This window comes from Pseudomonas sp. 5Vm1k (assembly GCF_056161485.1).
This window is the reverse complement of record NZ_JBSPCZ010000003.1, coordinates 341,884-388,171: the sequence shown is the minus strand read 5'-3', so window position 1 is coordinate 388,171 and position 46,288 is coordinate 341,884. Positions and strand designations below refer to the sequence as shown.

Annotated in this window: 42 protein-coding genes and 2 tRNA genes (1 of these 44 cut by a window edge); 31 read left to right on the top strand and 13 right to left on the bottom strand. The window is 59.5% G+C overall.

Annotated elements, in window-relative coordinates:
* Positions 1-380: 380 nt before the first annotated feature.
* Entirely contained in the window at positions 381-938 is a 558-nt protein-coding gene (locus tag ACWIKB_RS08345) for a cysteine hydrolase family protein (RefSeq protein ID WP_475266151.1), read from the bottom strand.
* 145 nt (positions 939-1,083) lie between these two features.
* On the opposite strand from ACWIKB_RS08345, the gene ACWIKB_RS08340 reads away from it, so the two are divergent.
* The 11 genes from ACWIKB_RS08340 to pdeM all read left to right on the top strand — a co-directional run bounded on the left by ACWIKB_RS08340 (position 1,084) and on the right by pdeM (position 15,215).
* Complete coding sequence (locus ACWIKB_RS08340) at positions 1,084-1,728, top strand: glutathione binding-like protein (RefSeq protein ID WP_475266150.1); 645 nt, start codon at positions 1,084-1,086, stop codon at positions 1,726-1,728.
* Between the two features lie 281 nt (positions 1,729-2,009).
* Positions 2,010-4,460, top strand: a complete 2,451-nt coding sequence (locus tag ACWIKB_RS08335) for a penicillin acylase family protein (protein ID WP_475266149.1) — start codon at positions 2,010-2,012, stop codon at positions 4,458-4,460.
* 198 nt (positions 4,461-4,658) lie between these two features.
* Positions 4,659-5,693: a ligase-associated DNA damage response exonuclease gene (locus ACWIKB_RS08330; protein WP_475266148.1), complete on the top strand. Its 1,035-nt coding sequence runs from the start codon at positions 4,659-4,661 to the stop codon at positions 5,691-5,693.
* On the top strand, positions 5,690-7,378 hold the full coding sequence (locus ACWIKB_RS08325) for an ATP-dependent DNA ligase (RefSeq protein ID WP_475266147.1): 1,689 nt from the start codon (positions 5,690-5,692) through the stop codon (positions 7,376-7,378). Before ACWIKB_RS08330 ends, ACWIKB_RS08325 begins: the two co-directional genes overlap by 4 nt.
* A gap of 313 nt (positions 7,379-7,691) precedes the next feature.
* Entirely contained in the window at positions 7,692-8,474 is a 783-nt protein-coding gene (locus tag ACWIKB_RS08320; protein ID WP_475266146.1) for a transporter substrate-binding domain-containing protein, read from the top strand.
* 56 nt (positions 8,475-8,530) lie between these two features.
* The gene (locus ACWIKB_RS08315; RefSeq protein WP_475266145.1) at positions 8,531-9,259 is read left to right on the top strand and encodes an ABC transporter permease; all 729 of its coding nucleotides are present in this window, start codon (positions 8,531-8,533) and stop codon (positions 9,257-9,259) included.
* Positions 9,256-9,966, top strand: a complete 711-nt coding sequence (locus tag ACWIKB_RS08310) for an ABC transporter permease (RefSeq protein WP_475266144.1) — start codon at positions 9,256-9,258, stop codon at positions 9,964-9,966. Before ACWIKB_RS08315 ends, ACWIKB_RS08310 begins: the two co-directional genes overlap by 4 nt.
* 29 nt (positions 9,967-9,995) lie before the next feature.
* The gene (locus ACWIKB_RS08305) at positions 9,996-11,114 is read left to right on the top strand and encodes a succinylglutamate desuccinylase/aspartoacylase family protein (protein WP_475266143.1); all 1,119 of its coding nucleotides are present in this window, start codon (positions 9,996-9,998) and stop codon (positions 11,112-11,114) included.
* Between the two features lie 13 nt (positions 11,115-11,127).
* The gene (locus tag ACWIKB_RS08300; protein WP_475266142.1) at positions 11,128-11,892 is read left to right on the top strand and encodes an ABC transporter ATP-binding protein; all 765 of its coding nucleotides are present in this window, start codon (positions 11,128-11,130) and stop codon (positions 11,890-11,892) included.
* 183 nt (positions 11,893-12,075) lie between these two features.
* Positions 12,076-14,562, top strand: a complete 2,487-nt coding sequence (locus tag ACWIKB_RS08295; protein ID WP_475266141.1) for a ligase-associated DNA damage response DEXH box helicase — start codon at positions 12,076-12,078, stop codon at positions 14,560-14,562.
* Entirely contained in the window at positions 14,562-15,215 is a 654-nt protein-coding gene (gene pdeM / locus ACWIKB_RS08290; RefSeq protein ID WP_475266140.1) for a ligase-associated DNA damage response endonuclease PdeM, read from the top strand. Before ACWIKB_RS08295 ends, pdeM begins: the two co-directional genes overlap by 1 nt.
* 123 nt (positions 15,216-15,338) lie before the next feature.
* Here the strand turns inward: pdeM and ACWIKB_RS08285 are convergent, their stop codons facing one another.
* The gene (locus ACWIKB_RS08285) at positions 15,339-15,548 is read right to left on the bottom strand and encodes a hypothetical protein (protein ID WP_054047009.1); all 210 of its coding nucleotides are present in this window, start codon (positions 15,546-15,548) and stop codon (positions 15,339-15,341) included.
* Positions 15,549-15,654: 106 nt separating this feature from the next.
* Positions 15,655-16,221, bottom strand: a complete 567-nt coding sequence (dcd, locus tag ACWIKB_RS08280) for a dCTP deaminase (RefSeq protein ID WP_054047011.1) — start codon at positions 16,219-16,221, stop codon at positions 15,655-15,657.
* A 354-nt stretch (positions 16,222-16,575) separates the two neighbouring features.
* Here dcd and ACWIKB_RS08275 point away from each other — a divergent pair, with 354 nt between their 5' ends.
* Positions 16,576-16,785, top strand: a complete 210-nt coding sequence (locus ACWIKB_RS08275; protein WP_002554837.1) for a cold-shock protein — start codon at positions 16,576-16,578, stop codon at positions 16,783-16,785.
* 131 nt (positions 16,786-16,916) lie between these two features.
* Positions 16,917-18,347 carry a toxin-antitoxin system YwqK family antitoxin gene (locus ACWIKB_RS08270; RefSeq protein WP_475266139.1) on the top strand — a complete coding sequence of 477 codons (1,431 nt, stop codon included), beginning with the start codon at positions 16,917-16,919 and terminating at the stop codon, positions 18,345-18,347.
* Between the two features lie 109 nt (positions 18,348-18,456).
* Here ACWIKB_RS08270 and ACWIKB_RS08265 read toward each other — a convergent pair whose 3' ends face one another.
* Positions 18,457-19,464 (bottom strand): DUF481 domain-containing protein, encoded by a 1,008-nt coding sequence (locus tag ACWIKB_RS08265; RefSeq protein ID WP_475266138.1) that lies wholly within the window; start codon positions 19,462-19,464, stop codon positions 18,457-18,459.
* A gap of 164 nt (positions 19,465-19,628) precedes the next feature.
* Between ACWIKB_RS08265 and ACWIKB_RS08260 the strand changes: the two genes are divergently transcribed.
* The 4 genes from ACWIKB_RS08260 (at position 19,629) to ACWIKB_RS08245 (ending at position 24,402) form a co-directional block, all read left to right on the top strand.
* Positions 19,629-19,982, top strand: a complete 354-nt coding sequence (locus ACWIKB_RS08260; protein WP_475266137.1) for an MGMT family protein — start codon at positions 19,629-19,631, stop codon at positions 19,980-19,982.
* A gap of 43 nt (positions 19,983-20,025) precedes the next feature.
* Positions 20,026-21,585, top strand: coding sequence for an AmpG family muropeptide MFS transporter (locus ACWIKB_RS08255; protein WP_475266136.1), 1,560 nt, complete (start codon positions 20,026-20,028; stop codon positions 21,583-21,585).
* A gap of 130 nt (positions 21,586-21,715) precedes the next feature.
* Positions 21,716-23,431, top strand: coding sequence for a proline--tRNA ligase (locus ACWIKB_RS08250; protein ID WP_475266135.1), 1,716 nt, complete (start codon positions 21,716-21,718; stop codon positions 23,429-23,431).
* A 17-nt stretch (positions 23,432-23,448) separates the two neighbouring features.
* Positions 23,449-24,402, top strand: a complete 954-nt coding sequence (locus ACWIKB_RS08245; RefSeq protein ID WP_475266134.1) for a hypothetical protein — start codon at positions 23,449-23,451, stop codon at positions 24,400-24,402.
* A gap of 103 nt (positions 24,403-24,505) precedes the next feature.
* Here the strand turns inward: ACWIKB_RS08245 and dinB are convergent, their stop codons facing one another.
* A complete protein-coding gene (gene dinB, locus ACWIKB_RS08240; RefSeq protein WP_475266133.1) occupies positions 24,506-25,567 on the bottom strand; it encodes a DNA polymerase IV in 1,062 nt (353 codons plus the stop codon).
* Positions 25,568-25,867: 300 nt separating this feature from the next.
* On the opposite strand from dinB, the gene ACWIKB_RS08235 reads away from it, so the two are divergent.
* The 5 genes from ACWIKB_RS08235 (at position 25,868) to ACWIKB_RS08215 (ending at position 31,393) form a co-directional block, all read left to right on the top strand.
* A tRNA-Met gene (locus tag ACWIKB_RS08235) sits at positions 25,868-25,944 on the top strand.
* 221 nt (positions 25,945-26,165) lie between these two features.
* Positions 26,166-26,242, top strand: a tRNA-Met gene (locus tag ACWIKB_RS08230).
* A 277-nt stretch (positions 26,243-26,519) separates the two neighbouring features.
* The gene (gene mprF / locus ACWIKB_RS08225; protein WP_475266132.1) at positions 26,520-29,162 is read left to right on the top strand and encodes a bifunctional lysylphosphatidylglycerol flippase/synthetase MprF; all 2,643 of its coding nucleotides are present in this window, start codon (positions 26,520-26,522) and stop codon (positions 29,160-29,162) included.
* Positions 29,162-30,472: a virulence factor family protein gene (locus ACWIKB_RS08220; RefSeq protein WP_475266131.1), complete on the top strand. Its 1,311-nt coding sequence runs from the start codon at positions 29,162-29,164 to the stop codon at positions 30,470-30,472. Before mprF ends, ACWIKB_RS08220 begins: the two co-directional genes overlap by 1 nt.
* A 594-nt stretch (positions 30,473-31,066) precedes the next feature.
* Positions 31,067-31,393 carry a DUF3077 domain-containing protein gene (locus ACWIKB_RS08215; RefSeq protein ID WP_475266130.1) on the top strand — a complete coding sequence of 109 codons (327 nt, stop codon included), beginning with the start codon at positions 31,067-31,069 and terminating at the stop codon, positions 31,391-31,393.
* A 189-nt stretch (positions 31,394-31,582) separates the two neighbouring features.
* Here ACWIKB_RS08215 and ACWIKB_RS08210 read toward each other — a convergent pair whose 3' ends face one another.
* Positions 31,583-33,484, bottom strand: a complete 1,902-nt coding sequence (locus ACWIKB_RS08210; RefSeq protein ID WP_475266129.1) for a potassium transporter Kup — start codon at positions 33,482-33,484, stop codon at positions 31,583-31,585.
* A 289-nt stretch (positions 33,485-33,773) separates the two neighbouring features.
* On the opposite strand from ACWIKB_RS08210, the gene rimO reads away from it, so the two are divergent.
* The 6 genes from rimO (at position 33,774) to tsaA (ending at position 38,990) form a co-directional block, all read left to right on the top strand.
* Entirely contained in the window at positions 33,774-35,111 is a 1,338-nt protein-coding gene (gene rimO, locus ACWIKB_RS08205) for a 30S ribosomal protein S12 methylthiotransferase RimO (RefSeq protein ID WP_475266128.1), read from the top strand.
* 111 nt (positions 35,112-35,222) lie between these two features.
* A complete protein-coding gene (locus ACWIKB_RS08200; RefSeq protein ID WP_403028030.1) occupies positions 35,223-35,696 on the top strand; it encodes a GNAT family N-acetyltransferase in 474 nt (157 codons plus the stop codon).
* Between the two features lie 191 nt (positions 35,697-35,887).
* Positions 35,888-36,598 carry an rRNA pseudouridine synthase gene (locus ACWIKB_RS08195; RefSeq protein WP_163908777.1) on the top strand — a complete coding sequence of 237 codons (711 nt, stop codon included), beginning with the start codon at positions 35,888-35,890 and terminating at the stop codon, positions 36,596-36,598.
* Between the two features lie 75 nt (positions 36,599-36,673).
* Positions 36,674-37,144 carry a YehS family protein gene (locus ACWIKB_RS08190; RefSeq protein ID WP_475266127.1) on the top strand — a complete coding sequence of 157 codons (471 nt, stop codon included), beginning with the start codon at positions 36,674-36,676 and terminating at the stop codon, positions 37,142-37,144.
* Between the two features lie 189 nt (positions 37,145-37,333).
* Positions 37,334-38,104 carry an SDR family oxidoreductase gene (locus tag ACWIKB_RS08185; protein ID WP_475266126.1) on the top strand — a complete coding sequence of 257 codons (771 nt, stop codon included), beginning with the start codon at positions 37,334-37,336 and terminating at the stop codon, positions 38,102-38,104.
* A 187-nt stretch (positions 38,105-38,291) separates the two neighbouring features.
* Complete coding sequence (tsaA, locus tag ACWIKB_RS08180; RefSeq protein WP_475266125.1) at positions 38,292-38,990, top strand: tRNA (N6-threonylcarbamoyladenosine(37)-N6)-methyltransferase TrmO; 699 nt, start codon at positions 38,292-38,294, stop codon at positions 38,988-38,990.
* A 128-nt stretch (positions 38,991-39,118) separates the two neighbouring features.
* Here tsaA and fpr read toward each other — a convergent pair whose 3' ends face one another.
* The gene (fpr, locus tag ACWIKB_RS08175) at positions 39,119-39,898 is read right to left on the bottom strand and encodes a ferredoxin-NADP reductase (RefSeq protein ID WP_322220950.1); all 780 of its coding nucleotides are present in this window, start codon (positions 39,896-39,898) and stop codon (positions 39,119-39,121) included.
* Positions 39,899-40,034: 136 nt separating this feature from the next.
* On the opposite strand from fpr, the gene ACWIKB_RS08170 reads away from it, so the two are divergent.
* Positions 40,035-40,961 (top strand): LysR family transcriptional regulator, encoded by a 927-nt coding sequence (locus ACWIKB_RS08170; RefSeq protein WP_475266124.1) that lies wholly within the window; start codon positions 40,035-40,037, stop codon positions 40,959-40,961.
* On the opposite strand, the gene ACWIKB_RS08165 is transcribed toward ACWIKB_RS08170, so the two are convergent.
* The 3 genes from ACWIKB_RS08165 to ACWIKB_RS08155 all read right to left on the bottom strand — a co-directional run bounded on the left by ACWIKB_RS08165 (position 40,958) and on the right by ACWIKB_RS08155 (position 43,045).
* Complete coding sequence (locus ACWIKB_RS08165) at positions 40,958-41,320, bottom strand: diacylglycerol kinase (RefSeq protein WP_007947182.1); 363 nt, start codon at positions 41,318-41,320, stop codon at positions 40,958-40,960. The genes ACWIKB_RS08170 and ACWIKB_RS08165 overlap by 4 nt on opposite strands.
* Before the next feature lie 75 nt (positions 41,321-41,395).
* Complete coding sequence (erdR, locus tag ACWIKB_RS08160) at positions 41,396-42,046, bottom strand: response regulator transcription factor ErdR (RefSeq protein ID WP_010462704.1); 651 nt, start codon at positions 42,044-42,046, stop codon at positions 41,396-41,398.
* 240 nt (positions 42,047-42,286) lie between these two features.
* The gene (locus ACWIKB_RS08155) at positions 42,287-43,045 is read right to left on the bottom strand and encodes a tRNA-uridine aminocarboxypropyltransferase (protein ID WP_475266123.1); all 759 of its coding nucleotides are present in this window, start codon (positions 43,043-43,045) and stop codon (positions 42,287-42,289) included.
* A gap of 190 nt (positions 43,046-43,235) precedes the next feature.
* On the opposite strand from ACWIKB_RS08155, the gene ACWIKB_RS08150 reads away from it, so the two are divergent.
* Positions 43,236-43,661 (top strand): PA3611 family quorum-sensing-regulated virulence factor, encoded by a 426-nt coding sequence (locus ACWIKB_RS08150; RefSeq protein WP_475266122.1) that lies wholly within the window; start codon positions 43,236-43,238, stop codon positions 43,659-43,661.
* Here the strand turns inward: ACWIKB_RS08150 and ACWIKB_RS08145 are convergent, their stop codons facing one another.
* Entirely contained in the window at positions 43,662-43,856 is a 195-nt protein-coding gene (locus ACWIKB_RS08145; RefSeq protein WP_475266121.1) for a hypothetical protein, read from the bottom strand. It lies immediately after the preceding gene.
* A 468-nt stretch (positions 43,857-44,324) separates the two neighbouring features.
* Between ACWIKB_RS08145 and ACWIKB_RS08140 the strand changes: the two genes are divergently transcribed.
* Entirely contained in the window at positions 44,325-45,443 is a 1,119-nt protein-coding gene (locus ACWIKB_RS08140; RefSeq protein ID WP_403028006.1) for an LOG family protein, read from the top strand.
* Positions 45,444-45,495: 52 nt separating this feature from the next.
* Here the strand turns inward: ACWIKB_RS08140 and recX are convergent, their stop codons facing one another.
* Together recX and recA are read right to left on the bottom strand one after the other, a co-directional pair.
* Positions 45,496-45,963: a recombination regulator RecX gene (recX, locus tag ACWIKB_RS08135; RefSeq protein WP_475266120.1), complete on the bottom strand. Its 468-nt coding sequence runs from the start codon at positions 45,961-45,963 to the stop codon at positions 45,496-45,498.
* Between the two features lie 8 nt (positions 45,964-45,971).
* Positions 45,972-46,288 carry the final stretch of a recombinase RecA gene (gene recA, locus ACWIKB_RS08130; protein WP_475266119.1) on the bottom strand. 736 nt of this gene lie beyond the right edge of the window, so 317 of the gene's 1,053 nt are visible here — the last part of the coding sequence; the start codon falls outside the window, past its right edge; its stop codon occupies positions 45,972-45,974.

Sequence of the window (46,288 nt, the reverse complement as noted above, 5' to 3'; positions counted from 1 at the left end):
TGATCGGCTTTGTGTACCCAGCAGATCCCTGTAGGAGCGAGGCTTGCCCGCGAACACGCAGTGTCAGTCGACATCAGTGTTACCTGACACATCGCTTTCGCGAGCAAGCCCACTCCCACATTTGATCGGCTTTGTGTACCCAGCAGATCCCTGTAGGAGCGAGGCTTGCCCGCGAACACGCAGTGTCAGTCGACATCAGTGTTACCTGACACATCGCTTTCGCGAGCAAGCCCACTCCCACATTTTATCGGCGTCAGACCCGATTCTGCGGTTGCTTCAATTCCCTTGTGGGAGCGAGCCTGCTCGCGAATGCGGTCTGTCAGTCAGTATTTTTGTTGAATGAAATTGCCTTCGCGGGCAAGCCTTGCTCCTACAGGACTTCAGTCGGTCGTGAGGATCTGTGCGGTGCTGACGACGGTGGCGTACTCGCCATGCAGATTGCCCAGCGACATTGCATGCACTTCTTCAGCGGAATGCGCGTTACCGAAAAAATCGGCCTTGTCGAAGGTAAAGCACGCATCCTCCGCCACCCACGCATCAAACCCCAGATTGCCAGCCGTTCGCGCCGTGGACTCCACCGAGTTGTTGGTCGCCACGCCGACGATGATCAATTGCTCAATCCCCGCCTCGCGCAACCCTGCCTCCAGTTCCGTCGCACAAAACGCATCCGGCACCTGCTTCTGGATCAGTCGCTCACCGGCCAACGGCTGGAACCGCTCCTGAAACTCCACGCCCGATTGCTGTGGCCAGAACACCGATTCTGGTGAACGGGACAGGTGCTGCACGTGAATCACCGGTCGTGCGGTTCGACGCCAGTGCGCCAACAAATCGAGGATGCGCTCTTCGGCCTGAGGATTGTTTCGACGCCCCAGCCTGGGATGCAGGATGCCTTTTTGTTGATCGATGATGATCAGTGCGGCGTTTGTCTTGAGCTCCATGCTGACTTTTCTCTTGCCCGACCATTGAATTTCACGCACTTCAGCATCACTTCTTCCTACAGGCAAGCTCTCCGGTGCAAACAGGACGACCTAATGCGAGCGGTTGCTGTCCGTACCTGACAACGTCTATTTTCTGGAGCACTCCATGATCGATCTGTATTACTGGACCACCCCCAACGGCCACAAAATCTCGATATTCCTCGAGGAGGCCGGCCTCAAGTACGACGTGCACCCGATCAACATCAGCCAGAACGACCAGTTCAAGCCTCAATTCCTGAAAATCTCCCCGAACAACAAAATCCCGGCGATCGTCGATCATGAGCCGGTCGATGGCGGCGAGCCGTTGGCGCTGTTCGAGTCCGGGGCGATCTTGCTGTACCTGGCGGAGAAGACCGGCCAGTTCCTGCCCAAGGACCTGCGCGGGCGTCAGCAAGCATTGCAATGGCTGTTCTGGCAGATGGGCGGTCTGGGGCCGATGGCCGGGCAGAATCACCACTTCAGCCAGTTCGCGCCGGAAAAAATCCCTTACGCGATCAAACGCTACATCGACGAAACCGCCCGCCTCTACGGCGTGCTCGACAAGCAACTGGCGAGCAATGAATTCGTCGCCGGCGAGGAGTACAGCATTGCCGACATGGCGATCTACCCGTGGATTGTTTCCCACAAGTGGCAGAGCCAGAACCTTGAAGACTTCCCCAACGTGCTGCGCTGGTTCAACCACATCCAGAACCGCCCGGCGACGGTGAAGGCGTATGCGATTGCGGCGAAGGTGAATCCACCTAAGTCTTGAGGCTTACACAACCCCTGTGGCGAGGGAGCTTGCTCCCGCTCGACTGCGCAGCAGTCGCCAACCAGACACCGCGTTCCGTCGGATAAAACCCGGCGTCCGGATTGGGAGCGCTGCGCACTCCAGCGGGAGCAAGCTCCCTCGCCACAGGGGTACACCGCCGCCCGAGGATTTGCGTTTTGTCAGGCAAATCCTGAAATAACCCCATGCCCCGCTTGCGCGGCCACCTCCTGCTCACTAACGTAGCGCCTTTATTGCGCTACTACCCCCGCAGGAGCTTTGCCATGGCCTCGCCAGCCCTCACACATTTTCTTCCCCGGTTCGGCGTTGCCGCAGCAGTGGCCGGTGTTTTGAGCCTGACCGGTTGTCAGACCTGGAACACTCAGGACACCCTCCCGCCGACCTCCGGCGTGCAGCCGCTCAAGGGCCTGGCGCAGAACGTTTCGGTTCGACGCAACGCCATGGGCATGCCGTTGATCGAAAGCAACAGCTTCCACGACGCCCTGTTCACCCTCGGTTACGTCCACGCCAGCGACCGCCTCACGCAAATGGTGACCATGCGCCTGCTGGCCGAGGGCCGTCTGGCGGAAATGTCCGGCCCGGACCTGCTCGACGCCGACCGCTATATGCGCGCGGTCAACCTGAAGAAAAGCGCCGGTGAGTTGTACAAAGCCTCTTCGCCACGGCTCAAGCGCTTCTTCGAAGTCTATGCCCGGGGCGTCAACGCCTATCTGTTCCGCTACCGCGACAAGCTCCCAGCTGACCTCGCCGCCAGCGGTTACAAACCTGAATACTGGAAGCCGGAAGATTCGGCGCTGATTTTCTGCCTGTTGAATTTCAGCCAGTCGGCCAACCTGCCGGAAGAAATCTCCTCGCTGGTGCTGGCGCAAACCGTCAGCACCGACAAGCTCCCATGGCTGACGCCCTCCGCGCCCGACGAAAAACTGCCAACGGGCGAAGCCGACAAGCTCCAGGGCATTAAGCTCAACGGCGCGATCCCGGGCCTGGCGGAAATCACTAAGGCCACAGGGCAACTGTCCGATCTGAATCTGCTCGGCGCCACCTCGTCGAACAACTGGGCCATTGGCCCGCAACGCAGCCGCAGCGGCAAAAGCCTGCTGGCCAGCGACAGCCACGGCCCGATGGGCGTGCCATCGTTGTTCAGCTACGTGCAGATCCGCGCGCCGAAATATCAGGCGGCAGGCGTCAGCATCGCCGGCCTGCCGATGGTGCTCGGCGGTTTCAACGGCAAAGTGGCGTGGAGCATGACCACGGTCATGGGCGACAACCAGGACCTATTCCTGGAGAAAATCAAACGTCAGGGCAATGGCCTTACCTACGAAGCCAACGGCAAATGGCAGCCGGTAGTGGTGCGTAACGAAACCTACTTCGTCAAAGGCCAGCGGCCGCTTCGCGAAGCGGTGTACGAAACCCGCCACGGGCCGCTGCTCAACAGCGCCCAAGGCCTGACCATGGCTAACGGTTTCGGCCTGGCCCTGCAAACCCCAAGCTTCACCGACGACAAGACCCTGGACGCGTTCTTCGACCTGTCCCGCGCGCAGACCGTCGAGAAAGCCTCGGACGCCAGCCGTGAAATCCGCGCCATCGCCCTGAATCTGGTATTTGCCGACGCCAGCAACATCGGCTGGCAAGTCACCGGCCGCTACCCGAACCGTCGCGAAGGCGAAGGCTTGCTGCCATCGCCGGGCTGGGAAGGTCGCTACGATTGGGACGGTTACGCCGACCCGATGCTGCACCCGTACGATCAAGACCCGGCTCAAGGCTGGCTCGGCACCGCCAACCAGCGGGTCATCCCCCATGGCTACGGCATGCAGTTGTCCAATTCCTGGGCGGCCCCGGAACGTGGCGAGCGCATGGCCGAACTGGCCGGCGCGGGTAAGCACGACACACGTAGCCTGATCGCCATGCAGTACGACCAGACCACCACCTTCGCCGCCAAGCTCAAGAAGATGTTTGGGGCGCCGGGCATGGCCCAGCCACTGAAACAGGCGATCGAAGCACTGCCGGAAGCGGATCGTGGCAAGGCGCGCGAGGCGTTGACCCGTTTGATGGCGTTCGATGGCAAGCTCAGCCCGACCTCCGCTGATGCGGCGATTTATGAGTTGTTCCTACAGGAAAGCGCCAAGCAGATTTTCCTCGACGAACTGGGCCCGGAAAGCAGCCCGGCGTGGAAAGCCTTTATCGCCAACGGTAAGTTGTCCTACGCGGCCCAGGCCGATCACCTGCTCGGTCGCGAAGACAGCCCGTTCTGGGATGACCTGCGCACGCCGCAGAAAGAAGACAAACCGGCGATCCTCGCCCGCAGCCTGGCAGCGGCAATCACGGCTGGCGACAGTCAACTGGGTGGCGATCGCAAGGCCTGGCAGTGGGGCAAACTGCACCGCTACGAGTGGAAAAATGCCAGTGGCCAGACCGTGCGCGGTCCAGTGGCGGCTGGTGGCGATCACACCACGCTGAACACCTCGGCGTTCGCCTGGGGCCAGGACTTCAACACCACGCTCGCGCCGTCCATGCGCTTTATCGTCGACTTCGGCCAGGCCGAACCGCTGATGGGCCAGAACGGCAGCGGCCAGTCCGGCAACCCGGCGAGCCCGAACTACCTCGACAGCATCGACCCGTGGCTCAAGGGCCAGTACATGAGCCTGCCGATGCAGCCGCAGAACTTTGACAAGGCGTATGGCAAGGCGCGGTTGACCCTGACGCCGGGCAAGTAACGTTTAACACGGACCTCATGTGGGAGCGGGCTTGCTCGCGAAGGCGTCGTATCAGTCAATATCATCGTTGCCTGACACACCGCCTTCGCGAGCAAGCCCGCTCCCACAATGGGAATGTCGATTGTCTCGAAAAACTCGATAGAACTTCTGCCTTCGCGCCAACCTCCTAGATAACAAGCCCCCCATTTTGGTAACAACATGGATCTTGTTATCGCGCGCCCCGAAGGTTTGTACTGCCCCGCCGGTGATTTCTATATCGACCCGTGGCGCCCGGTCGAGCGCGCGGTAATTACGCATGCCCACGGCGATCACGCCCGAACCTGCAATCAACACTACCTGGCCGCCGCTCCCGGCGAAGGGATTCTGCGCACGCGCCTGGGCCAGGACATCAACCTGCAAACCCTGCCCTACGGCCAACGCCTGCTGCACCACGGCGTCACCTTGAGTTTTCACCCGGCCGGCCATGTCCTCGGCTCGGCCCAGGTGCGCCTGGAATACGGCGGCGAAGTCTGGGTCGCCTCGGGGGATTACAAAATCGAGCCCGATGGCACCTGCGCGCCGTTCGAACCGGTGCGTTGTCACACCTTCATTACTGAATCGACCTTCGGCCTGCCGATCTACCGCTGGCAGCCTCAGGCGCAGGTCTTTGCCGAGATCAATCAGTGGTGGCAGGCCAATATCGCGGCCGAGAAAGCCAGCGTGTTGTTCTGTTACTCGTTCGGCAAGGCCCAGCGCATTCTCCACGGCATCGACGCCAGCATCGGCCCCATTTTGGTGCATGGCGCGGTGGAACCGCTGAACCGGGTTTATCGCGAAGGCGGTATTTATTTACCGCCCACCATTTATGCCGGCGAGGTAAAAAAGAGCGACCCGATCATGCGCCAGGCCTTGGTCCTTGCCCCGCCGTCAGCCGGTGCCAGCACTTGGATGCGCCGGTTTGGCGACTACAGCGACGGTTTCGCCAGCGGCTGGATGCGCCTGCGCGGCACTCGGCGGCGGCGCGGCGTGGATCGGGGTTTCGTGCTCTCGGATCATGCCGACTGGCCGGGGTTGCTCTGGGCTATCGAACAGACCGGGGCCGAGCGGGTGCTGGTCACCCATGGCTCCGTCGGGGTGCTGGTTCGTCATCTATGCGAACAAGGCCTGGATGCCCAGGGTTTCAGCACTGAATACGGTGACGATGAAGAAGATCACGCAGACATCACCCCGGAGCTCGCCGAGGTGCATTCATGAAGGCTTTCGCCGAGCTATACACGGAACTCGACGCCACCACCTCGAGCAACGCCAAACTGGCAGCAATGCAGGCTTACTTCGCCCAGGCTGCACCGGAAGATGCGGCGTGGGCGGTGTACTTTCTCTCTGGCGGCCGACCTCGCCAGTTAGTGCCGGTGCGTACCCTGCGGGAACTGGCGGTGGAGATTTCCGGGCTTTCGTCGTGGTTGTTCGAGGAAAGTTATCAGGCTGTGGGTGATCTGGCAGAAACCATCTCCCTGGTGCTACCCGAAGTCACCCACAGTTCTACCGATGGGCTGGCGGCATGGATTGAGGACAAACTGCTGCCGCTGCGCGGTGAAACCCCGGCGTTCCTTGCCCGGCGACTGCCCGAACTCTGGGCGCAACTGGACCGCCCCAGCCTGATGCTGTGCATCAAGTTAATCACCGGCAGTTTTCGCGTGGGCGTCTCAAAGTTACTGGTCACCCGGGCGCTGGCGGCCATGGCCGGGCTCGACAGCAAACGGGTAGCCCAGCGGCTGGTGGGTTACACCGACCTGTCCAACCGACCGAACGCTGCCAGTTACCTCAAACTCATCGCGCCGCCCTCCGCCGACGAACATGCCCAACGGGGCGGCCAGCCGTACCCGTTTTTTCTCGCACACGCCCTCGCCCAACCGGTGGAACAGTTCGAAACACTGCTCGGCCCGACCAGCCAGTGGCAGGTGGAATGGAAGTGGGACGGCATCCGCGCCCAAGTGGTCAAGCGTGAAGGTCGGCTGTGGATCTGGTCTCGGGGCGAAGAACTGGTCAGCGAGCGTTTTCCCGAACTGGAGGTGCTGACCCACGGCTTACCGGACGGCACGGTAATCGACGGCGAAATCGTCGCCTGGAAAGCCACGCAGCCCACCACCGAGGACGCTTTCGACCCGCAATCCACAACGCCCCCTGCGGTGCAGCCTTTCGCCCTGCTGCAACAGCGGATCGGCCGTAAAACCCTGGGCAAGAAAATCCTCGATGAGGTGCCGGTGGTGTTACTCGCCTACGACCTGCTGGAATGGCAAGGCGAAGACTGGCGCAACCACACTCAGGCAGAACGTCGCACTCAACTGGAGCAGGTCATCGCCACCTGCAACAACCCGGTGCTGCTGGCATCGCCGGTGCTCAATGGTGAAGACTGGTTCGACCTTGCCCGGCAGCGGGAAGCGTCGCGTCGGCTCGGGGTCGAAGGCATGATGCTCAAGGCCCGGGATGCGCTGTACGGCGTGGGCCGGACCAAGGACATGGGCGTGTGGTGGAAGTGGAAAGTCGAGCCGTTCAGTGTCGATGCGGTGTTGATCTATGCCCAGCGGGGCCATGGCCGTCGGGCGAGTCTCTTCAGCGACTACACGTTCGCCGTGTGGGATGGACCACCCGACGCCAGCGAGCGGACGCTGGTGCCGTTCGCCAAGGCGTATTCAGGGCTGACCGATGAGGAAATGCGCCAGGTCGACAGCATCGTGCGCAAAACCACGGTGGAGAAATTCGGGCCGGTGAGCAGTGTGAGGCCGAGCCTTGTCTTTGAGCTCGGTTTTGAAGGGATTGCCCTGTCCCGGCGGCACAAGAGCGGGATTGCGGTGCGGTTTCCAAGGATGTTGCGCTGGCGGCAGGATAAGACGGTCGAGGACGCCGATAGCCTCGCAACCCTGCAGGATTTGTTGAGCTAACCCAAATCGAAAATGTGGGAGCGGGCTTGCTCGCGAAAGCGGTGTGTCAGTCAACATTATTTCGACTGCCCCACCGCTTTCGCGAGCAAGCCCGCTCCCACAGGTTTTTGTGTCGATATGATCTATATTGGTGCAAGAATTTTCCGCCGCCCATTTTCGTGCACAAATGCGTCACAACCTTTTCTTTATTCACCTTTTAAAACGCTTGTTCGGGACTCTGGTTCGGAAATTGCTACTTTCATTAGGTCTTACGCTTTCCAGTAACAATAATTCTGCGCCACAAGCGCTCATATTGGTTCTTAGGGATTGAATAATGAAAAAAGCATTGCTGACCCTTTCTGCACTGGCGTTGTGCATGGCTGCTGGCTCCGCGCTGGCCAAGGAGTACAAAGAACTGCGTTTTGGCGTTGACCCTTCTTACGCACCCTTCGAGTCCAAAGCGGCCGACGGCAGCCTGGTGGGCTTCGATATCGATCTGGGCAATGCGATCTGCGCCGAGCTGAAGGTCAAGTGCAAATGGGTCGAAAGCGATTTCGACGGCATGATTCCGGGCCTCAAGGCCAATAAATTCGACGGTGTGATCTCTTCGATGACCGTCACCGAAGCCCGCGAAAAAGTCATCGACTTCTCCAGCGAGCTGTTCTCGGGCCCGACGTCCTTCGTATTCAAGAAAGGTTCCGGCATCACCGCCGACACCGCTTCGCTGAAGGGTAAAAAGGTCGGCTACGAGCAAGGCACCATCCAGGAAGCGTATGCCAAAGCCGTGCTGGACAAGGCTGGCGTGACCACTCAGGCCTACGCCAACCAGGACCAGGTCTATGCTGACCTGACCTCCGGCCGCCTCGATGCTTCCATCCAGGACATGCTGCAAGCCGAACTGGGCTTTCTGAAGTCGCCACAAGGTGCCGATTACGAAGTCAGCAAGCCGATTGATGCCCCTCTGCTGCCAGCCAAAACAGCTGTCGGTATCTCGAAAGGTAACAAAGACCTGAAGGCACTTCTGGATAAAGGTATCAAAGCGTTACACGACGATGGCACCTACGCCACCATTCAGAAGAAACACTTTGGCGATCTGAATCTGTACAGCGGCAAATAATGCCCGGCGCCCATCTCGCGATGGGCGCTTTTTTTACTCGATCAGGTTGCTGATTTATGTTCGAAAACCTCTTACAAAACCTGGGGCTCTCAGCCTTCAGCTTGAAGGGCTTCGGTCCCTTGCTGTTGGAAGGCACCTGGATGACCATCAAATTGTCGGTGTTGTCGCTCTTGGTGTCCGTATTGCTCGGATTACTGGGTGCCAGTGCCAAACTGTCCAAAGTCAAACTGGTGCGCGTGCCCGCACAGATCTACACGACGCTGATTCGCGGCGTGCCGGATCTGGTGCTGATGCTGCTGATTTTCTACAGCCTGCAAACCTGGTTGACGACGTTCACCGAATACATGGACTGGGAATACATCGAAATCAACCCGTTCAGCGCCGGGGTCATCACCCTGGGGTTCATTTACGGTGCTTACTTCACTGAAACCTTCCGTGGGGCGATCCTCGCCGTGCCACGGGGTCAGGTCGAAGCCGCCACCGCCTATGGCCTCAAACGCGGCCAGCGCTTTTGGATCGTGGTGTTCCCGCAAATGATGCGCTTTGCACTGCCGGGTATCGGCAACAACTGGATGGTGATGCTCAAGGCCACCGCGCTGGTGTCGATCATCGGCCTCGCCGATCTGGTCAAGGCTGCGCAGGACGCCGGTAAAAGCACCTATCAATTGTTTTACTTCCTGGTGCTCGCTGCGCTGATTTACCTGCTGATCACCAGCGCATCCAACTTCGTCCTGCGCAAGCTTGAACGCCGCTACGCCGCCGGCTCCCGGGAGGCCGTACGATGATCGAACTCTTGCAGGAATACTGGAAATCCTTCCTTTATACCGACGGCTACCACATCACCGGCCTGGCCATGACCATGTGGCTGCTCAGCGCGTCGATTTTCATCGGCTTCCTGGTGTCGATCCCGCTGTCCATCGCCCGTGTGTCGCCGCACTTCTACATCCGCCTGCCAGTGCAGTTCTACACCTACCTGTTCCGTGGCACGCCGCTCTATATCCAGTTGCTGATCTGCTACACCGGGATCTACAGCCTGGCAGCCGTGCGTGCACAACCGGTGCTGGACGCGTTTTTCCGCGACGCAATGAACTGCACCATCCTCGCCTTCGCCCTGAACACCTGCGCCTACACCACGGAGATTTTCGCCGGGGCGATCCGCAGCATGAACCACGGTGAAGTCGAAGCGGCCAAGGCCTACGGTCTGACTGGCTGGAAGCTGTACGCCTACGTGATCATGCCTTCAGCCCTGCGTCGCTCGTTGCCTTATTACAGCAACGAAGTGATTCTGATGCTGCACTCGACCACCGTGGCGTTCACCGCAACCATCCCGGACATCCTGAAAGTCGCGCGGGACGCCAACTCGGCGACCTTCCTGACGTTCCAGTCGTTCGGCATCGCCGCGCTGCTCTACCTGACCGTGACCTTTGCGCTGGTTGGCCTGTTCCGTCTCGCCGAACGTCGATGGCTGGCCTTCCTCGGGCCGACTCACTAGGACCCGCTTTCTGGAATAAAGAGACGAACATGCGCCACCAGATACATGACCTGCTGGCCCCGCTGCCGGGGACCGCACGACAGATTCACAGCTTTCACTTCGGCCCCGCGTCGGCCAAAGGCAAGATCTACATCCAGTCGTCCCTACACGCCGATGAAATGCCCGGCATGCTGGTGGCCTGGCACCTCAAGCAACGCCTGGCGGAGCTGGAAGCCGCCGGCCGCCTGCGCAGCGAAATCGTGCTGGTCCCCGTGGCCAACCCGGTGGGCCTGGAACAGGTTTTGATGGATGTGCCGCTGGGCCGCTATGAGCTGGAGAGCGGGCAGAACTTCAATCGCTGGTTTGTCGATTTGAGCGAAGAGGTCGGCAACGAGATCGAGGGCCTGCTGGGCGACAATCCGCAGCACAACCTCGAACTGATCCGTACCAGCCTGCGCAATGCCCTCGCCCGGCAGACCGCCGGCACGCAACTGCAATCCCAGCGCCTGACCCTGCAACGGCTGGCCTGCGACGCGGACATGGTGCTGGACCTGCATTGCGATTTCGAAGCCGTCGCGCACCTTTACACCACGCCGGAGGCCTGGCCGCAGGTTGAGCCGCTGGCGCGCTACATCGGTGCCGAGGCGAGTCTGCTGGCCACCGATTCTGGCGGTCAGTCGTTCGATGAGTGCTTCACATTGCTTTGGTGGCAGTTGAAGGAGCGCTTCGGCGAACACTTCGATATTCCGCTGGGCAGCTTTTCCGTCACCGTAGAATTGCGTGGTCAGGGCGACGTCTATCACCCGTTGGCCAGCAATGACTGCCAGGCGCTGATCGACTACCTGATTCACTTCGGCGCCATTGCCGGCGAAGCAGCGCCGCTGCCCGAACTGCCCTACCCGGCCACGCCACTGGCTGGCGTTGAGCCCGTGGCCACGCCGGTTGGCGGGTTGCTGGTGTTCTGCGCGGTGCCGGGGCAGTACCTGGAAGCCGGGCAACTGATCGCCGAAATCATCGACCCGATCAATGATCGCGTCACCCCAATCCATTGCACCGCTGCCGGGCTGATGTACGCCCGATCGCTGCGACGCATGGCCACTGCCGGCATGGTGATCGCCCACGTCGCGGGCACCGAAGCCTATCGCAGCGGCTACCTACTTTCGCCTTGAGGATGCATGCCCCATGTACAAACTGACCATCGAAGGCCTGCATAAAAGCTACGGCGATCATCAGGTGCTCAAAGGTGTTTCGCTCAAGGCCAAGACCGGCGACGTCATCAGCCTGATCGGCGCCAGCGGCTCGGGCAAAAGTACCTTCCTGCGCTGCATCAACTTCCTCGAACAACCAAATGACGGCGCCATGAGCCTGGATGGCAAGGACATCCGCATGGTCAAGGATCGTCACGGCATGCATGTGGCCGATCCTGATGAACTGCAACGCATCCGCACGCGCCTGGCCATGGTGTTCCAGCATTTCAACCTGTGGAGCCACATGACCGTGCTGGAAAACATCACCATGGCCCCGCGCCGGGTGTTGGGGTGCAGCAAGGAGGAAGCCGAGGACCGTGCACGGCGCTACCTCGACAAGGTGGGCTTGGCGGCCCGCGTTGCCGACCAATACCCGGCGTTCCTTTCCGGCGGTCAGCAGCAACGGGTAGCCATCGCCCGCGCGTTGGCCATGGAACCGGAAGTCATGCTGTTCGACGAACCGACCTCCGCGCTCGACCCGGAACTGGTGGGCGAAGTACTGCGCGTGATCCAGGGCCTGGCCGAAGAAGGTCGGACCATGATCATGGTCACCCACGAAATGAGCTTCGCGCGCAAAGTGTCGAGCCAGGTGTTGTTCCTGCACCAGGGGTTGGTGGAGGAAGAAGGCGCGCCGGAAGATGTGCTGGGCAGTCCGAAGAGTGAGCGGCTGAAACAGTTCCTCAGCGGCAACCTCAAGTAACGCATTGCACGATCCCCTGTGGGAGCGGGCTTGCTCGCGAAGGCGTTGTGTCAGGCATCGATGATGTTGACTGATACGACGCCTTCGCGAGCAAGCCCGCTCCCACAAAAAACAAAGCAATTCAAACTTGTCGCATCCCGCCGCGGTCACTGAAAGAACACTTTCAGAGCGCACACCGCCGGCATGGGAACGTCCCCCGACTTCGCAAAACAATGGTTCACCGCCCGTGGCTGGACGCCGTTCGCCTTTCAGAAACAGGTATGGGTGGCGGTTAAACGAGGCCAGTCCGGATTGCTGCATGCCAGCACCGGCGCCGGTAAAACCTATGCGGTCTGGTTCGGCGCGCTCAATCGCTTCGCCTCTTCTGTCGCCCCGGTTGAAACACCACGCAAACGCAAACCCCTCGCCGAACCGCTGACAGTGTTGTGGATAACCCCCATGCGCGCCTTGGCCGCCGACACCGCGCGCGCCCTGGAAGCGCCGCTGGCGGATTTGCAGATTCCCTGGAGCGTCGGCCTGCGTACCGGCGACACCGGCAGCAGCGAACGCGCCCGTCAGAGCCGGCGTCTGCCGACCACACTGATCACCACCCCGGAAAGCCTGACCCTGATGCTCGCCCGCGCCGATGCGCAAACCGCGTTGTCGACCTTACGCATGGTGGTGGTCGACGAATGGCACGAACTGCTCGGCAACAAGCGCGGTGTACAACTGCAATTGGCCCTCGCCCGTCTGCGTCGTTGGCATCCCGGGTTGATCGTCTGGGGCGTTTCCGCGACGCTCGGTAATCAGGCCCACGCTGAACAGGTCTTGATCCCACAAGGTGGTGGCATCAGCGTTCAGGGCCAGAGCAGCAAAGACCTGCGCGTCGATACATTGCTGCCGCCGGCCATCGAGCGATTCCCTTGGGCCGGGCATATAGGTTTGAAAATGTTGCCGCAAGTCGTCGCCGAGATTGAGTCGAGCCCCAGCAGCCTGGTGTTCACCAACACTCGCGCTCAATCGGAAATCTGGTATCAGGCCCTATTGGAAGCACGCCCGGATTGGGCCGGGCTGATTGCACTGCATCACAGCTCCTTGTCCCGGGATACTCGCGACTGGGTTGAGCGCGCCCTCAAGGACGGGCAACTCAAAGCCGTGGTCTGCACCTCCAGCCTGGACTTGGGTGTGGACTTTTTGCCGGTGGAACGCGTACTGCAAATCGGCTCGGCCAAAGGCGTGGCGCGCCTGATGCAGCGTGCGGGGCGCTCCGGGCATGCACCGGGGCGCGTGTCACGGGTGACCCTGGTGCCAACGCACAGCCTGGAACTGATCGAAGCGGCCGCCGCTCAAGACGCCGTGGCGCAACGACGTATCGAACCCCGCGAGTCGCCTCACAAGCCACTGGATGTGCTGGTGCAGCATCTGGTCAGCATCGCATTGGGCGGTGGGTTTATTCCCGATGAGCTGTACGAAGAAGTGCGCGGCGCGTGGGCTTATCGTGACCTCACACCCGCCGATTGGGCTTGGGCGCTGGCCTTCGTACGTCACGGCGGACTATCCCTGACGGCTTATCCGGATTATCGCCGGGTCGAGCCTGATGAACAGGGCATCTGGCGTGTACCGGATGCACGATTGGCGCGTCGACATCGCATGAGCATCGGCACCATCGTCAGCGATGCGAGCATTCAGCTGAAGTTCTGGAGCAAGGGTGGCGGTGGCAAGACGCTAGGAAGTGTCGAGGAAGGGTTTATCGCAAGGCTCAAGCCCGGTGATGGGTTTCTGTTCGCAGGTCGGCTGCTGGAACTGGTACGCGTCGAAAACATGACCGCTTACGTGCGGCGCAGCAATGTGAAAAAAGCCGCAGTACCGCGTTGGAATGGCGGGCGCATGCCCTTGTCCAGCGAGTTGGCCCAGGCGGTAGTTGCGCGTTTCAGTGCTGCGGCATCGGGTCATTTCGTTGGCCCGGAGATGACGGCGTTGCGCCCACTGCTGCAGGTGCAGCAGCGCTGGTCCGGCCTGCCGACCGAAACCAGCCTGTTGGCCGAAGCGCTCAAATCCCGCGAAGGCTGGCACTTGTTTCTCTATCCCTTCGCCGGGCGCCAGGTCCATCTGGGACTGGCGAGCCTGTTGGCGTGGCGGGTCAGTCAACGCCAGGCGCTGACCTTTTCCATTGCAGTCAACGATTACGGCCTGGAATTACTCAGCGCAACACCCATTGACTGGTCCTTTCATCTGAATCCCGAGTTGTTCAGCGCCGAGCATCTGCTGCCCGACGTTCTCGCCAGCCTGAACGCCGGTGAACTGGCGTTGCGGCGTTTTCGAGAGATCGCCCGGATTGCCGGCCTGGTGTTCGCCGGTTATCCCGGCGCGCCGAAAAGTACGCGACAGGTCCAGGCATCCAGCGGCTTGTTCTTCGAAGTGTTCAAGCAGTACGACGCCGACAATTTGTTACTGGCTCAGGCCGGGAAAGAAGTCCTACGAGAAGAACTGGATATTCGGCGACTGGAGCAGACCTTGGCCCGCATCAATAGCTTGCGATTCGACCTGCACCAGATCAAACGTCCGACGCCGCTGGGTTTTCCGCTGCTGGTGGAACGCATGCGCGAGAGCATGAGTTCCGAGAAACTGGCGGATCGCATCAAGCGGATGGTCGGCGACCTGGAAAAAACCGCTGAAACAGGGAAAGCCTGATGGGCACGCCTTATCCTGTGCGTCTGGCCGGTGAGGAGCTATGGTTGCTTCCCGAGAAAGCGCTGTACTGGCCAGCCCAGCAAGCGCTATTGATCGCCGACGTGCATTTCGGCAAGGCCGCCGCCTATCGCAGCCTCGGTCAGCCCGTGCCACGGGGCACTACCGCGCAAAACATCGCCGTGCTGGATGCGTTGCTGGCAGCCCTGCCCTGTCGCCAGCTGATTTTTCTCGGCGATTTCCTCCACGGACCTGGGTCACACGCGGTACATACCTTGAGCGCGCTGGCCACCTGGCGAGAACGCCATCGTGATCTGCCGATGACGCTGATTCGTGGCAACCATGACAAACGGGCGGGCGATCCGCCGGCCTCGCTGGACATCCGCGTGGTGCCAGAGCCTTTGCTACTTGGGCCGTTTGCCCTGCAGCATGAACCTGATCCCCACCCGAGCAGACATGTACTCGCGGGGCACGTGCACCCGGTCTACCGACTGAACGGCAGAGGCCGGCAAAGCTTGCGTCTGGCGTGTTTCAGGTTAGGGACGGAAATCAGTTTATTGCCTGCATTCGGCGCGTTTACCGGCGGGTATCAAGTCAAAGCGGACGAGAGTTGCAGGATTTTCGTCATCGGCGACAACGAAATATGGCCAGTGTAGGAGCGAAGCTTGCTCGCGAAGGCGGTCTACCCGTCAAAAACGACGTCGACGGGTAAATTGCCTTCGCGAGCAAGCTTCGCTGCTACAAGATGATGCGTCGTGCGATAAGCGCAGGAGGCGACATCAGGCAACAGGAGCCGGAGGCGGCTCGTCCGGCAGGGTTGGCTCACCGGGTTCGGTCGGCTGTTCGTTGGGGGTATCAGGATCAGGCTGGCCGGGGATGCCCCCCGCCATGTTGATTGGCGGATGCGCCAACAACGACCAGGCCAAAACACCGACCTGATTGGGCTCAAGCCTGGCCAGTTCGGCGCTGATTTGCGGATCGATCTTCATGGAGCACTCCTGAGCAGTGGCCCGGTTCGCTGTGCGCAAACCGGGCAGTACACCCAATAGAGTGTCTACCTGCAGAAGAATTCCCGGCAACTGTCAGATGGATGGATCAGGTACGCGGCAAAGTGACGCCGCGCTGGCCCTGATACTTGCCGCCACGGTCCTTGTAGGAGACTTCGCACTCTTCGTCGGATTCGAAGAACAGCATCTGTGCCACGCCTTCATTCGCGTAGATTTTCGCCGGCAATGTCGTGGTGTTGGAGAATTCCAGGGTCACATGACCTTCCCACTCAGGCTCGAGCGGCGTCACGTTGACGATAATGCCGCAGCGGGCGTAGGTGCTTTTACCCAGGCAAATGGTCAGCACGTTGCGCGGAATGCGGAAGAATTCCACGGTGCGAGCCAGGGCGAAGGAGTTCGGCGGGATAATGCAGACGTCGCTTGTTACGTCGACGAAGCTCTTTTCATCAAAATTCTTCGGATCGACGATCGCCGAGTTGATGTTGGTGAACACTTTGAATTCACCGGCGCAGCGCACGTCGTAGCCGTAGCTCGACACGCCGTAGGAAATCAGCCGCTCGGCACCCTCGCCGCGCATCTGGCGCTCGACGAACGGTTCGATCATGCCGTGCTCTTGCGCCATGCGGCGAATCCACTTGTCCGATTTGATGCTCATGGCGGGTGTCCTGAATAGCGAGGTGGAAAAATTCTGTCCGGCATCTTACTAGGCGCGCGCTCCGGGTTCAAAGCACAGGTATTAATTCTCGCCCATCCCCCCTGATTGCCGGGCCTTGGCGCCAATAAGATGCACCGTCAGTCACGAAAACAGAGAAACCTTCGCAAGAAGCATTGGCACGTTCGGCAAAAAGGGTTAAGGTGGCGCCACTGTGCTGCTTGTGTCACTGAGAATCTCTACACGATATGTTGAATTTCGATCCAACCATCTACAAGAATTTTTCCTGCTCTTTGCACTCAGTCTCGGCCAGGGTTCTTCCTGCGTCGCAGTTATCTTTGTTCAAGGAGTTACACCATGTCTAATCGCCAAACCGGTACCGTTAAGTGGTTCAACGATGAAAAAGGCTTCGGCTTCATCACTCCACAATCCGGTGACGACCTGTTCGTTCACTTCAAAGCTATCCAATCCGACGGCTTCAAAAGCCTGAAAGAAGGCCAACAGGTTTCTTTCATCGCTACCCGCGGTCAGAAAGGCATGCAAGCTGAAGAAGTTCAAGTTATCTAACTTGTACTTGCTTTAGTAAAAAGCCCCGCCCTTAAAAGCGGGGCTTTTTTGTGGGCGCTGTTTTTTGCCTTACGCCATCCGCATGCCCTCTATATGATTCTCCGCCTGGAAAATCACATGGAAGCAGCAGGATGCCGTTCATTCAATGGAAAGCGCTAGGCGCAGCGCTGATCACACTCGCACTCCCCTTCTCGACTCACGCCAATCCTCGCCCCGACCACCCGACCATCATCGTCGGCATGGACACCCACGCCACCTATGTAGCCAAGGGCCCCGCCATTCAAGGCGCTCCCCAGGCACAACTGCGTGCGGCGGCTTTGCTGGAACTCTCTACGGCACACGCCTGCGGTAGCAACGAGGTCTACCTCACACCGGAATCGGTGGGCGTACCCAACGAAGCGTTTGGCCGACTGCTCGATGAAGTCCAGCAACTGATCGACGACGAAACCCCGCTCCTGCTAACGCTCTCGGAATGTGACGGTAAGCGGGCTTTTTTTGAAAAGGTCCGCGCCTGCACACCCGAAGAATGCGGCGAACTGACCGCATCACTCGTGGACGGCAAGCTGTATCTGGACGAGCAGTACGCCCCCACCACAAAAGGCCAGGCGGTTTTTTTCCTGCCGATGCCGCTGACCTACGACAGCAAGCGCAAAGCCTGGCATGCCAAAGTCTTTTACGTCGAATCAGGCACCGTGCGCCGCGACTACTACGTCGACGCCAAGGACTTTGTGTCAGGCAAGCCCGTCCTTGCATCAAAAACCTACTACTCAAATGGAAAGCTCGGACAAAGCTTTCAGAACGACGCCAATGGCCAAAGCCAGGGCGAGGTAGTTACCTATTCCGAAAGTGGGATTGTCACCAAGCGCGCTCATTACCTGAATGACAAGCTGGAAGGCTGGGAAACCACGTACCACGATAACGGCAAGAAGGCAGAGTCCTACAACTGGCACGCTGGCAAGCACGTAGATGGCGAGTACCTGGAGTACGACGAAGATGGCGCAGTGATCGGCCGCCTCACCTATCACAATGATGTTCTGGACGGTCCGATTCTCGGCTATTACCCCGACGGCAAGATCAAGTCGCGCGCTCAGTACGTCAACGGCAAAATGGTTGGCCCCAACCTCTCCTACTTTCCGGACGGCTCACTGGAAAGCAGCACGGACTACGTCGACAACGCGCCGCAGGGCTGGCAAATCGAGTATCACCCCAACGCAACGGTGAAACAGAAAGTCTTTGTCGACGAGCACTCCGTGCAGCGCAGTCATGCCAGCTGGAATGCCCAGGGCATACAAACCGCGCAATGGCAGTGGGATGAGCAGCACCGTGAACAGGGCGACTTCAAAGAGTGGTACGCCAACGGCCAGCTCAAGGAGCAAAAAACCTACAAGGACGGCAAACTTGAAGGTCCTTCCATCACTTGGTGGGAAAACGGCCAGATGAATACGTCGGTCGATTACGTCGAAGGACGCGAGCAAGGCGTGATGCGCATGTGGAAACAGGATGGAAGCCCGAACGGCGAATGCCGATATGAGGCCGGGGTCCGCCAAGGTCAGTGCAGCTGACGCAATAACATCAAAAAAAAAGATCGCAGCCTTCGGCAGCTCCTACAGGATGAACGTCGATTCATCGTAGGCGCTGCCGAAGGCTGCGATCTTTTGGTCTTTCAGCGATTTACCAAGCCACGCCAAACCCAGCGGTATAACGGGTCTTGTTCAAATCGGCATCATTGGTCCCGCTGATGATGTCGCGCTCGGCCTTGAGGTTGAGCGAAGCCCAGTCGGTGACTTTATAGCGTAGGCCCATTTCGGCATCGAGGGAGTAATCGGCCACGCCGGAAAGCGGCTTGCCCACCTCGCCATTGGTGAAGAACTCCACCTTCTTGCCAATCAGGTAACGGTTGTAGTCCCACTTCATGGCGACGGAGTAGAAGTTATCCTTGCCACCATCCTTGTATTCAAAATCGGTACGGTTGAACAACGAGCCGAGCGAGAACGCGCCGAGCTCATCATCCCAGAATTGATAGCCCGGACCGGTACCGACCACGCGTTGACGGGACAGGTCTTCGACCTTGTCGCGTTTGTAGTTCAAGCGACCATCCCAGTACCAGTGATCGGTCAGGAATCGGTCGAGGGAGTACTCGGCACGCCAGTTGTCGGTGGTGACCACGTCATTCTGGAATTCGCGGTTGTACTCACCCTCTGCCGTATGCCGCCAGCGACCATGACGGGCCGAGGTCTTGAAGCCGACATCGTAGTCGTCGGTGTCCTTCTCGGCGCGCTGGTAATCCAGCGCCATGTCGACATTACCCTTCCACACGAGGTCTTCGACGATCGGCTTGGGCTTGAGGATCTGCTGGATGCTCGCCAGCTCGACGGTTTTCGGCGCCTCGCCATTGGCCAGGGTAACCTTGCCGTCTTCGGCCGCCTTCAATGATTTGGCTTTCTCACCGTTATAGGCATCCTGCTTGACCAGCAACTCCTGATCGCTTTCCAGGGTTTTGACCTGTTTCCAGTCGATAGGGATCGCACCGGCGTATTCGGTCTGAATCAGCAGCTTGCCGCCATCGAACACGGTGATCTTGCCGCTTAACTTGTCACCGTTTTTCAACCAGACGGTGTCGGCGAGCAAAGGCGTGGAAGCACTGAAGACAGCGAGGCACAACAGGGTTCTGGACAACATAAGCAGGTCGAAGGCTCTGGTTTGCGAAAAAAAGTCGGCATTATCCGCAGGAATAAGGCGCTAACAAGGACTGACCCAACTATTTCTATTGAGTTCATTTCTCAATCAGTGCTCCAGGACCTAATCTAGTGACTGCAAAACGAATTTCTTCAGGAACAGCGGACGTGACAGAGCCGACGACCGAAACTGAAAGCCCGGCGCAAATCCGACGCACGGCGCTCTACCTGACCCTGGCCCAAGTGCCGGAGGGCAAAGTCGTGAGTTACGGACAACTGGCCGAACTGGCAGGGCTGGGCCGCGCGGCTCGCTGGGTTGGGCGTACGTTGAGCCAGTTGCCCGGCGACACCAAGCTGCCCTGGCACCGAGTGCTTGGCGCCGGTGGTCGGATCAGCCTGCCGGTCGGCAGCCCTTCAGGGGATGAACAACGGGCGCGACTGCGCACCGAAGGCATCAGTATCCTGAACAATCGTGTTGATATTCAGCGTCATGGCTGGCGCCCGGTAGAGCACAGCGGTTAGAGTGCGCGCTTTGTTTCCGTAATCTTGAGGCAGACTTCAGCCCATGCCCCGTAAAACCTGGCGCGCCGCGCTCGCCGCCTATGCCAGTCCATCAACGCTCGTGCTGTTGCTGCTTGGTTTCGCCGCCGGCTTGCCCTACATGCTGGTGTTTTCGACGCTGTCGGTCTGGTTGCGTGAGGCCGGTGTGGCCCGCGAAACCATTGGCTATGCAAGCCTGATCGGTTTGGCCTACGCCTTTAAATGGGTGTGGTCCCCCCTGCTCGACCAATGGCGCCTGCCACTGCTCGGCAAACTCGGCCGCCGCCGTTCCTGGCTGGTGCTGGCCCAATCGCTGGTGATCCTGGGTCTGATCGGCATGGGTTTCTGCGACCCGCAAAAGCACCTGTCCTGGCTGATCGCCATTGCCGTGGTCGTCGCGTTCGCCTCGGCGACTCAAGACATCGCCGTGGACGCCTATCGCCTGGAAATCGCTGAAGACAGTCGCCAGGCTGCACTGGCCGCCAGTTACATGTCCGGCTATCGGATCGCGGCACTACTGGCCACCGCCGGTGCCCTGTTCTTCGCCGAGGGTTTCGGTTCCACCGGATTCAACTATCAACACTCAGCCTGGACCGGCACCTACGTGCTGTTCGGCGCCTTGATGATTCCCGCACTGCTGACCACCCTGTTCATGCGCGAGCCGCCGGTGCCGTTGCGCACTCAGTTGCAGGCCGGGCGCTACAGTTTTGTGCATCAACTGGCATCGGTGTTTGTATTGATCGTACTGCTGGTGTCCGTGCCGGCCATGTTCACCCAGCTCTACAACACTGATTTCGCCAGCGTGCTGTTCGGGGGCGTGAGCCTACTCGACCTGCTGCTCGAAGACCGCGCATTCCTGCGGGCGATCCTCTACACCACGCTGACCATTCTGTGCCTGTCGTCCATGGGCCGTCGTGGCCTGGCGCCGGTGCTGACACCAGTCAATGACTTCATTCTGCGGTATCGCTGGCAGGCGTTCCTGCTGCTCGGGCTGATCGCCACTTACCGGATGTCCGATACGGTCATGGGCGTGATGGCCAACGTGTTTTACATCGACCAGGGCTTCACCAAGGATCAGATTGCCAGCGTCAGCAAAATATTCGGCCTGATCATGACCCTGGTCGGCGCCGGCATGGGCGGCCTGCTGATCGTGCGCTTCGGCATTCTGCCGATTCTGCTCATTGGCGGTATCGCATCGGCCGCGACCAACCTGCTGTTCCTGATGCTCGCCGACATGGGCGCCAATCTGAACATGCTGATCCTGACCATTTCCCTGGACAACTTCAGCTCAGGCCTGGCGACATCCGCGTTCGTCGCTTACCTGTCGAGCCTGACCAACCTCAAATTTTCCGCCACCCAATACGCCCTGCTCAGCTCGATCATGCTCTTGCTGCCACGCCTGATCGGTGGCTATTCAGGGGTTATGGTGGAGAAATTCGGCTACCACAACTTCTTCCTGATCACCGCCCTGCTCGGCGTCCCGACGCTGCTGCTGATCGCGCTGCACTGGTTCCAGGAGAGTCGCCGGGCCGGGCCGAAACCGACGCCTGAACCGGTACAGACCCCGGTCGTGGAAGAGTCGTAGGAAACGTCTTCAATGGCGGGAAGATTCCCGCCATCGAGCCTCACCGCCGGCCGCACTTCTGTACGTCAGCGGATCTCGCCCGTACAATGCTCCGTCATTTCTCGTCATCAGCAACCGACAACGGCCAACCATGCGCACCAGTCAATTTTTGCTCGCCACACAGAAAGAAACGCCTTCCGACGCGGTCGTGATCAGCCACCAGCTGATGCTACGCGCCGGCATGATCCGCAAACTCGCCTCGGGCCTGTACACCTGGCTGCCCATGGGCTTGCGAGTCATGCGCAAGGTCGAAGCCGTCGTTCGTGAAGAAATGAACGCCGCCGGCTCGCTTGAAGTGTTGATGCCGAGCACTCAGCCGGCTGAGCTGTGGCAGGAATCCGGTCGCTGGGAAGAGTACGGCCCTGAATTGCTGCGCTTCAAGGATCGTCACGGTCGCGACTTCTGCGCCGGCCCGACCCATGAAGAAGTGATCACCGACCTGATGCGTAACGAGTTGAGCAGCTACAAACAGCTGCCAATCAACCTGTACCAGATCCAGACCAAGTTCCGTGACGAAATCCGTCCACGCTTCGGTTTGATGCGCGGTCGCGAATTCATCATGAAGGACGCCTATTCCTTCCATGCGGACCAGCCTTCGCTGCAGGTCACTTACGACCGCATGCACCAGGCGTATTGCAACGTGTTCACCCGTCTGGGCCTGAAGTTCCGCCCTGTTGAGGCCGATAACGGCTCCATCGGCGGTGCCGGTTCCCACGAGTTCCACGTACTGGCCGAATCCGGCGAAGACGACATCGTCTTCAGCAACGGTTCCGACTACGCAGCGAACATCGAGAAAGCTGAAGCCGTGCCGCGCGAAACTTCCCGCGCCGCGCCTGCCGAAGAGCTGCGCCTGGTCGACACCCCGAACGCCAAGACCATTGCGCAACTGGTCGAAGGCTTTGGCCTGCCGATCGAAAAAACCATCAAGACCCTCGTGGTTCACGCTGAAGAGAAAGGCAAGCTGATTGCCCTGATCATCCGTGGCGACCATGAGCTGAACGAAATCAAGGCTTCCAACCAGCCAGGCGTTGCCAGCCCGCTGGTCATGGCGTCCGAATCCGAACTGCGCGACGCCATTGGCGCCGGTGCCGGCTCCCTCGGCCCGTTGAACCTGCCGCTGCCAATCATCATCGACCGTTCGGTTGAGCTGATGAGCGACTTCGGTATTGGCGCCAACATCGACGACAAGCACTACTTCGGCGTGAACTGGGAGCGCGACCTGCCGGTTCCAACCGTGGCCGACCTGCGCAACGTCGTGGCCGGCGACCCAAGCCCTGATGGCAAGGGCACCCTGGAAATCAAGCGCGGCATCGAAGTCGGGCATATCTTCCAGCTGGGCAACAAGTACAGCAAAGCGATGAAGTGCGAAGTGCTGGGCGAGAACGGCAAGCCAGTCACCCTGGAAATGGGTTGCTATGGCATCGGCGTTTCCCGCGTGGTGGCTGCGGCCATCGAGCAGAACAACGACGACAAAGGCATCATCTGGAGCGACACCCTCGCGCCATTCCAGATCGCTTTGGTACCGCTGCGCTACGACAACGAGCAGGTTCGCGAAGCCACCGACAAACTGTACGCAGAACTGACTGCAGCCGGTTTCGAAGTGCTGCTGGACGACCGCGACAAGAAAACCAGCCCGGGCATCAAGTTCGCGGACATGGAGCTGATCGGCATTCCTCACCGGATCGTGGTCAGTGACCGCGGCCTCGCCGATGGCAATCTGGAATACAAGAGCCGCACCGAGGCCGAGGCGCAAGCCCTTCCGGTCGCTGACGTGCTGTCCTTCCTCCAGGCCCGTATCCGCCGCTGACACCAGATAGAGAAGTCATGTTCAAGCGAAACACCTTAGGCCTCGGTGGTGCCGCCCTGTGCGGCACCCTGCTGGTCAGCGGCTGTGCCAATCACATGTCACAACGCAGCGAGCACGAGGAACGGGTCGAGCGCAAATTGCTCGATCACAGCCTGCAGATCGATGTCGGTGAGCCCAAGGTGCTTGAGCTGCCGCAACGACGGGTGAAAATCCACGAGCAAAAGACCTTCGAAGTCACCGAATTCGAAGTCACGCGTCACTACGACCGCTACACGCCGTACCAGCCTTGGCGGGAGGTCTACGAGATCCCGCTGGGCATGGTGGCCATCGTGGCCGGTGTCGGCGCGAACGTGGTCAATGTGTTCGCACTCGGCAACCTGCCGGACAGCGTGACCAAGGATTGGCTGAGCTACGGTTTTGCCGGGATTAACCCGTTCATGAACGTGCAGTCCCATGGTCGCGCCCAGCAAAACCTGGCCGGGATCGACGAAGTCCAGCGTGACAAACGCACGGAATACTCGAGTCTGCCCTGGAGCGAGCGCCCGGTACAGGTCAAGGCTGGCAAGGAAACCTTCGAACTGAACACCGACAAAAACGGCGTACTGCGCCTGAACCTGTTGGACAGTCCGTTCGCCGAACATGACATCAATCATCTAAGCCGGTTGTTGATCACCGTCGAAGATGCCCAGGACGATGTGCACACCGACTCGTCCCTGGCGGTCAGCAGCGGCTTGCGCGGCAAGTTGCTCGAAGCCCACGGGCTGATTTACGACGACCTTGAAGACGACGAAGTGAGCCAGTGGGTACACCGGGTCAAACGTCTGTCGGAACTGGGTCTGGAAGAAGAAGCCAGCGAGCTGGAGCAGAGCCTGATCGAATTAACGCGTAACGATCCTGAGCTGCAAACCGAATTCCTCAAGTCCTTGACCAAGGATGCCGGGCGATTGGTGGCGGATCCAAACCCGAATTGAAAGCTAAAAGCTTCGCGGGCAAGCCTCGCTCCTACAGAGTGGTCCAAAAAAACTGGACCCCAACAGGCTTGCCCGCGAAGAGGCCCGAACATTCAACACTGAACTACCGCTCAAACAACTCCATCTGCTCAAACCCACCGCGCAAATCCTCCAGCCTTACCCCGATCCCCAACAACCGCACCGGTTTACCGCCGCGATTGAATGCCTGGGTCAATAACAGCTGATAACTCCCCAGATCCCGCCCTGCCCCGGCCTGCTCCAGCGTGGTTTGGGTAAAGTCATGGAATTTCACTTTGACGAACGGCTTGCCCGGTCGATAGCTGCTGTCGATGCGCGCCATACGCCCGGCGAGGGTTTCCAGCAACTCAGGCAGTTTATCCAGACAACTCACTAAATCCGGCAGGTCCACGTCGTAGGTATTTTCGACACTGATGGATTGCCGACGGTTGTCGTTATGCACCAGCCGCTCATCAATCCCACGGGCCAGGCTCCAGAGTCGCTCACCGAAACTGCCGAATTCGCGCACCAGCGCCAACTTGTTCCACTCACGCAACTGCGCACAATCAACAATGCCGAGCCTAGCGAGCTTGTCAGCAGTGACCTTGCCCACACCGTGCAGCTTGCTCACCGGTAGACCGCTAACAAAGTCCTCCACCTGATCCGGCGTGATCACGAACAGGCCGTTGGGCTTCTTCCAGTCACTGGCGATCTTGGCCAGAAACTTGTTCGGCGCCACCCCCGCCGAAACCGTGATGTGCAACTGATTGGAAACCCGGCGCCGGATGTCCTGGGCGATCCGCGTGGCGCTGCCGCCAAAGTGCGCACTGTCCGACACGTCCAGAAAGGCCTCATCGAGGGAAAGCGGCTCGATCAGGTCAGTGTAATCGCTGAAGATCGTATGAATTTCCTTCGACGCTTCTCTATAAGCGTCCATCCGCGGCTTGACGATGGTCAGGTCCGGGCACAGCTTCAAGGCATGCCCGGAAGACATCGCCGAACGCACGCCATAGGCTCGCGCTTCGTAATTGCAGGTGGCGATCACCCCGCGCCGGTCTGCCGACCCGCCCACCGCCAGTGGCTTACCGGCCAGACGCGGGTCATCACGCATCTCGATGGCGGCGTAGAAACAGTCACAGTCGACGTGGATGATTTTGCGTTGAGTCATATAGAAGCGGTGTTCATGGCAAAGAAATGACGTAATGACGAGCCGGATCGGCAGTATCTCACTGACACCTGTATATAGCACCAGTACTCTGAATCTTCTTCAATCGCTGTAGGAAAAGGCCGGATGAATTTGTTTTCTCAATCGAATAACACCTGCCGATAGAGCTGAAAGCCTTGCCACACCTGCCTTACAGCCCTGTCACGCCGCGCTTTTTATAGCTAAGCGATTGAACAGGAACAGGTTTTTTCTGAATTGAAGGTTGACACCCCAGCGTTCCTCTGTAGAATGCCGACACACAGACGCGGGATGGAGCAGTCTGGTAGCTCGTCGGGCTCATAACCCGAAGGTCGTCGGTTCAAATCCGGCTCCCGCAACCAAACATCAAGAAAGGCTACTCGAAAGAGTGGCCTTTTTTGTGCGCGTCTATTTTGTCGAAATATGCCGCTGATCAGCGCACCGGGTAAAAACGAGAAATCGTTCTGATTCCGAAACTTACCTCTGCCCCACCACCGTTCGACACTAATTCGCGCTTATTTGACCTGATTCAGGATTAACCGTTGACACCCCGGCGTTCCGCTGTAGAATGCCGCCACACAGACGCGGGATGGAGCAGTCTGGTAGCTCGTCGGGCTCATAACCCGAAGGTCGTCGGTTCAAATCCGGCTCCCGCAACCAAACATCAAAAAAGGCTGCTCGAAAGAGTGGCCTTTTTTGTATCTGTCGAAAAAGTCCTTTCGCAACAATGATCTGTCACTGTGTAGTGAACCGTTCGGGATCACCAAGACTCTGAGTTCAGACTATGCTCTGTGCCAGGCAGGCCCTCTACGACCGATGACGCGCCATCGCCGGAAACCTGCGAGAAGCGTTAATATTTGTGATTATTTTTTTCTACAGGGATTGGTAACTTGGCTCGATACCTCCATCCTGTCGCGCACAATCCAAGAGGTGATTGATGCGCGCCAACTCGTCTGATCCACAAGACACCGTCACAGCGACACAACCTATCAAGGCCGAGCGTTTGCGCTTGCTTGATCTGGTCAGCAAATACCGCCAGCCGATTGGTCTTGCGGTCACCTTGCTGTTGTTCGCTATCGCGCTGATTGCCTGTCGCCATCTATTAAGCGAACTCGATCTGTATGCGCTCCACGACTCGATCCTGGACGTCCCGAAACCGGCATTGATCGGCGCATTGGGTGCGACCGTCGTCGGCTTCATCATTTTGCTGGGCTACGAATGGTCCGCCAGCCGCTATGCCGGCGTCACGCTGGCACCAAGAACCCTGGCGCTGGGCGGCTTCACCGCGTTCGCGATTGGCAATGCCATCGGCCTGTCGATGCTCTCGGGCGGCTCGGTTCGCTACCGTTTATATGCACGTCATGGCCTGGGGGCTTCCGACGTTGCGCACATGACGCTGTTCGCCAGCCTCTCCCTCGGCTGCGCCCTGCCCCCGCTCGCGGCATTGGCGACCCTGAGCAACCTGCCTGCCGCCTCCGCCGCTTTAGGCCTCTCCGAGACGTTGCTGGGCGTCATCGCCGCCGCAGTGCTGTTGCTCACGACAGTACTTGCCATCGGCATCTATCGACGTCGACTGCCGGAGCAGCCTTACCCGGACAATCTGCTGGTCAAGGCCGGGCGCCGCACCTTGCGCCTGCCGGGCCGTCGCCTGACATTCCTGCAATTGGTGATCACCGCCCTGGACGTGGCCGCCGCCGCGACCGTGCTTTATCTTTTGCTGCCGGAAGCCCCACCCTTTGGCGCCTTCCTGCTGATCTATCTGCTGGCCCTGGCCGCGGGTGTGCTCAGCCATGTGCCCGGCGGGGTCGGGGTATTCGAAGCCATTCTGCTCGCGGCGTTCGCCGACACCCTCGGCGCCGCGCCATTGGCCGCCGCCCTGCTGCTCTATCGATTGATTTACGTGGTGCTGCCTTTGCTGGTGGCCTGCGTGTTCCTGCTGATCAATGAAGGCCAGCGCCTGTTTCAGTCCCGCCAATCGCTAAGGGCTGCCTCGGGTCTGGCGGCGCCGATTCTGGCGTTGCTGGTGTTCATGTCCGGCGTGGTGCTGCTGTTCTCCGGCGCCACCCCGGAAATCGACACGCGCCTGGAGCACATCGGCTTTCTGATTCCGCATCGCCTCGTCGACGCCTCCCACTTTGGCGCCAGCCTGATCGGCGTCCTGTGCCTGTTGCTCGCACAGGGCCTGCGTCGTCGACTGTCGGCGGCGTGGATGTTGACCACCATTCTGTTGCTGGTCGGCGCCGTACTGTCGCTACTCAAGGGTTTCGATTGGGAAGAAGCCTGCCTGATGACCCTGACAGCGAGCCTGCTCGGGGTGTTCCGGCGCTCGTTCTATCGCGCCAGTCGCCTGACCGAACTGCCGTTCTCGCCGCTGTACCTGGTCGCCAGCCTGTGCGTGCTCGGCGCGTCGATCTGGCTGCTGTTGTTTGCTTACCAGGACGTCCCGTACAGCCATCAACTCTGGTGGCAGTTCACCCTCGACGCTGATGCGCCGCGTGGCTTGCGTTCGCTACTGGGTGCCGCGGTGTTGCTGGTGGTGGTGTCGCTGACCTGGCTGCTGCGTACCGCGCGCCCGATCATTCATCTGCCGACCCCGGACGAACTGGACCGCGCGGTAAAGATCCTCATGGCGTCGTCGCAACCCGACGGCGGCCTCGCGCTGACCGGTGACAAGGCGTTGCTGTTCCACCCCAACGACGAGGCGTTCCTGATGTACGCCCGCCGTGGCCGCAGCCTGGTGGCGCTGTACGACCCGATCGGCCCGACCCAGCAACGGGCGGAAATGATCTGGCAGTTCCGCGACCTCTGCGACATTCACCACGCCCGTCCGGTCTTCTATCAAGTGCGCGCCGAGAACCTGCCGTACTACATGGACATCGGCCTGACGGCGATCAAGCTCGGCGAAGAAGCCCGGGTCGATCTGCATCGCTTTGATCTCGAAGCCAAGGGCAAAGAGATGAAAGACCTGCGCTACACCTGGAATCGCGGCACCCGTGACGGTCTGTCACTGGAAATACACGAGCCGGGGCATGCGCCGATGGACGAGCTCAAGGTAATTTCCGATGCCTGGCTGACCGGCAAGAACGTGCGCGAGAAAGGCTTCTCCCTCGGCCGTTTCAGCGATGACTACCTCAAGCATTTCCGCGTCGCGGTGATTCGTTTCGAAGGGCGTCCGGTGGCCTTCGCCAACCTGCTCGAGACCTACGGCCATGACCTGGCCAGCCTCGACTTGATGCGCGCACATCCGGATGCCCCCAAGCTGACCATGGAATTCATGATGGTCGGCCTGATTCAACATTATAAAAATCATGGATACGCGCGTTTCAGCCTGGGCATGGTGCCGCTGTCGGGTCTTCAACCCCGTCGCGGTGCGCCACTGACCCAGCGCCTGGGCTCGATGGTTTTCCGCCGTGGTGAGCAGCTCTACAACTTCCAAGGCTTGCGCCGCTTCAAAGACAAATTCCAGCCTGACTGGGAACCCCGTTATATGGCCGTGCCCGCCGGACTCGATCCGCTGGTTGCCCTGGCCGATACTGCTGCCCTGATTGCGGGCGGCTTGACTGGATTGGTGAAACGCTGATGATTCAACGCTCCTTGCGGTACGTACTGGCCACACTGGTAGTGCTGGCCCTGATTGTCGGTGGCGGTTACTGGTACCTGAAACGCCCGGCACCAGAACCGACCCTCGAACTGCTGACGCCGGCCGACGGCACCGTCATGACCCGAGTCATTCCCGGCTCCACGCCAAAGGCGCAGGTGCTGGTGGCGGTCACTGATGGACAAAAGCTTAGCGATCAACAACTGAAGACCCTGAGCCGCAGTGCTGCGGCGCAGATCGTTCAGGTGATTCTGCCCAAAGACTGCCTGCTGCAAAGCCGCGCCCTGCAATCAGGTTTGCGCGAGCTGAAAGGCCCGGCGACCCTGGTCAGCGGTATCGGCCCTGGCGCCGTGCTGGCCTGGCGCTGGTTGTCCGAGCAGAAAAACGACAAGGCCCAGGCTGTGTCGGTGGACCTGGCCCTGGAAAAGGGTGGCTGCACGCACCTGCTGCCGAAAAGCGCCGCTCACGGCCACTGGCTGGTGGCCTGGAACGACAACCCGGACGACGCCAGCGCAGGCTTCGTGCGCGACCAACCCAACGCCGAAACCAGCATCAGCGACTACGACATCAATCTGCCGCAAGTGCTGAACAACGAACTGCGCAAGATCCTCGTCGGTGGTGATAAAGCCGCTGGCGGCCTGCAGATTCCAGTGGTTGAAGTCCCGGCCGGTCAGGCCAAGGACACCGTGACCCTGTTCCTCTCCGGTGACGGCGGCTGGCGCGACCTCGACCGCGACGTGGCGGGCGAAATGGCCAAGATCGGTTACCCAGTGGTCGGCATCGACACCCTGCGCTACTACTGGCAGCACAAGAGCCCAGAGCAAAGCGCCCTGGACCTCGCCGAACTGATGCAGCACTACCGCCAGAAATGGGGCACCAAGCGCTTCATCCTGACCGGTTACTCGTTCGGTGCCGACGTACTACCAGCCATCTACAACCGTATGGCAGAGTCGGAGCAGCAACGGGTCGACGCAATCATCCTGCTGGCCTTCGCCCGCACCGGCAGCTTCGAAATCGAAGTCGAAGGCTGGCTCGGCAACGCCGGTAAAGAAGCCGCCACCGGCCCGGAAATGGCCAAGCTGCCTGCCGATAAAGTGGTGTGCATCTACGGCGAAGAAGAAGTCGACGAGAGCGGCTGCACCGACAAGACCGCTGTAGGCGAGGCTGTGAAGCTGCCTGGCGGCCACCACTTCGACGAGAACTACCCTGCCCTTGCACAGCGCCTGGTAGACATCATCGTCAAGCGCCAAGCCAAGGAAGCAGCGACGCCGGATACCGCCGCTCAAGAGTGAACTGAGCGACGCGTAACAAAAAGCCCCTGCAGCCGTTTGGTTGCGGGGGCTTTTTTATGGGCAAGATCAAAAGATCGCAGCCTTCGGCAGCTACAGAAGACTGCATTCCACTGTAGGAGCCGACGAAGGCTGCGATCTTTTGGCGATCTGTCAGACATAAAAAACACCTGAACGGCCCTTGGATTTCATCAGCTTGATTCATCTGCTCAAGCATTCCAGCGACTCGCGCGTTTAGTTTTGTTTACTTAAGGTGTCGCAATATCGGATGACGCCGACAGACCTTGTAGGCAAACTCCGAATCGTTCTTTTTAGGCACTTTGGTGCCTTGTTGCGCTTTTCTTCGACGGGATACTCTCCGGACGTCGCTGACCATTCAGCGATCGGGTGTGGTAACCCGGCTAGGCAAAGTGCAACAGCGCTCCCATAACGATTTCATGCGTTCTTACGCCTGTAATCACGCGTTATGGCGGCTGTGCGTGGGAGACCTTCGGGTCTGCCGGTTTCTTTGCTCTTCCGGTTTACCACCCTGCGTACAGCTGCCACCCATTCGTGTGGTAACGAATGCGGCAGCTCCTCGTTTTAAGGAGCGAAACAATGAGCAAAACAAATCCGTCCACTCCGTCAGACCTGAAAACCATCGGCTTCACGCCGTTGATCTATTGCCCAGACAAACCTCTGTTCCATGTCAGCGCCGGCGTCCCGATTGGCGACGCACTGGCACAAGCCTCCGACCTGCTGTCCCTTGCGAAATCCTTCACCGAGGATGCCGCCTACGCCAAAGACACCGACCGCCACGCCTGGGCCGCGCATTACCTGACGGCCATGGGCAAAGCCGTGATTGATGATGTGGTGAAGGTGCTGACGCCGCGACCTGCGCGGACAAAGACCGAATCTGAAGAAGAGATGCTTGAAAGCAACTAACACCGCCCCCCCTGTGGGAGCGGGCTTGCTCGCGAAAGCGGTGGGTCATTCAACACAGGGCTCGACTGACACGGCCTCTTCGCGAGCAAGCCCGCTCCCACAGGGGGATCTTCGTTGTAGTGGGGTGATGTGACCGGGCACAAAAAAGCCCCTGCCACCAAACCGGCAACGGGGGCTTTTTGATGTGGCTTACATCTCCACTTGCGTCCCCAACTCAATCACCCGGTTCAGCGGCAGATTGAAGAACCGCAGATTACCGTTGGCATTCTGCAACATGAAGGCGAACAGCCCTTCGCGCCAGCGGGCCATGCCTTCGAGTTTGGAGGCGATGACGGTTTCGCGACTGAGGAAGTAGGTGGTGCGCATCGGGCTGAAGTCCAGGTCGTCGAGATGACACAGCTTCAGCGCTTGCGGCACGTCCGGTTCGTCGACGAAGCCGAAGTGCAGGATGACGCGGAAGAACCCTTCGCCGTAGGAATCGACCTCGAAACGCCGAGATGCCGGCACCCGAGGGATGTCTTCGTACACGACGGTCAGCAGCACCACTTGCTCGTGCAACACCTGGTTATGCAGCAGGTTGTGCAACAGCGCGTGGGGTACGGCGTCCGGGCGCGCAGTGAGGAACACGGCGGTGCCTTGGACGCGGTGCGGCGGTTGCACACGGATACTGCTGATGAAAATCGGCAGCGGCAACCCGCCCTCGTCGAGACGCTCGACCAGCAGTTGTTTGCCGCGCTTCCAGGTGGTCATCAGCACAAACAGCACAATACCGGCGATCACCGGGAACGCACCGCCCTGGACGATTTTCGGCACGTTCGCGGCGAAGTACAGACCGTCGACCAACAAGAAACCAATCGACAATGGCACGGCGAAGATCGGCGGCCATTTCCACAGCAGCAACATCACCGCCGACACCAGCACGGTGGTCATCAGCATGGTGCCAGTCACGGCCACGCCGTAGGCCGAGGCCAGGGCACCGGAGGATTCGAAGCCCAACACCAACAGGATCACACCAACCATCAGCGACCAGTTGACCGCGCCGATGTAGATCTGGCCCTGCTCGGCACTGGAGGTGTGGCGGATGTGCATGCGCGGGATGTAGCCGAGCTGGATCGCCTGACGGGTCAGGGAGAACGCACCGGAAATCACCGCTTGGGACGCAATCACCGTGGCCATGGTCGACAGACCGACCAGCGGAATCAAGGCCCAGCTCGGTGCCAACAGGTAGAACGGGTTACGCGCAGCTTCCGGATCGCCGAGCAGCAACGCGCCCTGGCCGAAGTAATTCAGCACCAGCGCTGGCAGCACGAGGATGAACCACGCACGGGCAATCGGCTTGCGACCGAAGTGCCCCATGTCGGCGTACAGCGCTTCGGCGCCGGTCAGCGCGAGGACCACAGCGCCAAGAATGGTCACACCCATGCCTGGATGCGCGACAAAGAAACGCACGCCCCACACCGGGTTCATCGCGTGCAACACTTCCGGGTGCTGGAGGATGCCGTAGACGCCCAAGGCACCCAGCACCAAAAACCAGGTCACCATGATCGGCCCGAACAGAATGCCGATGCGCGCGGTGCCATGGCTCTGAATCAGGAACAGCGCCACCAGCACGATCAACGACAGCGGCACCACCCAATGGTCGATGCCATCGAATGCCAGCCCCAAGCCCTCAATCGCCGAGAGCACGGAAATCGCCGGGGTGATCATGCTATCGCCGTAAAACAGCGCCGCACCGATCAGCCCGCAGACCACCAGAAAACCTCGCAACTTCGGATGCCCCGCCGCTGCCCGCCGCGCCAGCGCGGTCAAGGCCATGATCCCGCCTTCGCCCTGGTTGTCGGCACGCAGCACGAACATCATGTATTTGAACGACACGACCCAGATCAGCGACCAGAAGATCAGCGCCAGGATGCCCAACACGCCGTCGTGGTTGACCGGTACGCCATAGCCGCCGGAAAACACTTCTTTAAGGGTGTAGAGCGGGCTCGTGCCGATATCGCCGTAAACCACCCCAACCGCCGCGACCAGCATGCCGATCGGTTTTGCCGCCGAATGCTCGGCGCCCGCCGCCTGACTACTTGCCTGCCCCATCCAAAACTCCTACTACTCAGACCCGGACTTCTTATAAGAAGCACTATGCTTTGCCGTGCAGCATGCGCTGTTTTACTTAAGGTTACAGACGATTTGTTGACTGTAAAAATTCGGTAAAGCGTAACGGCGCGAAGCATAGCGCAGCACTCGTCGTATTTCCCTGCATAAAGCTGGTCAAGTGCGCCTCTCATCGCTAGAATTGCGCACTTTTTGACCAGAGGCGCAACATAGCGCCCGTCTGTCGCCTTGCCGTCTTCGGCTGGAGGCGCCACAAATACCGAGGTTAGACATGTCCACCACTCCTGCGCCGGCCAATCCAAAGGTTGGCTTCGTATCCCTGGGTTGCCCCAAAGCTCTGGTCGATTCCGAGCGCATCCTTACCCAACTGCGCATGGAAGGCTATGACGTCGTGTCCACTTACGAGGACGCCGACGTCGTGGTGGTCAACACCTGCGGTTTCATCGACTCGGCCAAGGCTGAATCGCTGGAAGTGATCGGCGAAGCCATCAAGGAAAACGGCAAGGTCATTGTGACCGGCTGCATGGGCGTCGAAGAAGGCGCCATTCGCAAGGTGCACCCAAGCGTGCTGGCCGTGACCGGTCCGCAACAGTACGAGCAAGTGGTCAACGCCGTGCACGACGCCGTGCCGCCGCGCCAGGATCACAACCCGCTGATCGACCTGGTGCCGCCGCAAGGCATCAAGTTGACCCCGCGCCATTACGCGTACCTGAAGATTTCCGAAGGCTGCAACCACAGCTGCAGCTTCTGCATCATCCCCTCGATGCGCGGCAAACTGGTCAGCCGTCCGGTCGGTGATGTGCTCGACGAAGCCCAGCGCCTGGTCAAGGCCGGCGTCAAAGAGCTGTTGGTGATTTCGCAAGACACCAGCGCCTATGGCGTCGACGTGAAATACCGCACCGGTTTCTGGAACGGCGCGCCGGTGAAAACCCGCATGACCGAACTCTGCGAAGCCTTGAGCAGCCTCGGCGTCTGGGTGCGTCTGCACTACGTCTACCCGTACCCGCACGTCGACGAACTGATCCCGCTGATGGCCGCCGGCAAGATCCTGCCGTACCTGGACATCCCGTTCCAGCACGCCAGCCCGAAAGTCCTGAAAGCCATGAAACGCCCGGCCTTCGAAGACAAGACCCTGGCGCGGATCAAGAACTGGCGCGAGATCTGCCCGGACCTGATCATCCGTTCGACCTTCATCGTCGGCTTCCCCGGCGAAACCGAAGAAGACTTCCAGTACCTGCTGAACTGGCTGACCGAAGCGCAGCTCGATCGCGTTGGCTGCTTCCAGTACTCGCCGGTCGAAGGCGCACCGGCCAACCTGCTGGACGCGGCCATCGTGCCGGACGACGTCAAGCAAGACCGTTGGGACCGCTTCATGGCCCACCAACAGGCCATCAGCTCGGCGCGCCTGCAACTGCGCGTCGGCCGTGAAATCGAAGTGCTGGTGGACGAAGTCGACGAGCAAGGCGCAGTCGGCCGCTGCTTCTTCGATGCCCCGGAAATCGACGGCAACGTGTTCATCGACAACGGCAGCAACTTGAAGCCAGGCGACAAAGTCTGGTGCAAAGTGACCGACGCTGACGAATACGACCTGTGGGCTGAACAGATCTAAACGCAAAAAATACAAAAAGCCCCGCTCTCTTGACGAGATGCGGGGCTTTTTTACGTCTATCGTTTTGTGGAGAACGGATTCGCATCATTCATCCATGAGAGGCAGGCGGGCATGCGCCACCATTCGGTCATCCACACACCGAAACAAAGTGATTACGAAGAACTCACCCGGGTCTGGGAGGCCTCGGTGCGCGCCACCCATGACTTTCTGCCGGACAGCTACATCGACTTGCTGAAGAACCTGGTGCTGACCCGCTACCTCGACGCGGTGATGCTGATCTGCACCAAAGACTCGCGCCAGCGCATCACCGGGTTCGCTGGCGTCGCGGCGGGCAAGGTCGAAATGCTGTTTATCGACCCGGCCCATCGCGGCCAGGGTCTGGGCAAGCAGCTGCTGCGTTATGCCCTGGAACACCTGAACGCCGATGAACTGGACGTCAACGAACAGAACCCTCAGGCGCTGGGGTTCTATTTCAAGCAAGGGTTTGAGGTGATTGGCCGCTCGGAAGTCGATGGTATGGGCCAGCCTTATCCGTTGTTGCACATGCGTTTGCGCCAGGCGCAACAGTTGACGCGCAATGGCTGATACAACATGAAACCCTTGTGGGAGCGGGCTTGCTCGCGAAAGCGGTGTGTCAGCCGACATCAATGTTGACTGACACACCGCATTCGCGAGCAAGCCCGCTCCCACATTAAAAGCACCTGCGGCAAATGGAGCCGGGATTAACCGGCGCCCAGCAGGTACAATGCCCACCCCTTTTTTGTTACGGCCCTGTCATGACTGACCCGATTCGTCTCTCCAAACGCCTCATCGAACTCGTCGGCTGTTCCCGTCGGGAGGCTGAGCTGTTCATCGAGGGCGGCTGGGTCACCGTGGACGGCGAAGTCATTGACGAGCCGCAGTTCAAGGTCGAGAACCAGAAAGTCGAGCTCGACCCGGAGGCCAAGGCCACTGCGCCGGAGCCGGTGACCATTCTGTTCAACGTCGCGGCCGGCATGGACGCGGAAACGGCCATGGCCAGCATCAGCGCCGAAACCCTGAGCGAAGAACACCGCTTCAGCAAACGTCCGCTCAAGGGCCACTTCCTGCGCCTGACCGCCAGCACCGACCTGCAGGCCAATGCCAGCGGTCTGCTGGTGTTCACCCAGGACTGGAAGATCCTGCGCAAGCTGACTGCCGACTCCGCGAAAATCGAGCAGGAGTATGTGGTCGAGGTTGAAGGCGACATGGTCGCTCACGGCCTCAACCGTCTGAACCACGGCCTGACTTACAAGGGTAAGGAACTGCCACCGGTCAAGGCCAGCTGGCAGAACGAAAACCGTCTGCGCTTTGCCATGAAGAACCCACAACCGGGCGTGATCGCCCTGTTCTGCCAGGCCGTTGGCCTGAAGGTCGTCGCCATCCGCCGCATTCGCATCGGCGGCGTGTCCATCGGCAAAGTGCCGTTGGGGCAATGGCGCTACCTGTCCGGCAAAGAGAAGTTCTAAGACTTTTCACGCCGCCCTACATTTCGGCGCCGCTGTTGATGCGGCGCCCACTGCTGAATATCAGGATTGCACACCATGATTCATAACGACGTACTGCGCAGCGTGCGCTACATGCTGGACATCAGCGACAAGAAAGTCATCGAGATCATCAAGCTCGGCGGCATGGACGTGACCATGGAAGACCTGGTGACGTACCTCGACAAGAAAGAGGAAGACGAGGAAGGCTTCGTTCGCTGCCCGGACGAAGTCATCGCGCATTTCCTTGATGGCCTGGTGATCTTCAAGCGTGGCAAGGACGAAAGCCGTCCGCCACAGCCGATCGAAACGCCGGTGACCAACAACATCATCCTGAAGAAACTGCGCGTGGCCTTCGAACTGAAAGAAGACGACATGCACGCAATCCTCAAGGCGTCCGAGTTCCCGGTGTCCAAGCCTGAGCTGAGCGCGCTGTTCCGCAAGTTCGGCCACACCAACTACCGCACCTGTGGTGACCAGTTGCTGCGCAACTTCCTCAAGGGCCTGACCCTGCGCGTTCGTCCGCAGTAAATCGCCACGAACGCCTCGGCCCCTGTAGGAGTGAGGCTTGCCCGCGAAGGCGATCTCAAAAACGCCATCGCGAGCAAGCTTTGCTCCTACAGGGTAGCGACATAGCGCTTCATTCCTCGCAAAAATAGTGGCTCCGCTTCTGGCGGCTGACGACTAGGGTGTATTGACCCTCAGCTCTCAGGATTCGCCATGCCCCCTTACTTTTCCCTGCAAGGCCGCACCGCTCTGGTGACCGGCGGCACCCGTGGTATCGGCAAAATGATCGCCAAGGCTTATGTCGAGGCCGGCGCGACCGTGTACGTCTGCGCCCGGGATGCCGAGGCTTGCCTGCAAACAGCCGAAGAGTTGAGTGTTTTCGGCATCTGCCACGGCATCGCGGCGAATCTGGCTACCGAGGAAGGCGTCCTGCAACTGGCGACACGCCTGGGCGAGCAGATCGATCACCTAGACATTCTGGTCAACAACGCCGGCACCACTTGGGGCGCGCCGCTGGAAAGCTACCCGATCAAGGGTTGGGAAAAGGTCATGCAGCTCAACGTGACGTCGGTGTTCAACTGCATCCAACAGTTTTTGCCGCTGTTGCGCAAAGCAGGTTCTGAAGCCAATCCGGCGCGGATCATCAACATCGGCTCGGTGGCCGGGATTTCGTCCTTCGGTGAACAGGCTTATGCCTACGGACCGAGCAAGGCTGCCCTACATCAACTGTCGCGGATTCTCGCGCGAGAACTGGTGAGCCAGCACATCAACGTCAACGTGATTGCGCCGGGGCGTTTTCCGAGCAAGATGACCCAGCACATCGGCAATGATGAGCAGGCGTTGGCCGAGGATACGGCGCTGATTCCGATGAAGCGCTGGGGTCGGGAGGAAGAGATGGCGGCGCTGGCGATCAGTTTGGCGAGTACGGCGGGGGCGTATATGACCGGGAATATTATTCCGTTGGATGGTGGGTTTAGTCTCTGAGATTGGCGGTGCGGCCTTCGCGGGCAAGCCACGCTCCCACAGGTTTTATGCCGTACACAAAAGTGGTGTTCGCTCGATAACCCTGTGGGAGCGGGCTTGCTCGCGAAGGCGCCCTAGCAGCCAACGCCGATTCCGAAGTCGATCGGGTTATCATGCCCGCCTCTTACCCCGCCTCGACCCCCAAACCATGACCTACAGCGTTTCCCCCATCGGCTTCGTGCGCTCCTGCTTCAAGGAGAAATTCGCCATCCCGCGCCAACCGCAACTGGCCCCGGCCGCTCGCGGTGTGCTGGAGTTGGTGGCGCCGTTCGATCAGGGTGATGCGGTGCAAGGGCTGGAGCAGGTCAGCCACGTCTGGCTGCTGTTCCTGTTCCACCAGGCCCTGGAAGAAAAGCCACGCCTCAAAGTCCGTCCTCCTCGCCTGGGCGGCAACAAATCCATGGGCGTGTTTGCCACCCGAGCGACCCATCGGCCCAATGGCATCGGCCAATCCGTGGTGAAGCTGGACAAGGTCGAAGCCAGTCGGTTGTTTATCTCCGGTATCGACTTGCTGGACGGCACGCCGATTCTCGACATCAAACCCTACGTGCCTTACGCCGACATCATTGACAGCGCCTCCAACAGCATCGCCAGCGCCGCGCCGCAGTTGATTCCGGTGCGATGGGCGGAGACCGCGTTGCAACAGGCTCACGAGCACGCTCAGCGCCTTGGCGAGCCTTTGGTTGCGCTGATCGATCAATGTCTGGCACAAGACCCACGCCCGGCGTACCAGGTTCCTACACCTGAGCGCGAATATGGTGCGCAGTTCTGGGACCTGGATGTGCGGTGGCATTATCCCGAGGCGGGTGTGATCCGCGTCCTCGAGGTTATTCCTGCCTCCAACTAATGCAGGAGACAGGGATTGTGCCAGGCATAAAAAAGCCCCCATTGCCTGCACAGACAATGGGGGCTGATCGTTCCCATGCTCTGCGTGGGAATGCATCCAGTGACGCTCTGCGTCACCTTGACAACTGCTTACTTCTCGACGAACGCACGCTCGATCAGGTAGTCACCCGGCTCGCGCATCCGCGGCGAAACTTTCAGGCCGAAGCTGTTCAACACTTCGCTTGTTTCGTCGAGCATGCTCGGGCTGCCGCACAGCATGGCGCGGTCGTCCTGCGGGTTGATCGGTGGCAGACCGATGTCGGTGAACAGCTTGCCGCTGCGCATCAGGTCGGTCAGGCGACCTTCGTTCTCGAACGGCTCGCGAGTCACGGTCGGGTAGTAGATCAACTTGTCACGCAGGGCCTCGCCGAAGAATTCGTTCTGCGGCAAGTGCTCGGTGATGAATTCGCGGTAAGCGACTTCGTTGACGTAACGGACGCCGTGGCACAGGATCACTTTTTCGAAACGCTCGTAGGTTTCCGGGTCCTGGATGACGCTCATGAACGGCGCCAGACCGGTACCGGTGCTGAGCAGGTACAAATGTTTGCCAGGCTTCAAGTCATCCAGCACCAGCGTGCCGGTAGGCTTCTTGCTGATGATGATCTCGTCGCCTTCCTTCAGATGCTGCAACTGGGAAGTCAGCGGGCCATCAGGCACCTTGATGCTGAAGAACTCGAGATGCTCTTCCCAGTTCGGGCTGGCAATCGAGTAAGCACGCATAAGCGGGCGGCCGTTGGGCTGTTGCAGGCCGATCATCACGAACTGACCGTTCTCGAAGCGCAGGCCCGGATCGCGGGTGCACTTGAAGCTGAACAGAGTGTCGTTCCAGTGATGAACACTGAGGACACGCTCGTGGTTCATGTTGCTCATGTACGTGGGACTCCTGGAGATTGGGTCTGCGCTGCTCTGCTAGAGAACCAGCCGTGCGCAATTGCATCGCATTCTAATGGCAGCCACAATATCTGTTAACTGGATTATTAAGATAAGGGTTATCGGTTATATAGATATGCGATTTACTCTACGTCAACTTCAAGTCTTCGTCGCCGTTGCTCAGCAGGAAAGCGTATCCCGTGCTGCGGGTCTGCTCAACCTCTCGCAATCGGCGGCCAGCACCTCGATCACCGAGCTAGAGCGCCAGTCCAGCTGCCAGCTGTTCGACCGCGCCGGCAAACGGCTGAGCCTCAACGCCCTCGGCAAACAGCTGTTGCCCCAGGCGGTGGCACTGCTCGACCAGTCCAAGGAAATCGAAGACCTGCTCAACGGCAAGTCGGGCTTTGGCTCGCTGGCGGTTGGCGCGACCCTGACCATCGGCAATTACCTGGCGACGTTGCTGATCGGCAGCTTCATGCAGCGCCATCCGGAAAGCCAGGTGAAGCTGCATGTGCAGAACACCGCCAACATCGTGCAACAAGTCGCCCACTATGAAATTGATCTGGGTCTAATCGAAGGCGACTGCAGCCACCCGGACATCGAAGTACAGAGCTGGGTCGAGGATGAACTGGTGGTGTTTTGCGCGCCCCAACATCCGCTGGCCAAACGCGGCATCGCGACCATGGAAGAGCTGAGTCATGAGGCGTGGATCCTGCGCGAACAAGGCTCTGGCACGCGGCTGACCTTTGACCAAGCCATGCGTCACCATCGCAGCTCGCTGAACATTCGCCTGGAGCTGGAACACACCGAAGCGATCAAACGCGCGGTGGAGTCAGGCTTGGGGATTGGCTGCATTTCGCGGCTGGCGCTACGCGATGCGTTCCGGCGTGGCAGCCTGGTGGCGGTGGAGACACCGGATCTGGACCTGGCGCGGCAGTTCTATTTCATCTGGCACAAACAGAAATTTCAGACGCCGGCGATGCGCGAATTTCTCGATCTGTGCCGCGCCTTCACCGCCGGGGTTCAGCGCAGCGACGAGATCGTGCTGCCTTCAATCGCTTAAAGCAGAATCACCGCCCACACCAGCGCGATCATGGTCAACGCCACGAATTGCGCGGCGCTGCCCATGTCCTTGGCGTTCTTGGACAACGGGTGCAACTCAAGGGAAATGCGGTCGATGGCCGCTTCTACCGCCGAATTGAGCAACTCGACAATCAAGGCCAACAGGCAGACCGCGATCAGCAACGCCTGCTCGACACGGCTGACGTTCAGGAAGAACGAAATCGGAATCAAGATAACGTTGAGCAACACCAGTTGCCGAAATGCCGCTTCACCGGTGAAGGCTGCGCGCAGGCCATCCAGCGAGTAACCGGAGGCGTTGAGGATGCGTTTTAGGCCGGTCTGGCCTTTAAAAGGTGACATAGAGTAGGCAACTGAACCAAAAGGAGTGGGAAAGCTAGAGTAAAGAAAGTCAAAAAAGCGTGAATCTGCCGCGCTTTAGTGGCTCGAAATTGACTCAAGTTGTTGCAGGAGCAGCGCCGCCTGGGTCCGGGTCCGCACATTCAGCTTGCGGAAGATCGCCGTCACGTGAGCCTTGATCGTCGCTTCGGAAACGCTCAGCTCGTAGGCAATCTGCTTGTTCAGCAACCCCTCGCACACCATAGTCAGCACCCGGAACTGCTGGGGCGTCAAGCTTGCCAGGCCTTCACTGGCAGCTTTGGCTTCGGCGGAAACGCTGACCGCTTCGAACGCCTGGGGCGGCCAGAAGACATCGCCATCGAGCACCGCACGCACAGCCTTTTGAATGACACTCAGGTCGCTCGACTTGGGAATGAAACCGCTGGCGCCGAATTCCCGGGACTTGACCATGATCGAGGCTTCTTCCTGGGCCGAGACCATCACCACCGGAATCTGCGGATACTGACCGCGCAACAACACCAGCCCTGAAAAACCATAGGCTCCCGGCATGTTCAGGTCCAGCAGCACCAGGTCCCAGTCAGACTTTTCGTCCAGGCGGGTTTCCAGCTCGGCAATGCTCGCCACTTCCACCAGACGGACATCCGGGCCCAGGCCCAGGGTCAATGCTTGATGAAGGGCACTGCGAAAAAGAGGATGGTCGTCGGCAATCAGGATTTCGTATGTGGCCATTTTTCAAATGATCCTGTTTTTTATGGGAAGCCCGATGCATTCAGGCCTCGCCAAACAACTCGAGGTACAGCCACAGAGCTGCACCAACAGGGCACGTTCAACGCCAATTACGTGGCTAATGACGTAAAAAATTCGGCGTATCAAACTTTGGCCGCGCCCTAATCGGCGCCAAGCATGCCCAGCGAAGCCGGGGTGGTCAAGGTGCATGGCCGGTACAGTTCTTTGCAGTATGGGCGACAATCAGCCGATAACCGGAGCCATGTTCTGCACAAAAGGCATCAGCTCGGCGTGGGCCGGCGTTTCAACATTCATGTCCAACTGCTGCTTGGCATCCAGATAATGCTGGCTGAATACATCGAAGTAAGCGTCCAGGGCCGATGCCGCGTCTGTATCCCCCGCCAGATCCAGGCACAGCGCAGCCACTTCGGCGGTGCACAAGTGCTCGCTGCGGGTCGAACGGCGCAAGCGGTACCGGGAGAGTTTCTCCGGGAGCAGGCTGAGAATTGGCAACCGGTCAAAGTAAGGACTTTTGCGAAAAATCTTCCGCGCTTCGGTCCAGGTGGCGTCCAGCAAGATGAACAGCGGGCGCTTGTCGCTATCGGCCGCGACGCTGTTGGTCACGCGCTCGGGTTCGACGTATTCGCCCGGAAACACCAGGTAGGGCTGCCACTGCGGGTCGGCCAGCAGGTCCAGCAGTTGTTGATCGACTTCGGTGCGCGACCAAATGAATGCATGGTTATCGCGGACCACGTCCGCAATCAGCCAGCCAGTGTTGCTCGGTTTGAACACTTCCTTATTGGTCATGATCAGGCACACGCCGGAGCGGGCCTCGACCTGCGGGCGCCAGGCGCACAGGCAATGGCTCTCGATCACGCGGCAGGCACGGCAACGCGGTGCCCTCCAGCCTCGGGCCTGAATTGGCTTGATGCCTTCCTCCTCGCGCTCATCGCGCAAGCGGGCCACGGCATTCGCCGCGAAGCGTGGGGTTTCAAGGTTCATCGCAGGCAACGCCGACAGAAAGAGAAAATCGACACAAAAAACACTCGGCAAGGCAGAAAGTGCCGGCAGTTTATCAGAGCGGCCGGCGCAAGCCTGTACCGTCCGGGCCCGCTCACCTATAATTCGCCGCCACTGAACGCACAGTCATGTGACGGGTCGAAACCACCAGTCACTGAACCAGGAGAGTTTCATGCTGCGCCTTATCGTTCCCACCGCTGCCATTTTGCTGGCGTCGTCCTTCAGCGCTCAGGCTGCTTCCTTGAGTGAGCAGAACCTCAACAGAGAGCTGCGAAACGTCGCCGTACAAAGCAGCGTCGGCACACCTCGGGCGATCAACGAAGACATTCTCGATCAGGGCTACACCGTCGAAGGCAATACGTTGATCAACCACTTGAGCGTGCAAAGCAGCCACGCCGACAAGATGCGTGCCGATCCAAAAGCCGTGTATTTCCAGCTGGGCGCCTCTGTCTGCAACAACCCATCGTTCCGCAAACTGATGGCCAAGGGCGCGGTCATGCGTTATGACTTCACTGAAGTGAAGAGCAATCGCTCGGTCGGCTCCGCCAGCTATCAGGAATCGGACTGCCCGAAAGCGGCCCCGGCCAAGAAGAAGTAATCATCGGGAATTGGCGCGCCGCTGTTCATCCTCGGCGCGCAGTTCTGCCAGCAAAGCCTGCAAATAACGCGAACGGCGCTCACCACCGCCCAGACGTCGGCAGCACTCCTCTTCAAGACTCAAATGATTGGTCTCGGCTGACGACTTCAACAATCGATACAGTTGCGCATCGATCTCCAGAATCAATCTGGTCATGGTTTCCCGCCTCCCTGCACACTCAAATCCCTGAACCGCTATCACTTTGCGTACTGCCTTTGACGCAAAGTTGTCGTGTCACACCTGTAACTTAGTAAATCAGAGCCACGGCCACCGGGCTTGCGTTCAGACGAGCGGTGAAACCACCTTGCAAATCGTCAATAAGCGGTTGCCAGGAAAGACTTTGCGGCGCAATGATCAACCCAGCGCAAATCACCGTGAAGGTCTAGATTCAGAGTAGTCCTGTTCACTTTTGAGGGTGGGAAAGGGGCCGCCCGTTACGTGTCTTGTTGTGCGAATGTTTCTTTCATCCAAGGGAAAAACAGAGCCTGTATGGATGACCCGATTGCTATTCGGGTCAAGTGGAGCGCCCAGGCAAGGGCTTGGGCAGACAGCGACACAAGGGGTGTCGCGGCACTGACGACTGTTTTGTCGGGGCCAAGGGTTCTGTGCATAAGGAGAAGTTGAATGCCTTACCAACCGAATGACCTCCTAAGCCGTCATTTTGAAGAAAGCGGCCACGACCTCACCAGCAAGGTCGAAGAGCAACTCAACCTGGTTTCCCCCAACAGCCCCAACATCCCGATTTACCGCGACATGATCCTGACCGTGCTGCGCATGGCCCAGGAAGATCACAACCGCTGGAACGCCAAGATCACCCTGCAGGCCCTGCGCGAACTGGAGCACGCGTTCCGAGTGCTGGAACAGTTCAAGGGCCGACGCAAAGTCACTGTTTTCGGCTCGGCCCGCACGCCGATCGAACATCCGCTGTATGGCATGGCCCGGGAACTGGGCGCCGCGTTGGCGCGCTCGGACCTTATGGTCATCACCGGCGCCGGTGGCGGCATCATGGCGGCCGCCCACGAAGGTGCCGGCCTGGAACATAGCCTGGGGTTCAATATCACCCTGCCCTTCGAGCAGCATGCCAACCCTACTGTCCAGGGCACCACCAACCTGCTGTCCTTCCACTTCTTCTTTACCCGCAAGCTGTTCTTCGTCAAGGAAGCCGACGCGCTGGTTCTGTGCCCGGGCGGTTTCGGTACGCTGGACGAAGCATTGGAAGTACTCACACTGATCCAGACCGGCAAAAGCCCGTTGGTGCCGGTGGTGTTGCTGGATACGCCGGGCGGTACGTTCTGGCAAGGCGCGCTGGACTTCATCCACCATCAATTGGAGGAAAACCGCTACATCCTGCCCACTGACATGAAGCTGGTAAGCCTGGTCTATAGCGCCGAAGAGGCGGTGGAGCAGATCAACCAGTTCTACAGCAACTTCCACTCCAGCCGCTGGCTCAAGCATCAGTTCGTGATTCGCATGAATCATCAACTCAGCGACGGAGCGCTCGAACACATGCAGACGGCTTTCGCCGACCTGTGCCTGAGCGACCACTTCCATCAGCATGTCTATAGCGGCGAGGAGCACGATGAGCCGCAGTTCAGCCATCTGGCGCGACTCGCCTTCACCTTCAATGCCCGTGATCATGGGCGTCTGCGGGAATTGGTGGACTACATCAACCTCCCGGAAAACTGGGCACAACCCAAACCCCAGGCGCAACAGCGCACGCGGGAGCCGTCCAAGGTGACGTAAACAAAAGGCAAAAAAAACACGGCCCGCTATCGAAATAGCGGGCCGTTTTTATTTAATCGTCCATCCCTCGACCGCTGAACAAGCGGTTGATCATCTCCATGGAAAACCCCCGATAAGCCAGGAAGCGCCCTTGCTTGGCACGTTCGCGCATGTCTATCGGTAAATGCCCGGCAAATTTGCGCCGCCAGGTGTCTTCCAGTTGTTCCTGCCAGCTGATTCCGCTCTCGCGCAAGGCGAGCTCGATATCGTTACGTTGCAGGCCACGCTGGCTCAGTTCTTCGCGAATGCGCAAAGGCCCATAGCCGGAACGCGCACGATAGGAAACGAAGCTTTCGAGGTAGCGGGATTCGGACAACAGGCCCTCTTCCGTCAACCGGTCGAGTGCTGTGTCGATCATCTCAGGGAGAGCGCCGCGCTGACGCAGTTTACGCGTCAGCTCGACTCGACCGTGCTCGCGTCGTGCGAGCAGGTCCATTGCGGTTCGCCGCACCGCGACGAGTGTATCGAGTACGGCGGTCATCGGATCAATCAGATATCAGCGTCAGCCAGGTCATCAGCAGTCTGTTTGACTGGCGATGCTTTGACGTCCGGTGCTGGGGTCAGCAGTTTGTCACGCAGCTGCTTCTCGAGCTTCGCGGCGATTTCCGGATTGTCTGCCAGGAACTTGGCCGAGTTGGCCTTGCCCTGACCGATCTTGGTGCCTTCATAGGCGTACCAGGCACCGGACTTCTCGACGAAACCGTGCAGCACACCCAGGTCGATCATCTCGCCGTTGAGGTAGATGCCCTTGCCGTAAAGAATCTGGAACTCGGCCTGACGGAACGGCGAAGCCACCTTGTTCTTCA

Coding starts and splice junctions, on each gene's coding strand:
- ACWIKB_RS08345 (WP_475266151.1), bottom strand. CDS start 938: ATGGAGCTCAAGACAAACGCCGCACTGATCATCATCGATCAACAAAAA.
- mprF (WP_475266132.1), top strand. CDS start 26,520: ATGCGCGCCAACTCGTCTGATCCACAAGACACCGTCACAGCGACACAA.
- ACWIKB_RS08330 (WP_475266148.1), top strand. CDS start 4,659: ATGGATCTTGTTATCGCGCGCCCCGAAGGTTTGTACTGCCCCGCCGGT.
- ACWIKB_RS08265 (WP_475266138.1), bottom strand. CDS start 19,464: ATGTTGTCCAGAACCCTGTTGTGCCTCGCTGTCTTCAGTGCTTCCACG.
- ACWIKB_RS08245 (WP_475266134.1), top strand. CDS start 23,449: ATGTTCAAGCGAAACACCTTAGGCCTCGGTGGTGCCGCCCTGTGCGGC.
- ACWIKB_RS08185 (WP_475266126.1), top strand. CDS start 37,334: ATGCCCCCTTACTTTTCCCTGCAAGGCCGCACCGCTCTGGTGACCGGC.
- ACWIKB_RS08140 (WP_403028006.1), top strand. CDS start 44,325: ATGCCTTACCAACCGAATGACCTCCTAAGCCGTCATTTTGAAGAAAGC.
- dinB (WP_475266133.1), bottom strand. CDS start 25,567: ATGACTCAACGCAAAATCATCCACGTCGACTGTGACTGTTTCTACGCC.
- ACWIKB_RS08155 (WP_475266123.1), bottom strand. CDS start 43,045: ATGAACCTTGAAACCCCACGCTTCGCGGCGAATGCCGTGGCCCGCTTG.
- ACWIKB_RS08145 (WP_475266121.1), bottom strand. CDS start 43,856: ATGACCAGATTGATTCTGGAGATCGATGCGCAACTGTATCGATTGTTG.
- ACWIKB_RS08200 (WP_403028030.1), top strand. CDS start 35,223: ATGCGCCACCATTCGGTCATCCACACACCGAAACAAAGTGATTACGAA.
- ACWIKB_RS08310 (WP_475266144.1), top strand. CDS start 9,256: ATGATCGAACTCTTGCAGGAATACTGGAAATCCTTCCTTTATACCGAC.
- ACWIKB_RS08220 (WP_475266131.1), top strand. CDS start 29,162: ATGATTCAACGCTCCTTGCGGTACGTACTGGCCACACTGGTAGTGCTG.
- ACWIKB_RS08170 (WP_475266124.1), top strand. CDS start 40,035: ATGCGATTTACTCTACGTCAACTTCAAGTCTTCGTCGCCGTTGCTCAG.
- ACWIKB_RS08150 (WP_475266122.1), top strand. CDS start 43,236: ATGCTGCGCCTTATCGTTCCCACCGCTGCCATTTTGCTGGCGTCGTCC.
- ACWIKB_RS08335 (WP_475266149.1), top strand. CDS start 2,010: ATGGCCTCGCCAGCCCTCACACATTTTCTTCCCCGGTTCGGCGTTGCC.
- ACWIKB_RS08165 (WP_007947182.1), bottom strand. CDS start 41,320: ATGTCACCTTTTAAAGGCCAGACCGGCCTAAAACGCATCCTCAACGCC.
- ACWIKB_RS08270 (WP_475266139.1), top strand. CDS start 16,917: ATGCCGTTCATTCAATGGAAAGCGCTAGGCGCAGCGCTGATCACACTC.
- pdeM (WP_475266140.1), top strand. CDS start 14,562: ATGGGCACGCCTTATCCTGTGCGTCTGGCCGGTGAGGAGCTATGGTTG.
- ACWIKB_RS08295 (WP_475266141.1), top strand. CDS start 12,076: ATGGGAACGTCCCCCGACTTCGCAAAACAATGGTTCACCGCCCGTGGC.
- ACWIKB_RS08300 (WP_475266142.1), top strand. CDS start 11,128: ATGTACAAACTGACCATCGAAGGCCTGCATAAAAGCTACGGCGATCAT.
- ACWIKB_RS08315 (WP_475266145.1), top strand. CDS start 8,531: ATGTTCGAAAACCTCTTACAAAACCTGGGGCTCTCAGCCTTCAGCTTG.
- ACWIKB_RS08250 (WP_475266135.1), top strand. CDS start 21,716: ATGCGCACCAGTCAATTTTTGCTCGCCACACAGAAAGAAACGCCTTCC.
- dcd (WP_054047011.1), bottom strand. CDS start 16,221: ATGAGCATCAAATCGGACAAGTGGATTCGCCGCATGGCGCAAGAGCAC.
- ACWIKB_RS08195 (WP_163908777.1), top strand. CDS start 35,888: ATGACTGACCCGATTCGTCTCTCCAAACGCCTCATCGAACTCGTCGGC.
- ACWIKB_RS08210 (WP_475266129.1), bottom strand. CDS start 33,484: ATGGGGCAGGCAAGTAGTCAGGCGGCGGGCGCCGAGCATTCGGCGGCA.
- ACWIKB_RS08325 (WP_475266147.1), top strand. CDS start 5,690: ATGAAGGCTTTCGCCGAGCTATACACGGAACTCGACGCCACCACCTCG.
- fpr (WP_322220950.1), bottom strand. CDS start 39,898: ATGAGCAACATGAACCACGAGCGTGTCCTCAGTGTTCATCACTGGAAC.
- recX (WP_475266120.1), bottom strand. CDS start 45,963: ATGACCGCCGTACTCGATACACTCGTCGCGGTGCGGCGAACCGCAATG.
- ACWIKB_RS08215 (WP_475266130.1), top strand. CDS start 31,067: ATGAGCAAAACAAATCCGTCCACTCCGTCAGACCTGAAAACCATCGGC.
- rimO (WP_475266128.1), top strand. CDS start 33,774: ATGTCCACCACTCCTGCGCCGGCCAATCCAAAGGTTGGCTTCGTATCC.
- tsaA (WP_475266125.1), top strand. CDS start 38,292: ATGACCTACAGCGTTTCCCCCATCGGCTTCGTGCGCTCCTGCTTCAAG.
- ACWIKB_RS08320 (WP_475266146.1), top strand. CDS start 7,692: ATGAAAAAAGCATTGCTGACCCTTTCTGCACTGGCGTTGTGCATGGCT.
- ACWIKB_RS08340 (WP_475266150.1), top strand. CDS start 1,084: ATGATCGATCTGTATTACTGGACCACCCCCAACGGCCACAAAATCTCG.
- erdR (WP_010462704.1), bottom strand. CDS start 42,046: ATGGCCACATACGAAATCCTGATTGCCGACGACCATCCTCTTTTTCGC.
- ACWIKB_RS08305 (WP_475266143.1), top strand. CDS start 9,996: ATGCGCCACCAGATACATGACCTGCTGGCCCCGCTGCCGGGGACCGCA.
- ACWIKB_RS08255 (WP_475266136.1), top strand. CDS start 20,026: ATGCCCCGTAAAACCTGGCGCGCCGCGCTCGCCGCCTATGCCAGTCCA.
- ACWIKB_RS08285 (WP_054047009.1), bottom strand. CDS start 15,548: ATGAAGATCGATCCGCAAATCAGCGCCGAACTGGCCAGGCTTGAGCCC.
- ACWIKB_RS08275 (WP_002554837.1), top strand. CDS start 16,576: ATGTCTAATCGCCAAACCGGTACCGTTAAGTGGTTCAACGATGAAAAA.
- ACWIKB_RS08190 (WP_475266127.1), top strand. CDS start 36,674: ATGATTCATAACGACGTACTGCGCAGCGTGCGCTACATGCTGGACATC.